54 protein-coding genes (1 of these 54 running past the window's edge) are annotated in these 56,093 nt (G+C 60.4%); 21 read left to right on the top strand and 33 right to left on the bottom strand.

Translation table 11 applies throughout. The features are described from left to right. The 4 genes from QSK43_RS25310 to dxs all read left to right on the top strand — a co-directional run. Positions 1 to 397, top strand: the 3' portion of a protein-coding gene (locus tag QSK43_RS25310; protein WP_045020969.1) for a histone deacetylase family protein. It extends 539 nt beyond the left edge of the window; 397 of the gene's 936 nt are visible here — the last part of the coding sequence; its start codon lies beyond the left edge, outside the window; it ends in the stop codon at positions 395 to 397. 2 nt (positions 398 to 399) lie between these two features. Continuing rightward, positions 400 to 654 (top strand): exodeoxyribonuclease VII small subunit, encoded by a 255-nt coding sequence (locus tag QSK43_RS25305; protein ID WP_332305777.1) that lies wholly within the window; start codon positions 400 to 402, stop codon positions 652 to 654. A 264-nt stretch (positions 655 to 918) separates the two neighbouring features. Then, positions 919 to 1,842, top strand: coding sequence for a pirin family protein (locus QSK43_RS25300; RefSeq protein ID WP_332305776.1), 924 nt, complete (start codon positions 919 to 921; stop codon positions 1,840 to 1,842). A 98-nt stretch (positions 1,843 to 1,940) separates the two neighbouring features. Beyond that, on the top strand, positions 1,941 to 3,860 hold the full coding sequence (gene dxs / locus QSK43_RS25295; RefSeq protein WP_332305775.1) for a 1-deoxy-D-xylulose-5-phosphate synthase: 1,920 nt from the start codon (positions 1,941 to 1,943) through the stop codon (positions 3,858 to 3,860). 54 nt (positions 3,861 to 3,914) lie between these two features. On the opposite strand, the gene QSK43_RS25290 is transcribed toward dxs, so the two are convergent. Continuing rightward, entirely contained in the window at positions 3,915 to 4,277 is a 363-nt protein-coding gene (locus QSK43_RS25290; protein WP_045020961.1) for a nuclear transport factor 2 family protein, read from the bottom strand. Positions 4,278 to 4,384: 107 nt separating this feature from the next. Here QSK43_RS25290 and QSK43_RS25285 point away from each other — a divergent pair, with 107 nt between their 5' ends. Together QSK43_RS25285 and QSK43_RS25280 are read left to right on the top strand one after the other, a co-directional pair. Then, positions 4,385 to 5,179, top strand: coding sequence for a helix-turn-helix domain-containing protein (locus QSK43_RS25285; protein ID WP_332305774.1), 795 nt, complete (start codon positions 4,385 to 4,387; stop codon positions 5,177 to 5,179). A gap of 5 nt (positions 5,180 to 5,184) precedes the next feature. Further along, positions 5,185 to 5,517 (top strand): putative quinol monooxygenase, encoded by a 333-nt coding sequence (locus tag QSK43_RS25280; RefSeq protein ID WP_045020957.1) that lies wholly within the window; start codon positions 5,185 to 5,187, stop codon positions 5,515 to 5,517. Positions 5,518 to 5,543: 26 nt separating this feature from the next. Here the strand turns inward: QSK43_RS25280 and QSK43_RS25275 are convergent, their stop codons facing one another. Together QSK43_RS25275 and QSK43_RS25270 are read right to left on the bottom strand one after the other, a co-directional pair. Continuing rightward, positions 5,544 to 5,927 carry an ACT domain-containing protein gene (locus QSK43_RS25275; protein ID WP_332305773.1) on the bottom strand — a complete coding sequence of 128 codons (384 nt, stop codon included), beginning with the start codon at positions 5,925 to 5,927 and terminating at the stop codon, positions 5,544 to 5,546. 147 nt (positions 5,928 to 6,074) lie between these two features. Continuing rightward, a complete protein-coding gene (locus QSK43_RS25270; protein ID WP_332305772.1) occupies positions 6,075 to 8,096 on the bottom strand; it encodes a methyl-accepting chemotaxis protein in 2,022 nt (673 codons plus the stop codon). Between the two features lie 278 nt (positions 8,097 to 8,374). On the opposite strand from QSK43_RS25270, the gene QSK43_RS25265 reads away from it, so the two are divergent. Next, on the top strand, positions 8,375 to 9,127 hold the full coding sequence (locus QSK43_RS25265) for a TlyA family RNA methyltransferase (RefSeq protein WP_332305771.1): 753 nt from the start codon (positions 8,375 to 8,377) through the stop codon (positions 9,125 to 9,127). Further along, complete coding sequence (locus QSK43_RS25260; protein ID WP_332305770.1) at positions 9,124 to 10,374, top strand: class I SAM-dependent RNA methyltransferase; 1,251 nt, start codon at positions 9,124 to 9,126, stop codon at positions 10,372 to 10,374. Before QSK43_RS25265 ends, QSK43_RS25260 begins: the two co-directional genes overlap by 4 nt. Here the strand turns inward: QSK43_RS25260 and QSK43_RS25255 are convergent, their stop codons facing one another. From QSK43_RS25255 to QSK43_RS25245, 3 genes are all read right to left on the bottom strand, one after another. Continuing rightward, the gene (locus QSK43_RS25255) at positions 10,375 to 10,689 is read right to left on the bottom strand and encodes a hypothetical protein (RefSeq protein WP_332305769.1); all 315 of its coding nucleotides are present in this window, start codon (positions 10,687 to 10,689) and stop codon (positions 10,375 to 10,377) included. It abuts the gene before it with no gap. A gap of 154 nt (positions 10,690 to 10,843) precedes the next feature. Further along, the gene (locus QSK43_RS25250; RefSeq protein WP_332305768.1) at positions 10,844 to 11,602 is read right to left on the bottom strand and encodes a crotonase/enoyl-CoA hydratase family protein; all 759 of its coding nucleotides are present in this window, start codon (positions 11,600 to 11,602) and stop codon (positions 10,844 to 10,846) included. A gap of 10 nt (positions 11,603 to 11,612) precedes the next feature. Further along, on the bottom strand, positions 11,613 to 13,397 hold the full coding sequence (locus QSK43_RS25245; RefSeq protein ID WP_332305767.1) for an acyl-CoA dehydrogenase: 1,785 nt from the start codon (positions 13,395 to 13,397) through the stop codon (positions 11,613 to 11,615). Positions 13,398 to 13,619: 222 nt separating this feature from the next. On the opposite strand from QSK43_RS25245, the gene QSK43_RS25240 reads away from it, so the two are divergent. Then, positions 13,620 to 14,615, top strand: coding sequence for a transporter (locus tag QSK43_RS25240; protein ID WP_045020937.1), 996 nt, complete (start codon positions 13,620 to 13,622; stop codon positions 14,613 to 14,615). A 58-nt stretch (positions 14,616 to 14,673) separates the two neighbouring features. Here the strand turns inward: QSK43_RS25240 and QSK43_RS25235 are convergent, their stop codons facing one another. From QSK43_RS25235 to QSK43_RS25220, 4 genes are all read right to left on the bottom strand, one after another. Continuing rightward, positions 14,674 to 15,207 (bottom strand): BA14K family protein, encoded by a 534-nt coding sequence (locus tag QSK43_RS25235; RefSeq protein ID WP_332305766.1) that lies wholly within the window; start codon positions 15,205 to 15,207, stop codon positions 14,674 to 14,676. 224 nt (positions 15,208 to 15,431) lie between these two features. Continuing rightward, positions 15,432 to 15,896 (bottom strand): BA14K family protein, encoded by a 465-nt coding sequence (locus tag QSK43_RS25230; protein ID WP_045020932.1) that lies wholly within the window; start codon positions 15,894 to 15,896, stop codon positions 15,432 to 15,434. A gap of 189 nt (positions 15,897 to 16,085) precedes the next feature. Beyond that, positions 16,086 to 17,168: a hybrid-cluster NAD(P)-dependent oxidoreductase gene (locus tag QSK43_RS25225; protein ID WP_332305765.1), complete on the bottom strand. Its 1,083-nt coding sequence runs from the start codon at positions 17,166 to 17,168 to the stop codon at positions 16,086 to 16,088. Between the two features lie 7 nt (positions 17,169 to 17,175). Further along, the gene (locus QSK43_RS25220) at positions 17,176 to 18,420 is read right to left on the bottom strand and encodes an aromatic ring-hydroxylating oxygenase subunit alpha (protein ID WP_332305764.1); all 1,245 of its coding nucleotides are present in this window, start codon (positions 18,418 to 18,420) and stop codon (positions 17,176 to 17,178) included. Positions 18,421 to 18,752: 332 nt separating this feature from the next. Between QSK43_RS25220 and QSK43_RS25215 the strand changes: the two genes are divergently transcribed. From QSK43_RS25215 to QSK43_RS25205, 3 genes are all read left to right on the top strand, one after another. After that, on the top strand, positions 18,753 to 19,361 hold the full coding sequence (locus QSK43_RS25215) for a DUF6656 family protein (protein ID WP_045020927.1): 609 nt from the start codon (positions 18,753 to 18,755) through the stop codon (positions 19,359 to 19,361). Between the two features lie 65 nt (positions 19,362 to 19,426). Then, a complete protein-coding gene (locus QSK43_RS25210) occupies positions 19,427 to 20,404 on the top strand; it encodes an L-threonylcarbamoyladenylate synthase (protein ID WP_332305763.1) in 978 nt (325 codons plus the stop codon). A 48-nt stretch (positions 20,405 to 20,452) separates the two neighbouring features. Further along, positions 20,453 to 21,886 carry an FAD-binding oxidoreductase gene (locus QSK43_RS25205; protein ID WP_332305762.1) on the top strand — a complete coding sequence of 478 codons (1,434 nt, stop codon included), beginning with the start codon at positions 20,453 to 20,455 and terminating at the stop codon, positions 21,884 to 21,886. Positions 21,887 to 21,912: 26 nt separating this feature from the next. Here the strand turns inward: QSK43_RS25205 and QSK43_RS25200 are convergent, their stop codons facing one another. Then, positions 21,913 to 22,431: a glycosyl transferase gene (locus QSK43_RS25200; RefSeq protein WP_045021161.1), complete on the bottom strand. Its 519-nt coding sequence runs from the start codon at positions 22,429 to 22,431 to the stop codon at positions 21,913 to 21,915. A 201-nt stretch (positions 22,432 to 22,632) separates the two neighbouring features. Between QSK43_RS25200 and QSK43_RS25195 the strand changes: the two genes are divergently transcribed. Both QSK43_RS25195 and QSK43_RS25190 read left to right on the top strand, forming a co-directional pair. Continuing rightward, positions 22,633 to 23,790, top strand: coding sequence for a PA0069 family radical SAM protein (locus QSK43_RS25195; protein ID WP_332305761.1), 1,158 nt, complete (start codon positions 22,633 to 22,635; stop codon positions 23,788 to 23,790). 337 nt (positions 23,791 to 24,127) lie between these two features. After that, positions 24,128 to 24,781, top strand: a complete 654-nt coding sequence (locus QSK43_RS25190) for a ribonuclease HII (protein ID WP_332305760.1) — start codon at positions 24,128 to 24,130, stop codon at positions 24,779 to 24,781. A 152-nt stretch (positions 24,782 to 24,933) separates the two neighbouring features. On the opposite strand, the gene QSK43_RS25185 is transcribed toward QSK43_RS25190, so the two are convergent. From QSK43_RS25185 to QSK43_RS25120, 14 genes are all read right to left on the bottom strand, one after another. Further along, positions 24,934 to 25,527, bottom strand: a complete 594-nt coding sequence (locus QSK43_RS25185) for a GNAT family N-acetyltransferase (protein WP_045021159.1) — start codon at positions 25,525 to 25,527, stop codon at positions 24,934 to 24,936. Between the two features lie 140 nt (positions 25,528 to 25,667). After that, the gene (locus QSK43_RS25180; protein WP_332305759.1) at positions 25,668 to 26,306 is read right to left on the bottom strand and encodes a CatB-related O-acetyltransferase; all 639 of its coding nucleotides are present in this window, start codon (positions 26,304 to 26,306) and stop codon (positions 25,668 to 25,670) included. A gap of 338 nt (positions 26,307 to 26,644) precedes the next feature. Continuing rightward, positions 26,645 to 27,130, bottom strand: coding sequence for a F0F1 ATP synthase subunit B (locus QSK43_RS25175; RefSeq protein WP_045020918.1), 486 nt, complete (start codon positions 27,128 to 27,130; stop codon positions 26,645 to 26,647). 1 nt (position 27,131) lies between these two features. Then, positions 27,132 to 27,773, bottom strand: coding sequence for a F0F1 ATP synthase subunit B (locus QSK43_RS25170; protein WP_332305758.1), 642 nt, complete (start codon positions 27,771 to 27,773; stop codon positions 27,132 to 27,134). 80 nt (positions 27,774 to 27,853) lie between these two features. Beyond that, the gene (locus QSK43_RS25165; RefSeq protein ID WP_003494147.1) at positions 27,854 to 28,081 is read right to left on the bottom strand and encodes a F0F1 ATP synthase subunit C; all 228 of its coding nucleotides are present in this window, start codon (positions 28,079 to 28,081) and stop codon (positions 27,854 to 27,856) included. 73 nt (positions 28,082 to 28,154) lie between these two features. After that, positions 28,155 to 28,904 carry a F0F1 ATP synthase subunit A gene (locus QSK43_RS25160; protein WP_332305757.1) on the bottom strand — a complete coding sequence of 250 codons (750 nt, stop codon included), beginning with the start codon at positions 28,902 to 28,904 and terminating at the stop codon, positions 28,155 to 28,157. 61 nt (positions 28,905 to 28,965) lie between these two features. Next, entirely contained in the window at positions 28,966 to 29,331 is a 366-nt protein-coding gene (locus tag QSK43_RS25155) for an AtpZ/AtpI family protein (RefSeq protein WP_332305756.1), read from the bottom strand. Between the two features lie 270 nt (positions 29,332 to 29,601). After that, positions 29,602 to 30,765 carry a cell wall hydrolase gene (locus QSK43_RS25150; RefSeq protein WP_332305755.1) on the bottom strand — a complete coding sequence of 388 codons (1,164 nt, stop codon included), beginning with the start codon at positions 30,763 to 30,765 and terminating at the stop codon, positions 29,602 to 29,604. Positions 30,766 to 31,079: 314 nt separating this feature from the next. After that, a complete protein-coding gene (locus QSK43_RS25145; protein ID WP_045020905.1) occupies positions 31,080 to 32,999 on the bottom strand; it encodes a potassium transporter Kup in 1,920 nt (639 codons plus the stop codon). Positions 33,000 to 33,014: 15 nt separating this feature from the next. Beyond that, positions 33,015 to 33,992 (bottom strand): magnesium/cobalt transporter CorA, encoded by a 978-nt coding sequence (corA, locus tag QSK43_RS25140; protein WP_332305754.1) that lies wholly within the window; start codon positions 33,990 to 33,992, stop codon positions 33,015 to 33,017. A 338-nt stretch (positions 33,993 to 34,330) separates the two neighbouring features. Then, positions 34,331 to 35,473 (bottom strand): Mrp/NBP35 family ATP-binding protein, encoded by a 1,143-nt coding sequence (locus QSK43_RS25135; RefSeq protein ID WP_332305753.1) that lies wholly within the window; start codon positions 35,471 to 35,473, stop codon positions 34,331 to 34,333. 101 nt (positions 35,474 to 35,574) lie between these two features. Next, a complete protein-coding gene (locus tag QSK43_RS25130; RefSeq protein WP_332305752.1) occupies positions 35,575 to 36,798 on the bottom strand; it encodes a CmpA/NrtA family ABC transporter substrate-binding protein in 1,224 nt (407 codons plus the stop codon). 79 nt (positions 36,799 to 36,877) lie between these two features. After that, the gene (locus QSK43_RS25125) at positions 36,878 to 37,618 is read right to left on the bottom strand and encodes a helix-turn-helix transcriptional regulator (protein WP_045024015.1); all 741 of its coding nucleotides are present in this window, start codon (positions 37,616 to 37,618) and stop codon (positions 36,878 to 36,880) included. Between the two features lie 187 nt (positions 37,619 to 37,805). Continuing rightward, a complete protein-coding gene (locus QSK43_RS25120) occupies positions 37,806 to 38,675 on the bottom strand; it encodes an IclR family transcriptional regulator (RefSeq protein ID WP_332305751.1) in 870 nt (289 codons plus the stop codon). An 84-nt stretch (positions 38,676 to 38,759) separates the two neighbouring features. Here QSK43_RS25120 and QSK43_RS25115 point away from each other — a divergent pair, with 84 nt between their 5' ends. The 4 genes from QSK43_RS25115 to QSK43_RS25100 all read left to right on the top strand — a co-directional run bounded on the left by QSK43_RS25115 (position 38,760) and on the right by QSK43_RS25100 (position 42,045). Beyond that, on the top strand, positions 38,760 to 39,530 hold the full coding sequence (locus QSK43_RS25115) for an SDR family NAD(P)-dependent oxidoreductase (protein WP_332305750.1): 771 nt from the start codon (positions 38,760 to 38,762) through the stop codon (positions 39,528 to 39,530). After that, a complete protein-coding gene (locus QSK43_RS25110) occupies positions 39,530 to 40,444 on the top strand; it encodes a 2-dehydro-3-deoxygalactonokinase (protein WP_332305749.1) in 915 nt (304 codons plus the stop codon). Before QSK43_RS25115 ends, QSK43_RS25110 begins: the two co-directional genes overlap by 1 nt. 79 nt (positions 40,445 to 40,523) lie before the next feature. Continuing rightward, positions 40,524 to 41,153 carry a 2-dehydro-3-deoxy-6-phosphogalactonate aldolase gene (locus tag QSK43_RS25105; RefSeq protein ID WP_332305748.1) on the top strand — a complete coding sequence of 210 codons (630 nt, stop codon included), beginning with the start codon at positions 40,524 to 40,526 and terminating at the stop codon, positions 41,151 to 41,153. A 4-nt stretch (positions 41,154 to 41,157) separates the two neighbouring features. Then, entirely contained in the window at positions 41,158 to 42,045 is an 888-nt protein-coding gene (locus QSK43_RS25100; protein ID WP_332305747.1) for an SMP-30/gluconolactonase/LRE family protein, read from the top strand. Positions 42,046 to 42,089: 44 nt separating this feature from the next. Here the strand turns inward: QSK43_RS25100 and QSK43_RS25095 are convergent, their stop codons facing one another. Together QSK43_RS25095 and QSK43_RS25090 are read right to left on the bottom strand one after the other, a co-directional pair. Then, positions 42,090 to 43,442, bottom strand: a complete 1,353-nt coding sequence (locus QSK43_RS25095; RefSeq protein ID WP_045024024.1) for a putative bifunctional diguanylate cyclase/phosphodiesterase — start codon at positions 43,440 to 43,442, stop codon at positions 42,090 to 42,092. Between the two features lie 141 nt (positions 43,443 to 43,583). Continuing rightward, the gene (locus tag QSK43_RS25090; RefSeq protein ID WP_332305783.1) at positions 43,584 to 45,203 is read right to left on the bottom strand and encodes a response regulator; all 1,620 of its coding nucleotides are present in this window, start codon (positions 45,201 to 45,203) and stop codon (positions 43,584 to 43,586) included. Positions 45,204 to 45,611: 408 nt separating this feature from the next. Here QSK43_RS25090 and mutL point away from each other — a divergent pair, with 408 nt between their 5' ends. Next, positions 45,612 to 47,432: a DNA mismatch repair endonuclease MutL gene (gene mutL / locus QSK43_RS25085; RefSeq protein ID WP_332305782.1), complete on the top strand. Its 1,821-nt coding sequence runs from the start codon at positions 45,612 to 45,614 to the stop codon at positions 47,430 to 47,432. A gap of 139 nt (positions 47,433 to 47,571) precedes the next feature. Next, entirely contained in the window at positions 47,572 to 47,793 is a 222-nt protein-coding gene (locus QSK43_RS25080) for a DUF2093 domain-containing protein (protein ID WP_332305746.1), read from the top strand. Between the two features lie 205 nt (positions 47,794 to 47,998). On the opposite strand, the gene lpxK is transcribed toward QSK43_RS25080, so the two are convergent. The 6 genes from lpxK to QSK43_RS25050 form a co-directional block, all read right to left on the bottom strand. After that, entirely contained in the window at positions 47,999 to 49,045 is a 1,047-nt protein-coding gene (gene lpxK, locus QSK43_RS25075) for a tetraacyldisaccharide 4'-kinase (RefSeq protein ID WP_332305745.1), read from the bottom strand. 161 nt (positions 49,046 to 49,206) lie between these two features. Next, a complete protein-coding gene (locus QSK43_RS25070; protein WP_332305744.1) occupies positions 49,207 to 49,947 on the bottom strand; it encodes an HAD family hydrolase in 741 nt (246 codons plus the stop codon). Then, a complete protein-coding gene (gene waaA, locus QSK43_RS25065) occupies positions 49,941 to 51,263 on the bottom strand; it encodes a lipid IV(A) 3-deoxy-D-manno-octulosonic acid transferase (protein ID WP_332305743.1) in 1,323 nt (440 codons plus the stop codon). The genes QSK43_RS25070 and waaA overlap by 7 nt, the downstream gene beginning before the upstream one ends. A 213-nt stretch (positions 51,264 to 51,476) precedes the next feature. Then, entirely contained in the window at positions 51,477 to 51,716 is a 240-nt protein-coding gene (locus QSK43_RS25060; protein WP_045024033.1) for a DUF4170 domain-containing protein, read from the bottom strand. A gap of 61 nt (positions 51,717 to 51,777) precedes the next feature. After that, complete coding sequence (locus QSK43_RS25055) at positions 51,778 to 52,584, bottom strand: 3'(2'),5'-bisphosphate nucleotidase CysQ (protein ID WP_332305742.1); 807 nt, start codon at positions 52,582 to 52,584, stop codon at positions 51,778 to 51,780. Between the two features lie 93 nt (positions 52,585 to 52,677). Further along, positions 52,678 to 54,024 (bottom strand): TldD/PmbA family protein, encoded by a 1,347-nt coding sequence (locus QSK43_RS25050; RefSeq protein ID WP_332305741.1) that lies wholly within the window; start codon positions 54,022 to 54,024, stop codon positions 52,678 to 52,680. A gap of 116 nt (positions 54,025 to 54,140) precedes the next feature. On the opposite strand from QSK43_RS25050, the gene QSK43_RS25045 reads away from it, so the two are divergent. After that, entirely contained in the window at positions 54,141 to 55,970 is a 1,830-nt protein-coding gene (locus QSK43_RS25045; RefSeq protein WP_332305740.1) for a monovalent cation:proton antiporter-2 (CPA2) family protein, read from the top strand. Positions 55,971 to 56,093 lie beyond the last annotated feature (123 nt).

Raw genomic sequence — 56,093 nt, 5'->3', positions numbered from 1 at the left:
CGTGCTGTTCTGTTCCACCCATCAGATGCCGCTTTATCCGTGGAGCGGCGATAAAAACGAAACCGGCGTGAAGAACAATGTCGTCAACGCGCCGCTTTCGCCCAATACCGGCAGCGAGCATTTTCGCGAGGCCTTCAAATCCCGCGTTCTGCCGGCGATTGCCGACTTTTCGCCTGATCTCATCATCATCTCCGCCGGTTTCGATGCGCATCACCGCGATCCGCTGGCGCAGATCAATCTGGTGGGAGAGGATTTCGACTGGGCGACGGGACGGCTTCTGGAAATGGCGGATAAATACGCATCGAACCGGGTCGTCAGCCTGCTTGAAGGCGGTTATGATCTGGAAGGGCTGGCGGAATCGGCGGCCATGCATATCTTGAGAATGATGAAGGGTTGAAAATGACGGAAAATGCCAACACAGCCGATGTCAGCGGTTATTCCTTCGAAAAGGCCGTCGCCGAGCTGGAAAGCATTGTCGCACGCCTGGAACGCGGAGATGTGGCTCTCGACGAATCAATCGCCATCTACGAGCGCGGCGAAGCCCTGAAGAAACATTGCGAGACGCTGTTGAACGCCGCCGAAAAGCGCATCGAGAAGATCCGTCTCGACCGCGCCGGAAAACCGCGGGGCGTGGAGCCGCTCGACGGGGAGTGATTATCCCCTCCCTCATTCCTGTGCCTGTCACAGGAATCTAGCCAGCCCAAGTCCTTGGGCTGAAAGGACTCTCTTAGCCGCGCAGACGCACGTCGGCTGGATTCCTGTGACAAGCACAGGAATGAGGGAGTTTGTGGATTGAACCGCGTTAAATTCGCTCCCTCGCATCCGGTAACGACACACAAACACAGCGTTCAATATCGCGATGCTCCCCAGTACCGACAGTTGTGATAAACTCCCGCCTGACGACACGAGGAGCAAAATATGTCCTTCTTTCCCGGCAACGATCCCGTCGCGGGTGATGCTTTCGCCTGCGACGCCATCGAAAACCTCATCATTCCGCGCACCAGCGATATTGGCGGCTTTGCGGTGCGGCGCGCGTTGCCGACGCGGCAGCGGCGGCTTGTCGGCCCCTTCATCTTTTTCGACCGTATGGGTCCGGCAATCCTGAAGGCGGGCGAGGCGCTGGACGTCAAGCCGCATCCGCATATCGGGCTTTCCACCGTCACCTATCTGTTTGACGGTGAAATCAAGCATCGCGACAGTCTCGGCACCGAACTCGTCATTCGCCCCGGCGATATCAACCTGATGACGGCCGGGCGCGGCATCGTGCATTCGGAGCGCACGCCGGAAAATCTGCGCGGCCACCCGCTTTCCATGTCCGGCCTCCAGACATGGCTTGCCCTGCCTGATCATATGGAAGAAATCGCCCCGGCCTTTGCCCATACGGCCAAGGAGGACATGCCGCTGATCGACCTCAAGGGCGCATCCGGCCGGGTCGTCGTCGGCGAATTCGAAGGCCTCACCTCCCCCGTTTCGGCCTTCACCGACACGCTTTACGTCGATCTGACGCTGGAGCCGGGCGTGAAATTTCCCTTTTCCGCCGATCATGAGGAACGGGCGATCTATATTCTTTCCGGCTCTCTGGATGTGGCTGGCGACGTTTTTGCCGCCGACCAGTTGCTCGTTTTCCGGCCCGGCGACGACATCACGCTTCAGGGCGGCACCGGCGGCTGTCACATCATGATCTTTGGCGGGGCGGCGCTCAACCAGCGCCGCTACATCTGGTGGAACTTCGTTTCGTCATCAAAAGAACGCATAGAGCAGGCCAAACAGGAGTGGAGAACCGGACGCTTCGATATCGTTCCCGGCGACGAAGAAGAGTTTGTCCCTTTGCCGGAGGGTTGAAATTCTATAGAAGTGAACGACATGCACGGCTCACCATCAGGCTTTCCATATGAAAGACGCTTTGGCGCCGCCGCTGACCACGAGAAAAGGCCGAACTATTGACCGGAATGCTACAGACACCATTGCTTGACCGGGTGAATTTCCCATCCGATCTCAAGGAGATCGACGATCGCGACCTGCCGGCACTGGCAAGGGAATTGCGCGACGAGATGATCGATGCGGTGTCGAGCACCGGCGGGCATCTGGGCGCCGGTCTGGGCGTGGTGGAGCTGACGATTGCCATCCATAAAGTGTTCAACACGCCGGAAGACCGGCTGATCTTCGATGTCGGCCACCAATGTTATCCGCACAAAATCCTGACCGGCCGTCGCGAGCGCATCCGCACGCTGCGGCAGGAAGGCGGGCTTTCCGGTTTCACCCGGCGGGCCGAAAGCGAATATGACGATTTCGGCGCTGGCCATTCCTCCACCTCCATTTCCGCCGGTCTCGGCATGGCGGTTGCAGCAGGGCTGGATCAGAGCGACCGCAAGGTCATCGCCGTCATTGGCGACGGTTCGATGTCGGCGGGCATGGCGTTTGAGGCGCTCAACAATGCCGGCGCGCTCGATGCGCGGCTGATTGTCATCCTTAACGACAACGACATGTCGATTGCGCCGCCGACGGGCGCAATGAGCGCTTATCTCGCGCGGCTGGCCTCCGGCCGCACCTATATGGGCTTTCGCGATTTCGGCAAGAAACTCACGGCCTATCTCGGCAAGACCATCGATCGCGCCATTACCCGCGCCGTGACCCATGCGCGCGGTTACGTGACCGGCGGCACACTGTTCGAGGAGCTGGGCTTCTATCATATCGGCCCGATCGACGGTCATTCCTTCGATCACCTTCTGCCGGTGCTGCGCAATGTGCGCGACAACCAGAAAGGCCCTGTTCTCATCCATGTGGTGACGCAGAAGGGCAAGGGTTACGCGCCGGCGGAAGCGGCCGCAGACAAATATCACGGCGTCAACAAATTCGACGTCATCACCGGCGCACAGGCGAAAGCCAAGCCCAATGCGCCGAGCTACACTAGCGTCTTTGCCGAAGCGCTGATCCAGGAAGCGACCCTCGACGACAAGATCATCGGTGTCACCGCCGCCATGCCTAATGGTACCGGGCTGGACAAGATGGCCGAGCTTTTCCCGTCCCGCACCTTCGATGTCGGCATAGCCGAACAGCACGCCGTCACCTTCGCCGCCGGACTTGCGGCGGATGGTTACAAGCCGTTCTGTGCGCTTTATTCCACTTTCCTGCAACGCGGTTACGACCAGCTGGTGCATGATGTGGCCATTCAGAGCCTGCCCGTGCGCTTCCCGATCGACCGCGCCGGTTTCGTCGGTGCGGACGGACCGACCCATGCCGGTTCCTTCGACACCACCTTCCTTGCCACCCTGCCCGGCATGGTGGTGATGGCGGCGTCCGACGAGGCCGAATTGAAACACATGGTCCGCACGGCTGCGGCCTATGATGAAGGCCCGATCTCCTTCCGTTTTCCGCGCGGCGAAGGCGTGGGCGTCGAGATGCCGGCGCGCGGCGAAATTCTTGAGATCGGCAAGGGACGCATTATCAAGGAAGGTACCAAGGTCGCGCTCCTCTCCTTCGGCACACGCCTTGCGGAATGCCTGGCGGCGGCCGAAGACCTCGATGCTGCCGGACTTTCGACCACGGTTGCCGATGCACGTTTCGCCAAGCCGCTCGATCTCGACCTCATCCGCCAGCTTGCCGCCCATCACGAGGTTCTGGTAACGATCGAGGAAGGCTCCGTTGGCGGCTTCGGTGCGCATGTGCTGCATTTCATGGCAAGCGCCGGATTGCTCGACCACGGCCCGAAGGTTCGGACGCTCACCTTGCCTGACCAATGGGTCGAGCAGGCCAAGCCCGAGACCATGTATGCCAATGCCGGCCTAGACCGCGCCGGCATCGTTACCACCGTGTTCAATGCACTCGGCCAGAGCCAGGCCGGTGTGGGGTTTGCCGGTTAGGCATCCTTCTCAGGACGAGGCGGGGCGGGGCAATCCCGCCGCCGCCTGATCGTTTTACGTCGCGGCACCGTCGAGGAAACCGACGACATTTTCAATCCGCCCCCCGGCGTCGCGGCTGACGACATCAGTACCACCGGCGACATCGTCTCCATCAGGCGAAACCAGACGCCATGAGAACCGGGTAAAGATGCCATGGCCATCCGGGGTGCCTGCCAGAACAAAGCGATATCCCGGAAAATTCTGTCGGGCCGCCTCTATCATCGCGGCGATGCTCAGTTGCCCCTCACCCTGCATCAAAGGATCGGCGTAGCGCGCCGTTTCGGCCCACCCCTCCTTGACGAGGTGCTTGCGGCGTTCATCGTTCTCCTCGTTCCAGACGGCGAGGTAGGTTTCGGCAATTGCGAGATGTTGCGTCATGATTGCGCTCCTTGTGGTTGACGGCCTGAACATGCCGGGAGCCGTGGCGCAGAACAATTACCTGCAGGGTAATCGCATTGCCGATTTCTTCTGCTAGGCTGCGGGGCATGACACATCACAGAGAACATGTCGGCCAGGTGCTGAAGGAATGGCGTGCCCGCCGCCGGTTGAGCCAGCTCGATCTGGCATCGGAGGCGGAGATATCGGCGCGTCATTTGAGCTTTGTGGAAAGCGGGCGGTCATCGCCCAGCCGCGACATGCTGACGAGGCTGGCGGAGCAGCTTTCGATGCCCGCCCGCGCCACCAACCGGCTGATGCTGGCGGCGGGCTACGCGCCTGTCCATTCCGAACGATCGCTGGATGCGCCGGACATGGCGGCGGCTCGCCACGCCGTCGAAACCGTGGTGCAGGGACACATGCCCTTTCCGGCACTTGCCGTCGACCGCCACTGGAACCTGATCCTTGCCAACGACGCGATCAAATCGCTTCTGGCCGGCATTTCCGAAGAACTGCTTCGCCCGCCCCTCAATGCATTGAGGCTGAGCCTGCATCCGGATGGCTTGAGTTCGCGCATCGTCAATCTTGCCGAATGGCGGCACCACCTGCTGGAACGCCTGCGACGTCAGGTCGAAGAGACCGGAGACGAGACGCTTTCCCGGTTGCATGCGGAGCTTTCCGCCTATCCCGCGCCTGCCGCTCCGCGGCATGTTGCCGGGGCCGATCCGTTGGCGATACCACTCGAACTGCGCGATCCGTCGTCAGGGCGCGTTTTGCGCTTCATCTCCACCACCACGGTTTTCGGAACCGCCACTGATGTAACGTTGTCCGAGCTGGTGCTGGAATGTTTTTACCCGGCCGAAGCGGAGACCCGCGCCGCCCTGATGCAAGGCACAAGGGAGTAAAGACCATGCACACCACCTATCTCATCGGCTTCAAGGTCCGCCCCGGCCAGCGCGACCGTTTTCTGGAATTGCTGAATGCGCTGCTCGACGCCATGCGACACGAAAACACCTTTGTGAACGCGACCCTGCATCGAGACGGCGACAACGAAAACCACTTCCTGCTGCACGAGACCTGGAGCGACCATCAGGACGTCCTCGACGTTCAGATACATCGCCCCTATCGGCAGGCCTGGCACGATGCCCTGCCCGATCTTCTGGATGCCCCACGCGATATCTCCGTCTGGCACCCCATGCGGGCCGATCATGCCGCGCGAGATCATCCTCTCACCAACGCATAATGCATCAGCGTCGCGGCTAATGGATCTTAAATGAGCGAATGTCCCGCATTTGCCAGCAGATCGAGCGCTTTCTCCAGATCGTTCGATTTCACGAGCAGATGGTCGCCATCGAAAGTCGAAACTACAAATATTCCGATCTCATTGGTCGACAATGGCTCGATCACGGACAAGACGATACCCATTTCATCGAAGGCAAATGGACCCTGTAACTTTAAACAGGACCAACCGGTATCAGATCGCACATCCCGAGGGATGCGCTCTTCGTGGCAGACGATGGAAAGTTCGTCATCTGTCCGGCTGATGCTGACGAACCCGCCGCCATCGGCCCACGCCGGAATGGCTTCAGACGCTTGAAGCCGGGCCACCCCATATGCACCGTCCAAAACTCGTAATTTAACGCGAGCTGTCATCTAGAAATTACCTTTTCTGAAAAACTGCGGCGGGCGATTGCTGATACGCGCGGTTGTGCACCGGCCCTATTTGACCTGAAAACCGAACAACAAAAAGGGGCCTCGCGGACCCCTTTTTTCTTACGCAACGATACTGACAAGTCCAGCTCAGAACTCCGTCCAGTCCTGATCCTTCGCGGCCGGTGCTTCGGCAGCGCCACCGAAGGCGCGGGTGAGGCTTTGGCCGAGCGCACGCGCAGGCGACGCGACTGGTCTTGCGGTTGCGGAGGCCGGTTTCACCGGTGCTTTTCTGGCCGGCGCGGCTGGCGCGGGCTGGAAGGCGGGTTTTGCCGAGGACTGGCGGGATGCCGAATATCCGCCGGCGCTGGCGACGGCGCCACGGACGCCACCCATCTTGAACTGGCCGAGCAGACTATTGAGCGCTTCCGCCTCGCGGGCGAGAGAATGGCTGGCTGCGGTCTGCTGCTCCACCATCGCGGCATTCTGCTGCGTGCCCTGATCCATGGTGTTCACGGCCGTGTTGATTTCCTGCAAACCAGTCGCCTGCTCGCGGGCGGCGACGACGATGGCGCTGACATGGGTGTTGATCTCCTCGACTTCGGCAACGATCAGTTCCAGCGCCTTGCCGGTCTCGTCGACGAGGTTGACGCCGTTTTCCACTTGTCGGCTGGAAGCGCCGATCAGCGTCTTGATTTCCTTGGCGGCATTGGCGGAACGCTGGGCGAGTTCGCGGACTTCCTGCGCGACGACGGCAAACCCCTTGCCGGCATCACCGGCGCGGGCAGCTTCGACGCCCGCATTCAGCGCAAGCAGGTTGGTCTGGAAGGCGATGTCGTCGATGACGCCGATGATGTTGCCGATCTCGCCCGAGGACTTCTCGATCTCGCGCATGGCGGCGACAGCCTTGCGCACCACGACGCCCGACTTTTCCGCACCGGTGCGGGCGCGCTGGACCAGACTGCCGGCATCCTCGGCGCCCTTGGCGCTGTCGCGCACCGTGGTGGTGACTTCTTCCAGCGCTGCGGCTGTTTCCTCGATGGAGGCCGCCTGGTGTTCGGTGCGGCGCGAAAGATCGTCAGCGGCGGACAGCATTTCCGCAGCGCCGGCGTTGATCGCGGCCGCGTTCTCGCCGACCGTGCGCAGCGCCTGCTGGAGCTTTTCAACAGCGCTGTTGAAGTCGATGCGGATGGGATCGATGTAAGAGGCGAAAGGTGTCTCGATCCGGTAGGCGAGATCGCCATTGGCAAGTGCAGCAAGGCCCTTGCCTAGCTCGTCACGCGCAAAGGCGTTGGCGGCCTCGTCCTGCGCCTTCTCTTCCTCGTTGCGGCGGCGTTCGGTCTCGGTTGCGGAGCGCATGCGCTCGGTTTCGCCGGCAAGGCGGGATTTTTCCAGACCGGCTTCCTTGAAGACGAGAACGGCCTTGGCCATCTTGCCGACTTCGTCCTTGCGGTCGAGAGCCGGAACTTCCGTGGTCATATCGCCATCGGCAAGCCTGCTCATCGCCGCCGTCATGCCCACGATCGGCGTAACGATCGAGCGCGACAGCGCCAAGATGAGGGCGACGGCGAGAAGTCCGGCGACGGCGCCGCCACCCACAAGCGCGAGCTTGAGGTTGAGCGCGGCGTCATCCTGCTGCGCGGCATAGCTTGCCGACAAGCCGTTCAGCTGGTCCTTGATCTTGGCGGCAGAAGCGCGGAACCCATCGAGCTGGCCCTTGGCCTGATTGCGGCCGATCTCGATGATTTCGAAAATCGGCGCTTCGGTCGTCTTGCGTGCAGCGATCTGCGGTTCCGCCAGTTCCTTGAAGAACACGGTGGCGGATGCCTGCATGTCGTTAATGGATTTCACGATTTCCGGCTGACCGGCGGCGAGCGCGCGGGCTTCGTCGAGCTTCTTCAGCATCAGGTCGCGCTGGGCAAAGACGTCATTATAGGTGCTGTCGCTGCGAAACAGCAGGAAGCCGCGCTGGTTGACGGCCTGCTCCAGCATAGCGGCCGTGGCTCCATCCACCGCATGCATGATGGTGTTGGCCCTGTTGTTTTCGATCGTGGCGCGCTCGCTCCCCAACGTCTGCCAGAAGACGACCGCGGAGGCGAGCAGGCACACGCCCATCAAGGCACAGAAGGTGACTATGAGCTTTATGTTGATGGGGAAGTTTTTAAGCGACATCGCAAACTCTCTCGGCGACCCGATGCCTCGAAGCAAGCGTCTGCGCTGCAGCGGTCGCAATTTTTTGGGAATGGGGGAGATGCCGTCATGGCAGGTTCCGACTGGCCGCACGGGCCTTGCGGACAAAGTGCAGTACAAGCCTTTATATTGGATTAATCGCGCTTACCGTTTGCGGGGACGTCGCATTCGTGATCCTATTCGCGGCCGGAGGGCATCGCCGGGCGGTTTTGACGATAAATTGCTTGCATCTCCGGGGTTTGGCGGTCATTGACAGGATTATGTCCAAAACACCTGAAAATGAACGGCTTGACCAGCTTCTTGTTTCGCTCGGCCACTTTGCCAGCCGCTCGCGCGCGCGCGACGCGATTGCGCGCGGCACCGTGAATATCAACGGGAAAACCGCCACCAAGCCAAGTCAGACCGTTGCCGCAAACGTCAAGATCACTATTACCGATCCGGCGCAGGCCTATGTTTCCCGCGCAGCCCTCAAGCTCACGGCCGCGCTCGATCACTTCGGGCTCGATCCGAAGGACCATGAATGTCTCGATGTCGGCGCCTCCACCGGCGGCTTCACCGAGGTGCTGCTGCATCGCGGCGCAAAACATGTCACCTCCATTGATGTCGGCCACGGGCAGATGCACCCAAGGATCGAGAACGATCCGCGCGTGACCAATCTGGAAGGGCTCAACGCGCGTTACCTGACCACCGACGACATCGATGACCGTCCCGTGGACTTCATCGTCTCCGACGTGTCCTTCATTTCCATAAAGCTTGCGCTTGCCCCGGCGCTCGCGCTTGCCGTCTCCGGCGCTCTCGCGGTTCTGCTGGTCAAGCCGCAATTCGAGGCGGGACGCGACGCCATCAGCAAGGCCGGGCTGCTCAAAGAGCCGGAAACGGCGCCAGCCGTCGCCGCCGAGCTGGAACGCTGGCTGACGGAAGACATGGGCTGGAAAAGCCTCGGTCTCATCCCCTCGCCGATTTCCGGCGGCGATGGCAATGTCGAATTTCTTCTCGGGGGCGAAAAGCCATGAGCGCACAGACCGTCAGCATCAAGAGCCTCGGCGCCCAGGGCGACGGCATTGCGCACTGTCCCGACGGTCCGGTCTACGTGCCCTTCGCCCTGCCCGGAGAAACCGTGGCCATTGCCAGGGTCAAGGATACCGGCACGATCATGTCCATTGCGGAAGCCTCGGCAGACCGCCGCGAGCCCGCCTGCCGCCACTTCGGCCCCGAGGGCGTCCACGGCACCTGCGGCGGCTGTTCGTTGCAGCATCTGGCCGACCAGCCCTATCACGTCTTCAAGCGGGAACTGGTGGTTTCGGCGCTGAAATCGAAGGGGCTTACCCCTGATGTCGATGATCTCGTCATCTGTCGCCCCGGCGAGCGCCGCCGCGCGGTGTTTGCCGCCCGCAGGACGGAAAAGGGTCTGCTGCTCGGCTTCAGCCAGGCAAACAGCCATCACATCGTCGCCATCGAGGAATGTCCCGTCACCTCGCCCGGCATCGTGTCGCGGCTGGATGCCATCCGCACCATCGGCCTTTCCGTTTCATCGAATGCGGAACCGTTCCGCATCGCCGTTCTTGAAACGCTCTCGGGTCTCGATATCTCCGTCGACGGCATCAAATCCGTTGGCGACAAGCAGCGGCGCATGTTGACGGAAACGGTGCTGGCCATGCGCGGCATCGCCCGCGTCTCGCTATCAGGCGAAATCCTGATCGAACCGCAAAAGCCGATCATCGAATTTGGCGGCATCACCGTGTCGCCGCCGGCCGGCGGTTTCACGCAAGCGACGAAACAGGCCGAAGACGCAATGGCCGAACTGGTGCTCGCCCATGTCGGCAAATCCAAACGCATTGCCGATCTTTTCTGCGGTTCCGGCACGTTTGCGCTCCGGCTGGCCCGCGTCGGCCGCGTGCATGCGGTGGAGGCGGAGGACAAGCCGCTGAAGGCGCTGGATTTCGCGGCCCGCAACACGCAGGGCGTGAAACCCGTCAGCATCGAGAGACGCGATCTCTTCCGCCGCCCGCTGATGACGAGCGAATTGAAGAATTACGACGCTGTCGTGTTCGATCCGCCACGCGCCGGTGCGGAATTCCAGTGCAAGGAACTTGCCCGCAGCACGGTTAAGAAAATCGTCGCCGTCAGCTGCAATCCGCTAACGCTTGCCCGCGACCTCGCCATTCTGGTGGAGGGCGGTTATCGCGTCACGCGCGTCACGCCGGTCGATCAGTTCCTGTGGTCGCCGCATGTGGAAGCCGTAGCGATGCTGGAGAAATAATCACCAGGCCGTATCGACCGTGCCGTTGCCGACCACGCCCGAGCAGCGGCAGCTGCCGCCGACGCGACCTTGCTCGATCGGGCAGACATAGGGCCGGCGGCGATTGGCGCTTTCCGGAGGCGTGATGACGCAAACGAAGCGCGCGCGGCGCTGGCGATCGCGGGAATTGCCGGAATAGTAGTTCGGACTATCGTCTTGCGTCGACTGCGCCAGAATGACGTTGTTGCTCGAACCCGGCAAAGGCGCAATCGCCGCCGCCTCTGCAACGGTTGCGGCGGAGAGAAAAATGGTCAGGGCGAAAACGAAGTGACGCATGCGGGTGGCCTTCGGACGGAGAGTTTGTGCGATCCGTCTTTGCCGGACCAGTTTGATCGACCATACATAATCCACCTTCACAAGCACAGCGGCCTTCAAATTTCAACGCTGCCGCCTGCTTCACAAAAAGTCGGACTGATTGCTGCGCGAACGCTTAACGGCGCATGAATGCCTCGAAGGCGGCGCGCGCTTCGGCGCTTTGCAATTGTGTGATGAAATGACGGGCTTCCTCGTCGATGCGGGCGAGCACCTCCTGCGGGTTGCCGCGCACGAGATCGCGGGCGATCTTCAGCGCCTGCTGCGGCTTTGCGGCAAGCCGGGTGGCGAGCGCCAGCGTTTCGCTTTCGACATGTTCCGGGGCCACGACTTTCCAGATCATTCCGGCGTGCAACGCCTGTTCGGCGGAAAAACCCTCGCCCATGGCCAGCAACGCAAAGGCGCGCTGATGGCCGATCAGCTTTGGCGCAAGCAAGCTGGACGCGGCTTCCGGCACCAGCGCCAGATCCACGAAAGGCGTCTTGAACAGGCTGCGGTTGGAGGCGACGGTCAGATCGCAATGCAGGTTCAGCGTCGTGCCGATGCCGATGGCCAGCCCGTCTACACCGGAAACCAGCGGTTTTTCGAAGGTCGCCAGCGCCTTCAGAAGATCGAGCACCGCAAGCTTGCCCTTTGCGCCCGACATGGCGAAGGCGAGGAAATCGGCCATGTCGTTGCCAGCGGAAAAGCAGCCTTCCGTGCCGAGAAAAGCGACAACACGAATATCCGGATCCGCATTGGCGGCCTGCAAGGCGTCAGCCATGCGCAGATACATCGCATCGGTAATGGCGTTTTTCTTTTCCGGCCGGTTGAAGCGGATGGTCAGAACGTCAGGCGCATGACCGACCCGCTCGACGAGAATATGATCGTCCGACATGGCTTTCTCCTTAATCCAGCACGACGCGGGCAGCCGCAAGGCTTGCCGCCCCGGCAATGACGCGGTCTTTGAGCGCCGCCGTTTCCGCCAGCAGGTTTTCCGCCGCAAACCGGCAGAGCGAAGCGCGCTGCGCACCCCTGCCGTCATCCACGGAGACCAATGCGCCCTTGGCGAGATAGGCCCCGGCGAGCGCCAGCCCGAAGAGACGCTGATAGGGTGTCGCGCCGGCAAGCGCTGTCTCGGTTTCGCCCGCCTTCAGACGTTGCAACAGCCAGTCGGTCGCGGTTTCCAGATCGGTGAGGCTTGTTTCCAGATAACGAGCCGTTTCGCCGAGATCGACGCGGTTCGAGGCCGCTGTCCGGGTGGCGATTTCACGCAGCTCAGTGATGAAGCCGCGCACTTGCGCGCCATCGGAAAGCGACAGCTTGCGCACCACAAGATCGATGGCCTGAATGCCGTTGGTGCCCTCGTAGATCGGCGCGATGCGCGCGTCCCGCAGGTAACGCGCAGCCCCGGTCTCCTCGATGAAGCCCATGCCGCCATGCACCTGAATGCCCATGGAAGCGACATCGACACCGGCATCGGTGGAGAAGGATTTGGCGATCGGCGTCAAAAGTGCTGCGCGCTCCTGCCAGTGGGCGCGCTCGGCCGTATCTTCGGCAGCATGCGCCATATCGATGGCGTGGGCGCAGCTGAAGGAGATGGCGCGCGATCCTTGCGTCAGCGCCTTCATCGTCAACAGCGTTCTGGCGATATCCGGATGCTCAATGATCGGGCTCATGCCGGAACCCTGCCAACCCGGCGCCTTGCCCTGCGTGCGCTCTTTGGCGTATTCGATTGCCTTCTGGGTGGCCGCCTCGCAGATCGCCACGCCCTGCATGCCGACAGCAAGGCGGGCATTGTTCATCATGGTGAACATGCAGGCGAGACCCTTGTTCTCCTCGCCGATCAGCCAGCCCAAGGCACCCTTCTCTTCGCCGAACCTGCCGTCTCCGAAGATCATCGTGCAGGTGGGCGAACCGTGAATGCCGAGCTTGTGTTCCAGCGAATGGCAGAAGACGTCGTTGCGGCTGCCCGGCGTACCATCGTCGTCCGGCAGGAATTTCGGCACGAGGAACAGCGAGATGCCGCGCGTGCCCGCAGGCGCATCCGGCAGGCGCGCGAGAACGAGGTGGATGATATTGTCCGCCGCGTCGTGTTCGCCCCAGGTAATGAAAATCTTCTGTCCGAAGATGCGGTAGGTGCCGTCGCCATTGCGTTCAGCCCGGCTCTTCAGGACGCCAAGGTCCGACCCCGCATGCGGTTCGGTGAGGTTCATCGTGCCGGTCCATTCGCCGGAGACGAGTTTTGGAAGATAGGTGCGCTTGAGATCGTTGCTCCCGTGGGCGACCAGGGCTTCGACAGCCCCCATGGTCAGCGTCGGCGCCAGCGCGAAAGCCATGGAACCGGAGTTCCACATTTCGAGCGCCGCGACATTCAGCATATGCGGCAGGTTCTGACCGCCGAATTCTTCCGGTGCGGTCAGGCTGTTCCAGCCGGCCTCAGCCCAGCGCCGGTAAAGATCGGCCCAGCCATCCGGCGTCGTGACCTTGTCGTCGCTCAGGCGCGCACCCTGGCGGTCGCCTATATCGGCAAGCGGCGCAACCTGCTCGGTGGCAAAACGGCCCGCTTCCTGCAAAATGGCGTCCACGACATCTTCACCGAGATCCCCCAGCGCACCCTTCGCAAGCGCATCTTGAAGACCCGCCACATGTTTGAGTGTAAAGGCGATATCGTCCACCGGCGCGGTATACATGCTGCCTCCTCCCGAAGCTTTTGCCTATCGTGCTGTTCTTCGGGCTAAATGATTTTTACGTAAACGTCAATTTGAAAATTCCCGGCTTTTCAGCGGGATTGTTATAAAACTGTCATGTGAATTTGCTCAGCATGCGCTGATAGGTGCCGTGCCACCGCTGCCGTTCCCGTCTTGGGGCGACGGACGTCTCCCTCTCCCATTTCGCCGGTCAGGACTGCCACGATGGATCTCATAACGCCCGCTATTCCCGGTCTTGTCTGGGCCTATCAATTCCACCCCGGAACAGCGCCGTGCAGACGGCTTGCGCCCGATGAGGGCTTCGGCGAGATGGCCGAATGCGAGGGGTTCTTCTGGCTGCATCTCAATCTCGCGGATCAACGGGTGACCGCCTTTCTCGAGACGATCGATGGCCTCGATCCGGCGGCGCTGGCAAGTCTCACCACCCATGAGACACATCCCTCCATCACGGTGGATGAAAAATCGCTCTATGGCACGCTGGTCGATTTCCAGCGGGAATTCGATCAGGAGACGCGCGATTTCGGATGGCTGCATTTCGCGGTGAGCGACCGTTTCATCATTACCACCCGCTTGCAGCCGCTGCGCTCGGTGGACCGACTGAAAGCGGCGGTCGACAAGAATTCCAACCGCTATCTCACACCCGCCCATGTCTTCGAGGGCCTTGTCGCGGAATTCCAGCGTTCGCTCATCAGCCTCGTGATTGAAACGACCGAGGAGCTGAACGCCATCGAGGATATGGTCTATGACAGCGAGAACCGTGACGAGCGGCGGCGTCTTGCGCCGCTCAGGCGAACGGTCGTGCGCCTGCACCGGCATCTGCGCACCGTGCTGACCCTGATGCGCCGGGCCTCCGCCGCCAATGAGGACGAGATGCCCGATGGTTTCGAGGATGTCGCCTCACGGTTGATGAGCCGCCTCGAGGCTGTCGATCACGACGTCTACGCCTTACAGGAGCGCGCAAGACTGCTGCACGAGGAAATCGATTCCAAACTCTCGTCCGAGACCAACCGACACCTTTATATCCTGTCGCTGATGACGGCGTTCCTGCTGCCACCATCGCTGGTGACGGGTTTCTTCGGCATGAATACGGATGAGCTGCCATTTACGGTCGGCACAGGCGGCACGCTTTCGGCCAGCATCTTCATCGTGATTTCGGTCATGCTTGCCTGGTTCGTGCTGAAAAGGGCGCGCATTCTCTGACAACAAAAAAGCCGCCCGGATCGCCGGACGGCTCTTGTCGGTTCAATTCGTCCTTCTATCAGCTGTAGGGCGAATAGCAGGGCTGGCGTGGGCCGTGGTAGGGCTGGAACGTGTTGCTATAGGCATCGTAGGAACGATAGCGACCATAGCACCAGTTCACATGCGACTGGCTCATGCCGCCACGGCGGACTGGGCGGTACTCGCGATAGACCGGGCGCGGACGATATTCCGGCACCGGCCGGTAGACCTCACGCGGCTGCGACAGGGCGCCGCCGATGATCGCGCCCGTCGCAAAGGCTGCGAGCGGGAACCAGTAGCCGTCATGGTGGCGATAGCCTGGACGGTAATCGCGATAACCACGATGGCCGCCATACCAGCCGCGACGATCACCCCAGTCACCACGACCGCCCCAGTCACCGCGACGTTCACGCCAATATTGCACATTCACGATGTTCTGGCTGGCGTCGTTGCCTGCGGTCTCGACGCTCTTCGGCGCCATCGACAATGGCATTGCCTCAGCGGGAACGATCGCTCCTGCAACCACGATCGCAGAAAGACCGACAGCCAGGATATTCTTCACATAGCTTCTCATCTGACTTCCTCCATTCACGACGGTCAACAGGCCGTTACGCGTGAATAATAACATCTTTTTCTTCTCGTTCGGCCAGTTTGTAGGTTCTGGCTGCAACTTTACAGGATACAGGCTAGGCGGTTGTGCCTGAACCCAGCATTAACGGCGTTGTCACGCTTCGTTTATCGAAATCGGCCTCCTGAAAGCAAAAGCCCGGATCAGATCCGGGCTTTCGAAAACCGTCCTTAACGGCTGTAGGGCGACACGCACACCCGGCGCGGACCGTTACTCGGCTGGTAGCTATTGTCGTAGGCGCGATACGAGCGCCAGCGGTTCTGACACCAGGAGACATGGCTGCCGCCATAGGCCGGCCTCGGCTGCGACACGGCACCGCCGATGATCGCACCTGCTGCAAAGGCTGCCAGCGGGAACCACATTCCATTATGATAACGGTAGCCCGGACGGCGGTCGCGATAGCCGCGATGGCCATTATAGTAGCCGTCACGCGGCGGGCGCGGACGATACATCCGGTCCCCATACCTGCGGTCGCCTCGGCGGTCCCATTCGCGGTACTGCACCGGCACAACATTGTCAGCCGTGATCGCCGGCTTCGGCATCGGAACAGGCGCCTGGAACGCCTGCGACGGCGTAAAGCTTGTCAGGAACAGGACGATCGCCGTGGCGACACTCGTTCTCCGGATATTCATCATGATCTTCCTCCGTTTGCTCAGCGCGTGTTGAGCCGCGCTTTCACCCACTCACTCTTGTCGGAGATATGGGTCAGCCCCCATTTAAAACACCCGAAAAGAATTCAACGCGATGCAAACGCGTTCAAGGAAGATTGGTTCCCAAACAAAAAATGGGTTTCAGGACAAGGAGATGAAGAGGGTGTCCGCCTGTCAGGCTTCCACTTTCACATCGGTCAAGGGCCGCGAACAACAGGCAAGAATATAGCCTTCCTCGATTTCATCATCGAGAATGCCGCCATTGTGGTTCATCTCCACTTCGCCGGAAAGCTTCAGCACCCGGCAGGTGCCGCAAATCCCCGATTCGCAGGCGGCACCGATGCGGACGCCGGCGGCGCGCGCCGTCATCAGAACCGTCTGGCCGGGCTGGCACGGCACTTCCTTGCCGGACAGCGTGAAACCCACCATCGACAGCGCCTCACCATCCGCAGCGGTGTGAATGCTTTCACCCACTGCAACGGGGGCGGCCGGAGAAAAGCTTTCCTGATGGTAGCGGCTCATGTCGAAGCCGGAAGCATCCAGCATGGAGCTGATGGCAGCCATGAAAGGCCCCGGCCCGCAACAGAAAACGGTGCGGTCCATGAAATCCGGGGTGAGAAGCGCGATCTTGGCCTTGTCGACCATGCCCTTCAGGCCGGACCAGAGATCGGTGCGGCCGCAATTCTCCACGATGAAACCGAGCGACAGTTTCGGCATGAAGCGGGCGAGATATTCAAGCTCGTGACGGAACACGATGTCGGATGGCGAACGCGAACAATTGATGAAGGCGATGTCACTTTGCGGCGCACGGTCGCTCATGTCGCGCACCATCGACATCATCGGCGTAACGCCGGAACCGGCCGAGATGAACAGATATTTCTCACCCGGATGCCGCACGTAGGAGAAATCGCCGAGCGGACCGAGCGCCCGGATTTTCATGCCGGGCTTCAGATTATTGAACATCCAGCGCGTGCCGATGCTGGTGGCCTGCGCCTTGACCGTGACCGACAGGGCGTAGGGCCGCGACGGGCTGGACGACAATGTATAGGTTCGATAGAGCAGCTCCGTCCCCACCGGCAATTCCAGCGTCACGAACTGGCCCGGCAGATATCGGAACCAGTTCTGATCCTCGGAGCGGAACAGGAATGTCATCACGTCAGGCGTCTCGGGCGTCACTGAAATGCATTCCAAGAGGTGAAGCTTGTCGCTCCACGGCTTCATCTCATCTATGTGCTTGTAGGTCACAGCCATATTCATCTTCGCGTCACGCTACTGCCGAAAGCCGGGCCTTGTCGCCCGACAGCCGATCGACCATGAAATCGGTATACCAGTTGACGAACTGCATCACGCCACCCTCGTCTTCCATGGAATAGGGGCCGGGCTGGTAAGCGGGCGAACGGATGCCGAAGGCGTTTTCCTCGACGATACGGCGGTCCTGATCGTTGGTCTCGTTCCAGACGTGGGTGAGGTCCTCCAGATCGTAATCCACGCCTTCCACCGCATCCTTGTGCACCAGCCATTTGGTGGTGACCATGGTTTCGTTGGCGCTCAGCGGCAGCACGCGGAAGGAAATGGTGTGGTCGCCGAGGAAGTGGTTCCAGGTCGTCGGATAATGGAACAGGAGCAGCGCGCCGATATGGCTGATGCTCACATCTTCAGACAGCGGCCGGCGCACGGCGCGTTTGCCGGACATGGTGTAGCTTTCCGCCTCGCCGATCAGCGGCATGCGGGCGACACGGAACTGACCCTTCGGATCGATCTTGAAACGGCTCGGCAGGCCGGCGGCCTCGCAGCGTGCCCAGTGGCCGCCGATTTCCGGATCGCTCGCACCACCGTCCGTTCCCGTCACACTCGGGTTTTCAGGATAAGTGCGGCAGAGTTCCGGGTGGTTCGCGGCGCAATGGTAGCACTCGCGGTTGTTTTCCCAGACGAGCTTCCAGTTGCCCTTTTCGATGATCGTGCTTTCATGCGCGACCTTGGCTTCCCCGATGCGGTGCGGGGCCATGTAGCTTTCGACCTCGACGCGCATGGGCGCGAAATCGGCAGGCTGATCGGCCAGGCAAATGAAGACGTAACCGGCAACGGTTTCGCAGTGGACTGGCTTCAGGCCGAATTCAGCCTTGTTGAAATCATCGCCCATATGGCGGGCGAACAGCAGCTTGCCATCCAGATCGTAGGTCCACTGGTGATAGGGACAGACGAGGCGGGCGGACTGGCCCTTCTGCGCGGCGCAGACGCGGGAACCGCGATGGCGACAGGAATTATGGAGGGCGCGAATTTGTCCATCGCGACCGCGAATGATGATGACGGAATAGGCCCCGACCTGAAGGGTGATGTAGTTACCGGCCTTCGGCACCTCGCAATCGTGGCCGGCGAACAGCCAGTCGCGATACCAGATCGTTTCCATATCCAGCTGGAAATAATCCGGGTCCGTGTAGAAGGGCTGTTCCAGGCTGAAACCTTCGCGGCGGTTCTTCAGCTGGCGCAATACGGTATCACGCAATTCCATGGCCAAATCCTCGATCAAACCGCCCTGCCCCACACCATTTACGGGGCTGCGGAAGTATGATCCCATCTAAACACCGGCGGGTATTTGCAGCAGCGCAGACAGCGACATCGGCTTCCGCATTGGCGACAAATTGCGACATGCGCAAATGGCCGCCACACGCCATTCCGCTGCGAAATCCGGCAGCTATTGCGCACCCGCAACCACGTCGCAATATGACACGCAATGTCGCGCGGGACGCTCTCTACCCGTCAAAAAACAGGGGTTACGGCGCAACGGAGTTTTAACGAGCCCTAAATTACATTGCCTGACCGACAGCAACGAGGGCGTTCCGGGTGGAGAAGGCGACACGCATACGTTATTTCGATGCGGGCAAACATTCGGTCGCGCCGATACGGTCCAAAACCGCGCATTCGGATTTCCTGCGGACCGGGCGCATCAGCCGCTACGAAGAACGCTGGCTGCCGAAGGATCGCGTCTATTACAGCCATGAGGAAGTGGCGGCGATGACCGGGCGTAAGCTCGAGGCCGCCGCCGATTCCACCCATGGCCGTCTCAACGGCTTTCACCAGTCCATCCGTTTTCCCAAGATGGTCTTTCCCCATTTGCTCGACGACCGGCCGCATCTTGGCTATTGCCATGTCACGGCGGCGAAGACCAGTTTCGATGCCGAGCGCCACGTACTCTGGTCCTTCTATTTCGCGAATTTCTTCGCCGAGCTGAGCGGGTCTGAAAACTTCTTCGAAAACATCGATCCGCGCTATTCCCGGATGTATTTCGCCGTCGCCATCAACGCCCTTCCCAACCGGGAAATCGCCATCGATACCTCCTTCCATCGCAGCGGCCTGCTGTTCCAGACCCACGACCCGCGCGTGGCCCTGAAAAACGTGCTTATGCTCGGCACGCGCTCGGAAGAGATGCGCAAGATCATCAAGGCGATATAAAAGCCGCGATAGCGCTTTCCATACCCGCCCGAAATACGCTATTGACCGCCCTGAAAGGCAGCACCATGGCGCGTCATATAGATATCGAAAACGAGCGGGAAACCGCCTTGCAAGCGGCCGCAGAGGAGCTTTCCCGCGGCCAGCCCATCGCCCTGCCCACCGAAACCGTCTACGGCCTTGCTGCCGACGCCACCGATCCGGCGGCTATCACCCGTATTTACGAAACCAAAGGCCGTCCGCAGTTCAATCCGCTGATCTGCCATATGGCCGATACCGCCATGGCCGAGCGTTATGCCACTTTCGATCCCGTGTCGCGGAAGCTTGCGGAAGCCTTCTGGCCCGGCCCGCTGACGCTGGTTTTGCCGCTGAAACCGGCAAGCGGCATCCACTCGCTCGCGACAGCGGGGCTCGACACCGTCGGCATCCGCGTGCCTCAGGGTTTTGCCGGTGATCTGATCCGCCGGTTCGGCAAGCCGCTGGCCGCCCCCAGCGCCAACAGTTCCGGCAAGATCAGCCCGACGAGTGCCGCCCATGTCGAGGCTGATCTCGGTCAGAGGATCAACCTCATTCTCGATGGTGGTGCTGCATCCGTCGGCGTTGAATCCACCATCGTCAAGGTGGAGGAGGACGGGCGCGTGCGGTTGCTTCGGCCCGGCGGCATCGTCACCGAGGAGATCGAGCGCATAGCCAGCACGCGGCTGGAGAGGCTGGAAAAGGCATCCGCCGCCATCGAGGCGCCCGGAATGCTCGCCTCGCATTATGCGCCCGGCGCCACTGTCCGCCTTGACGCCACATCCGTTTCTCCCGGCGAGGCGCTGATCCGGTTCGGCGGCATCGCCGTTGCTGGCGAAGAGGCGGCCCGCGCCGTTCTCGACCTCAGCCCTTCCGGCAACCTCGCCGAGGCAGCCGCCAATCTGTTCGATTACCTGAAAGCCGCCGATGCGAGCGGTGCTGCGTCAATCGCGATCACAACCATTCCCGCCCATGGTCTCGGAGAGGCGATCAACGACCGCCTTTCCCGCGCCGCCGCGCCGAGAGGCTGACGGCACTCCACCATTTCGCCCACCGTTTCAAATGACAGCGAGACACCCATGACCATTGCCGCCGCCACTTCCGATACCCTCGACCGCTTCACCGCCATCGTCGGCGAGAAGAACGCGGTGCGCGACGCTGCGGAAATGGCGCCACGTCTCGTCGAAAATCGCGGGCTTTATCGTGGCGCCTCGCCGCTGCTCATCAAGCCCGGCACGGTCGAGGAGGTTGCAGCCATCCTGAAGCTTGCGAGCGAGACCGGCACGCCCATCGTGCCGCAGACCGGCAATACCGGCCTTGTGGGCGGCCAGACGCCGCGTGCCGACGGAACCGACATCATCCTCTCGCTCGAACGCATGAACCGCATCCGCGATATCGATCCGGTCGCCAATACCATCGTGGCGGATGCCGGCTGCATTCTCGACGATATTCACAAGGCTGCATCGACCGTGGAGCGGATGTTCCCACTCTCGCTCGGCTCGCAAGGGTCCTGCCGTATCGGCGGCAACCTCGCCACCAATGCCGGCGGCACCGCCGTTCTGGCTTACGGCAATATGCGCCAGCTATGCCTCGGGCTGGAAGTGGTGCTGCCGACCGGCGAAATCTGGAACGGGCTGCGCCGGCTGAAAAAGGACAATACCGGCTACGACCTGCGCGATCTCTTCATCGGCTCGGAGGGCACGCTCGGCGTCATCACCGGCGCGGTGCTGAAGCTTTTCCCCGTGCCGCTCGGACACCAGGTGGCTTTTGCGGGGCTTGGCTCCACTGAGGACGCGCTGAAACTGCTCGAAATGGCCTCGAACCTTTGCGGCACGGCACTGACCGGCTTCGAACTGATGCCGCGCATCGGTGTCGAATTCACCGCGAAACATATTCCCGGCGTGCGCGATCCACTGGAAAAGCCGCATGACTGGTATGCGCTCATCGATATTTCCACCTCCGATTCGGAAGAGACGGCCGAAACGATGATGCAATCTTTGCTGGAGCGCGGTTTTGAGGCCGGGCTGGTCGAGGATGCGGTGATCGCCGCATCGGAGGCGCAGCGGCAGGCGCTCTGGCACATGCGCGAAAGCATGTCCGATGCGCAGAAACCGGAAGGCGGGTCGATCAAGCACGATGTTTCCGTTCCGGTGTCAAAAATACCGGAATTCATGGCCACGGCGGAAAAGGCTGTTCTCGCGGCCATTCCGGGCGCCCGCATCTGCGCCTTCGGTCATCTCGGCGACGGCAACATCCATTACAATATTTCCCAGCCTGTTGGTGCGGACAAAGCCGAATTCATCGGCCGTTGGCGGGATATGAACGAGATCGTGCACGGCATTGTGCTGTCGCTCGGCGGCTCGATTTCGGCCGAACACGGCATCGGCCAGCTAAAGCGCGACGAACTGGCCGCCATCCGGCCCGGTATCGAAATGGAATTGATGCGGCGGATCAAACACGCCTTCGACCCTGCCGGCATCATGAACCCCGGCAAAGTGCTCGCCGCCCGTTAGGCTGGCGGCATCGTCATCGTGACAGGTTAATTGGAAGGCCGGGCCGTCCAGGCCGGAACCAGTTCCGCATTCAGGCGGCGCGGTTTTTGCGCGTGCACGAGTTGCGTCAGGCCCATGCCGGATTTGGCGATCGCCACCGCATGTTTCTTCGGCATCAGGTAACCGCACTCCAGGGGAGGCTGACGGCGCACTATACGGCTGAAAAACGGCCGCTTGTGATAACGGGAAGGCGAGAAACGTGCGGGCTCTGCACACACCGCCACATATTCCAATATTTCCTCGATCCAGCCGCTCTGTGGACGGGCGCCGGGTTCGACCAGCAGGATCCAGTGTCCGCGCGCCGAACGTATGACATCCTCAATGTCCCACTGCACATAAAAACGGCAGCCAGCGGCGTCGGCGACGCGCGACGACCCATCGCGCGAACCGTGATCGAGGATCACCACATCGCTTACAAGCCCTTCCACGGCCCCGGTTACAAGCGCAGACAGCGTGTGCGCCAGTTCCGGTTCCTGATCCCGGCATTCCATTATGACTGTCAACATATGCATAGCTCTAACGCATCGCACAATAAATTGCCACTCCGCCCGTTGCGAGATAATTCACGATTTTTGTTCTTGTAATGTTCTCATTCCTGCTGTAGGAATTTAATCATTCGAAGAGGCGATGAAACGCCGGTTCGAACGGAAACGGTTTAGGGCGTTGAACGTGTCTTGAGAGGCGCGCGGCGCCCTGGGAGCATCCAGATGAGAGACCATACGCTTTCGGGGCAGGCTGCCTTCCAGCCGAGCCATACGCCTGACATTGCCAATGCGCTGGCCGATGCCTCGGGCCTGCGGATCGAGATCGACCGCCGTCGCGGGCGTGGTGCCGGAATTAATCCGGGCGGACGCTTCGAGGCGCTGCAGCGTGAGGTTTTCGACGATGGCTGGCAAACCCTGGAGGAGCTGCCTGAGTTCCGCACCGAGGTGCAGGTGGAAAAGCCGCGCAGCATCATCAGCAGCAACGAATCGCCCGACATTCCGTTCGACCGTTCCATCAATCCCTATCGCGGCTGTGAGCATGGCTGCATCTATTGTTTCGCCCGTCCTACGCACAGCTATATGGGGCTTTCGGCGGGGCTGGATTTCGAGGCGAAGCTGTTTGCCAAACCGGATGCGGCCAAATTGCTGGAAAGGGAGCTTTCGAAACCGGGCTACAAGCCGCGCGTGATCGCCATCGGCACCAATACCGACCCCTACCAGCCGATCGAACGCGAATGGCGCATCATGCGGCAGATACTGGAAGTTCTGGCAAAGGCCGACCACCCCGTCGCCATCGTCACCAAATCGGCCCTGATCCGACGCGATATCGACATTCTGGCGCCCATGGCCAAAAAGGGGCTCGCCAAGGTGGCTATTTCCGTGACGACGCTGGATCGCAAGCTGGCACGCAGCATGGAACCGCGCGCCGCCACGCCAGACAAACGCCTGGAAGCCATCAAGACACTGACCGATGCCGGCATTCCCGTTGCGGTGATGATGGCGCCTGTCATTCCCGCGCTCAACGATCATGAGATCGAACGGGTTCTGGAGGCCGGCAAGGCCGCCGGTGCCAGCGAGGCTTCTTATGTACTGCTGCGCCTGCCGCTGGAGGTCAGCCCGCTCTTCCGCGACTGGCTGCTGCGCAACTACCCGGACCGCTACCGGCACGTCATGTCGCTGGTCCGCTCCATGCGCGACGGCAAGGATTACGACGCAGAATTCGGAAAACGCATGAAGGGTGCGGGTCCCTATGCCTGGCAGATCGGCAGGCGTTTCGAAATGACGACAAAACGGCTTGGCCTCATCCGCCGCGGCATTCACCTGCGCGACGATCTCTTCGTGCCGCCTGGTGGCGCAGGGGTGCAATTGTCGCTGCTTTGAAAATATCGCCCCGCTTGTTCGATCGAGGGCGCGGCACCACGCGCGCAGCCGATAACGAGCGGTGCTGACCAATAAAGAGTGGCGGCCCTGTCCTCTCGATAGGGCCATGCTTTTGACGAAATGCCCGGCGGGTTTTCCCTGGCCCGCCGGACATCACCCCCCGGAACCCGCCGCCTCGCGTGCGATCGTTTTTCCTCCGCCGCCCCGTTGGAGGATCAAAGGTCATGACGACCTAAGGGGCACGGTCGGCCACGCCCCTTGACCGGCCGGCCGCGCCCGTCATCGCCCGCTTCCGGGGGCTTGCAGGAGATCGGGTGTGTGTGCGAGTTTCTGCCGCATGAAACGCAGCACCGCACCCGATTCTCCTGCCCTCTTTGATCTTGCCGATACCGGCCCGGATTTCTCCTTCGAACTGGAAGCGAAAAAGAAGGGCCTCTGGCCCGTGGCCGGCACGGATGAGGCTGGCCGGGGTCCGCTTGCGGGACCGGTCGTTGCGGCGGCGGTCATTCTCGATCCCGACAATATTCCAAAGGGCCTCGACGATTCCAAGAAGCTGACCAAGCTGAAACGCGAAAGCCTGTTTCTGCAGATCATGGAAACGTCGATCGTTTCCGTCGCCTCCTCTGGCCCCGGCCTGATCGACACCATGAATATTCTGCGCGCCAGCCTCGACGCCATGCGCCGCGCCGTGCTTGGTCTCGAAACCTCCCCCGCCCTCGTGCTCGCCGACGGACGCGACAAGCCGCCCGGTATCGCCTGCGAGGCCAAGGCCGTCATCAAGGGCGATTCCCGCTCCCTCTCCATCGCCGCCGCCTCGATCATCGCCAAGGTGACGCGCGACCGGATGATGGAGCGGGCGAGCACAGTGCATACACGCTACGGCTTCGAAGGCCATGTCGGCTACGGCACACCGGCGCATCTACGCGCCATCGAAAGCGAAGGCCCCTGCCCGCTGCACAGGATGAGCTTTCGGCCGCTGAAGCGGGATTGATTGCGGCGAGGCAATGGAGGTCCGGCCATAACTTCCGTTATTGGCCCATAGCGGTCGTTGACACTGCCAAATCCGTTAAGTAGCTCCAACTTCGGCGTGGGTAGCGACGAGCGTTCCCGAGCAGTTTCTGGGAAAGATCGGATTGTCGTAAATTAGGGCTTCCGTGATGCTGCAAAAGGTGGGGTGGCGCGCGATTTCCATTCCGTAGCAAGAACGGCATAGATGTACTCGTCTCCCCAAACGTCTCTGAAGCGATCATTCTGGATCAAATGCGCTTCTCGACGCAATCCCAGGCGCTCCACCACACCGACCGAACCCGCGTTTGCCGCATCCAGTCGCGCGAAAATTCGGTGAAATCCGAACGAGGAGAAGCCTGCGTCGATCATCGCCGCAACCGCTTCCGTCGCATATCCATTTCCGGCGAAGGCGGGATTGAAAATGTATCCAACCTCTCCTTGCATCGCATCCAAGCTCGCCAGCTTCAACAGGACTTCACCGATCAGCGCCTTGTCATTCTCCCGCTCGACGGCCAATCGATAGGTGTCGCTGTCACGCTCGAATGGTGCGTCCAGTATCTTCAAAAATTGCTCTTGCAAGTCATCTCCTATCGGAGGTGCGGCATATAGATAACGATAAACCTCTTGCAGAGAATGGTAGGCTGCATAGTCGGGAAAATCACCTATCCTGAATTCACGCAGGATAAGGCGGTCTGTCGAGAGCGGTGCGTCTAGTCTTTGAAATTGCATCAAGTATCCAATCTGATGGCTTGCCCCACCGCCGAAAGCTCGATGAAAGCGACCGTTTTGCATGGTCTCTAAATAGGTCGTTTTCCGCTGCGAACAATGACCGCAATTCGCTCAATACGAGCGCTGGGAACGCCCGACATTCATCCTCCAACTAGCCTGAGTGCGGCCATGTCACCGCTGCTCAGTGCTGCCAGATTGGCTTCGATTTTATCTATCGGCCAGTCCCACCAAGCGAGATGAAGCAGCTCGCTGATGACTTCGCTGGAATAACGCATTCGGATAATAGATGCCGGATTTCCTCCGACAACTGCATAGGGCGGTACGTCCCGGGCAACGACCGAAGCGGCAGCGACAATAGCGCCCGAACCTATGTGGACACCCGGCATAATTGCCGCGTTCTGGCCGATCCATACGTCGTGATTTACAACCGTGTCCTTAAAAGGCAGGTCTTTGTAACCAAAGGTCTCGGGTTTGAAGATACGAAACGGATAGGTGGTGAAGCCAGTCATCGGATGGTTTGCAGAGCTGGTAATGAAGTAGCTTCCTCTCGCAATCTGGACAAACTTGCCGATCACTAGCCGTTCGCGAACGCCGTGACCGAGATAAGGTGCCAAAGTCACGGCTGTGTCTTCGGGCTTTCCAGAATGCGTGTAGTAGCTGAAATCCCCGATCTCCATGCGCGGATGATCTATGACATTCTTCAGATACACCGTGTCCCTATATACAGTCCCATCGGGCAAGGTGATCGGATATATGGCATTTGCGTCGAGAAGAGCCATGGAGAACCTTTTCAAGCATACTGTTAGCCAGCCGCACCGAAGCAGCATCCCGTTGATATACGCGGGTGACTTTGTGGCAACGAGGCTAGTGTCTCCGAGCTGGGAAATCCATCATGGGCCGGGTATCACCCCAATGAATAATTTTGATGTCTAAACCTCTGGGGTCGGAGGCTTCCGCGTTCCCACTCTGCAATCGACGCGATTGAATTGAAAACACTATAACCAAAGGGGTGCCAGTCCCCACCCCCGGCACCGCATCTCTAATCAGCTTCATCAACTCAAACAAAAAACCCCTCGCGGCTTTCGCCGGAGGGGTTTTGAATAGTCCGATGATGAGCTTAGTTCAGCTTCGACTTCACTTCGCCGATGGTGTTGGCGAAAAGTTTGGCTTTTGCGGCAGCGGTGGTCTTTTCGGCAATGAGCTTCTCGGAAGCTGCAATGGCGATATCCACGGCTGCGGCGCGAACGGCGCCGATGGCGTCTTCTTCGGCCTGCTTGATCTTCTGTTCCGACAAGGCCGTGCGGCGGACGACGAATTCTTCCGTCTTCTGCTTGGCTTCGGCCGTAAACGCGGCGGCTTCACGCTCGGCAGCAGCAACGATGCCGGCTGCTTCCGCTTCGGCTTCCTTACGCTTGCGCTGATATTCGGCCAACAGGTGCTGGGCCTCTTCACGCAGGCGCTTGGCTTCGGCCAACTCGTCCTGAATGTTCTGCGCGCGCTCGTCCAGAGACTTGGAGAGCATGCCCGGAACCTTGAGATAGGCGATCAGGACAAAGAAAAGGATAAGGCCGACGAGAGCGAAAAATGATGCATCAAACGCCATATCAGGCTCCCTTCACAGTCGAAGCGGCGGCAATGGCGGCCTTGACGTCGGTATCCTTGACCTTGGCGCCGACCAGCTGGTCAACGATCGCGGTCGCGGTTTCCTCGGCGATCGCGCCGACATCGGCAAATGCCTGTTCCTTGACGTCCGCAATGCGCTTTTCGGCGGCGGCAAGCTTTTCAGCAAGTCCTGCCTCGATCGCAGCGCGGTCGGCATCGGCTTTCGCCTTGGCGGCGTCACGTGCCGCGGAGCCTATCGAGCTTGCCTTGGCGCGGGCTGCCGCGAGTTCTTTTTCATAGGTTTCGACGGCTGCGTCGGCTTCGGTTTTCAGCCGTGCCGCTTCGTCGAGATCCTGTGCGATGCGTCCATGACGGTTTTCGAGAATGCCGCCGACGCGAGGAACGATGACCTTCTGCATAAGCAGATAGAAAAGGCCGAACGTAATCGCCAGCCACAGGACCTGCGATGCATAAGTAGACTGGTCGAACGGCGGGAAAACGCCGGAAGCACCGTGTTCAGCGCCGTGCGCTACACCGGTTTCCGTGTGCGTGGCTTCCGGCTGCGGCTGGCCGACGGCCGGAGTTTCCGTATGCGTTTCACCTACGGTCGGTGCTGACTGGGCATAAGCCTCGGTCACGAACATGCTCACCTCCAGGGGGACTGCAAATGCGAAGGATCACGGCACGCTGTTGCGCGAGCCGTGATCCAGACCTGATGCTGGTATTAGACAGCGAACAGGAGAAGAAGAGCAACGAGCAGCGAGAAGATGCCCAGAGCTTCCGTAACGGCGAAGCCGAATACCAGACGGCCGAACTGGCTGTCGGCAGCAGAGGGGTTGCGCAGTGCGCCGGAGAGGTAATCACCGAAGATACGGCCGAGTGCGAGGGACGTACCAGCCATGCCGAGGCATGCGAGACCTGCGCCGATGTACTTTGCTGCTTCCGCTTCCATGTGAGACTCCTTGAGATATAGGTTGTTGCGGCTATTTTTTGGCGCCCGTTACCGGGGCCAGCGACTTTACTTCTCAGTGACCACCATGCACGGCGTCGTTCAGGTACATGCAAGTCAGTACCGCGAACACATAAGCCTGCAGGAAGGCAACGAGAAATTCGAGAGCGGTCATTGCGACCGTCATGATGAGAGGCAGGACAGCACCGCCGATACCGAGCGCGCCGAGCGCACCCATGGAGGCGACGAAGCCTGCGAAAACCTTGAGCGTGATGTGGCCGGCCAGCATGTTCGCGAAGAGACGAACGGAAAGGCTGATCGGGCGCGACAGGAACGAAATCATTTCAATTGACGCGACAAGCGGCAAAAGCGCCTTCGGCACACCCGAAGGGGCGAAGATGCCGAAGAAATGCAGGCCGTGCTTGTAGAAGCCATAAACGATGACCGTGCCGATGACGAGGCAGGCAAGCGCGAAGGTGACGATGATCTGGCTGGTGACCGTAAAGAAATACGGGAACATGCCGAGAAGGTTCGCCGTCAGCACGAACATGAACAGCGAAAAGACGAACGGGAAGAACACCATGCCCTTCTTGCCGGCGCCTTCGCGCAGCATGGAAGCGATGAATTCATAGGACATTTCGGCAACGGACTGCATGCGGGTCGGGATCAGACCGCGGCTCGACGTTGCGAAATAAAGGAAACCGGAAGCGGCGGCCACGGTCGCGACCATGAAAAGCGACGCATTGGTGAAGGAAAAATCGACGCCGCCAATTTCGATCGGAATGATCGGCTGCACCAAGAACTGATGGGTCGGATCGTTTGCCACCGGCTGCCCTCTTTACCTGTCGCCGCGCCCGCGCGGCATCTCAACTGCAAGAAAAAACAGCTTAAACGCCGCTTTTTCCACCCTCGTCTCGTTTGTCCGCCTTCTCCAGCAGCGGCGGCTTGGCCACCGCGCCCGTGGAGCGCAACACATTCAATACGCCTGCGCAGAAACCGAGAAGGAGAAGAACGATCATCCCCCACGGCGTCGTGCCGACAAAATAGTCCAGAAGATAACCCAGCATAGCGCCGACCACGATGGCCGAAATGAACTCCGATGAGAGCTTCACCGCCATCGCAAAACCTTTCCGGTTTTCCGCAGCGTTGGTCTCCGCCCTCACTTCCGCCTCATCCTCCGCCTTCACCTTTGCCAACTCTTCGGCAAGGCGCTTGCGACGCTCGTCCAGACTATCGTCACGGTTGCCAGTCATCCTAGAATCCCACCCATTTTCTCCGTTCCAGCCATGCCAGAACCCTTTGGAGTTGTAAACGGTGACGGATTAAGCCTGTTCCAGCCCGCTCTGAAGTCGCGCGCAACATAGTTTTAGGGGCTTCGCTAGTCAAGGCACTGGCGCAGCTTGTTTCGATACAAATTTATCGTTGAAAAACAATCGCTTGATGCCAAATCGCGGTTTGGCGGCGATGTTTCGCGAGGGAATCGGCATTTTTGACACGCAAATTGCGACAAATTGGCGGTGGTATCAGCTCCAGCCGCCACCATAGGTTCGATAAAAGACGTGCAAGCCTATCCTGCCGACCTTCTTCATGGATTTTCCCCAGGCAGGACGAACATAGACGGCATGATAATGAGTCGCCGAACCGACTTCCTTCAGCCAGATCTTGCCGGCGGTGGTGGCCAAGGCCACTTCGCGCGCCATTTTCCAATGGCGTTCGGAATTCACCCGGTCCTTTATATTGTCGCAAGCGAAGGAAAACTGGCAGCGGTTGCGCCAGTCCTTGTTCTGGTAGACCACACCGCAGATGGTTTTCGGATAGGTGGGGTTGCGCACGCGGTTGAGAATGACCTGCGCCACCGCCGCCTGTCCCTTGACCGATTCTCCGCGCGCCTCGAAATAAATGCCGGATGCGAGGCATTGCTGTTCGGCTGCGGAAAAGACCTCGGCCGGCAGCGGGGTGGCCGCCCAGGCATGGTCTTCCTCGCTGATCTGCGGCACGAAACGCCCGGTCTCCGGCTTTTTCAGAATGGCGTCGAACGGCGATTCACGGGCGAAATCCGGTGCGGCCGGCGCATAAGCCGTGGCGAGAATGTCCGGGGTACGGTTGGTCACGAGTTCCGCCAGCATCGGTGAAACGCTCCTATCCGCCTTCTTTTCCTCACGGCGGAAATAGAAGGAGGCGAGTTCCACATCGCTGCCGCGTTTCGGCTTGACGAAAGCCGTGCGATCTTTGCGCTTCAGCGGCTCTATATCCAGCATGCTGGTGCGCTGCAGAACGGAACCGGCGGTGAAGGCCTTCGGCGGCTGCATGATTTCGGTTGCGACAATACGGCCTTTTTTGGCGGCGCGGTTGACGCGCTCGCTATCGGGCGTCGTCTCTTCACCTTTCTTGTTGGTGACGAAGGCCACCTTGCGGCCGTCAGGCAGGGTCATGCCGCTGCCATGCAGCGCCGCCTCGCCTTCCGCATCATTAAAAGTGAGCGAGGCATTATGTACGGAGCCCGCCGGAGATGCTGTCAGCACCATGCGCCATTGCTCGCCGCCATTGTCCAGCCCGGCCAGAAGCGAGGCGAGATCCGCACGCGCGGAGATGGAGGGAAAGACGAGCCAGGCGGCAAGGCCGAAGACGACGGGCGAGGCCCATTTCGCACTCCATACCTTAAAGGACGCGGAGGACCGACGACGCATTACACTTTTCGAACGCAAAACCAGCACTCCGAACACCGACAACCATATTTGCTACAGGTGTTCGAGAATCTCTTATTAACCTTGATGCTTGGTTAACGCCGCGCGGGGGCGCGGCTTCACGTTAATGTGTAAGGACATGCTAAAGCGCGTTGCGTGGCATAGGTCACATCATTTACGGCTTCCCGACACCGTCATTCCAGCGTTGAGCCGGAATCCAGCCGACACGCGTCTGCACGGCGGGAAGAGTCTTTTCAGCCCAAAGACTTGGGCTGGCTGGATTCCGGCTCAAGGCCGGAATGACGGCGGTGGACTTATCAGACGACGACGTGAGACCCGAGTTCCACCACGCGGTTGGCCGGAAGGCGGAAGTAATCCGACGGATCGGCGGCGGTTTCGGCAAGCGCGATGAACAGGCGGTTCTGCCAGCCCGGCATGCCCGATTTCGGATCCGGCACCAGCTTGCGGCGGCCGAGATAGAACGAAGTGGACATGATGTCGAACTTGTAACCCGTGCGCCTGAGATAGCCGAGCGCCTGGGTGACGTTCTGCGTTTCCATGAAGCCGAAATGCAGTTCGACCACGGCAAAACGATCGCTCAGCTTCGTCAGTGTGTAACGATTTTCGGGACGGACGCGCGGCTGGTCTTCCGTGCGGATCGTCAGGATCACGTTCTTGTCGTGCAGGACGTGGTTGTGCTTGAGATTATGCAGCAACGCCGCCGGTGCGGCCTCCGGGTCGCCGGTCAGGAAAATCGCAGTGCCGGGCACACGCACCGGCGCATGGGCGCTTTCCTTTTCCACCGATGCGACGAAAGCCTTCAACGGCACATCGCTGCGGCGGGTCTTGGCGAAAAGGATTCTCGAGCCGCGCTGCCAGGTGGTCATGATGATGGTGAAGGCGATTGCCAGCAGCACCGGCACGTAACCGCCATCATGTATCTTGAGCAGGTTCGCACCGAGGAAAATCAGTTCCAGCAGCAAAAGCGGCGCGAGCACGGCAATCGCCAGCCAGACGGACCATTGCCAGCGTTTGCGGACGAATTCGAAGAACATCAGGCTGGTGACGACCATCGCGCCGGTGACGGAAATGCCATAGGCCGTGGCCAGCGCGTCCGAACTCTTGAAGGTGATCACCAGGGCCACGACGCCGAACAGCAGGATGGTGTTGACGGCGGGAAGATAGATCTGCCCCGTATTGGTTTCCGAGGTGAAGAGGATTTCCATGCGCGGCAGATAGCCGAGATGGATCGCCTGGCGCACGAGCGAAAACGCACCTGTTATGACCGCCTGGCTGGCGATGATGGTGGCGGCGGTCGCCAGAATGACCGCCGGCAGGATCGCCCATTGCGGGAACATCAGATAGAACGGATTGGACATCGCCGCCGGGTCTTTCAGCACCAGCGCGCCCTGCCCAAGATAGTTCAGCGTCAATGCCGGGAACACCAGACAGAACCACGCCCACTGGATGGGACGGCGGCCGAAATGCCCGAGATCGGCATAAAGCGCTTCGGCACCGGTGATCGTCAGGAAAACCGCGCCGAGCACGATAAAGCCGTGAAACCCTTCATCGATCAGAAATTCCACCGCGTGCCAGGGGTTGAAGGCGAAGAGGATGCCGAAATCATCGGCGATATGAATGAGGCCAGCCAGCCCCATGATGATGAACCAGACGGCCGTGATCGGTCCGAAGAATTTCGCCACCGTTCCCGTGCCGTGCGACTGGATGGCGAACAGGCCGATAAGAATGCAGACGGATATCGGGATAATAAAGTCGTCCATCGCCGGCGTGACCAGCTTCAGGCCTTCCACTGCCGACAGCACGGAAAGCGCCGGCGTGATCATCGCATCGCCGAGGAACAGCGCCGCGCCGATGAGGCCGAGTACGATGAGAACGCCGCGATGGGTGCCCGCCGTCTTCATCAGCAGCGCCAGAAGCGAAAGCGTGCCGCCTTCTCCGTCATTGTCGGCGCGCAGCAGAAGCGTGATGTATTTGAACGTCACGATGATCGTCAAAGACCAGATCATCAGGGAGGTGAGGCCGATGACCTCGTCCCTCGTCACGCCGTCATAAGCGATCGGTCGCAGGGCTTCGCGGAAGGCATATAGCGGACTGGTGCCGATATCGCCGTAAACGACGCCGATGGAACCGAGGATCGCGGCGTAGAGCCCCTTGTTCTGGTGCTTGTCGTCCGCATCCGGTTTCTCGGCAACGTCCTTGTCTACGATCTGAGACATGATGATCCTGGCTCCTTAGAGCCAGCCCTTCCAGCGAAAAAAGAGAAACGGGATGATTGCGGACATCAGCATGACGACGAGCGCGACTGGGTAACCGAACGTCCAGTTCAACTCCGGCATGAGCTGAAAGTTCATTCCATAAATCGAAGCCACCAGGGTGGGCGGCAAAAAGACCACCGAAGCAATGGAGAATATCTTGATGATGCCATTCTGCTCGATATTGATGATACCGAGAGAGGCGTCCAGCAGGAATGTCAGATTGCCGGAAACGAAGGAGGCATGCTCGGTCAGCGACTGGATATCCCGCGCGATCGATTTGCCCTGTTCCCTCGCCTCCTTGTCCTGCTGCACCTGCGCACTTGTGTGCAGGAAGGTCTGCAGGCGTGCAAGCGATGCGAGACTGTCGCGAACCTTAGAGATCAGCCGGTGATAGGCGGTGATGTTCGTCAGGCGATCTTCGAGATAACGCGGCGCCTTGCGCTTGCTGCGCGCCTGGCTGCCGAGAATATCGGCGGCGAGATTGTCTATGCCGGCCACCGAGTTTTCGAGAATTTCCGCCGTGCGGTCGACGATGGTTTCAAGCAGCTTGAGCAGAAGTGCGGCACCGCTGCGCATCTCGTGCGGCACGCGGGTAATGGCGGCGATGAAGAGGTGAAACGATTTCGGCTCGGCATAACGGATCGTCACCAGACGTTTGCCGGCAAGAATGAAGGCGACATCGGTCAGACGCGCATCATCCGAATCCGCCTTCCACACCAGGGAGGCGGTCATGAAGACATTGCCGTCCTGAATATAAAGACGACTGGACGGTTCGATATCCTTCAAATCCTCGCGAGTGGGCAGATCGAGCCCCAGCAGCTTTTCGACATGCTGCTCCTCCGTCCTGCTCGGATTGATAAGATCGATCCAGACGACGTCGTCGGGAATCTGTTCGGAGCCGTCGTCTGGCGACAGGCTGATCGCCTCGCAATTGGCGCGATAGGCTTTTATCAATCCGTTTCTCCGGTCCGCATCGCAGGCTTCAGCCGCAATGCTGCTTAACATATCCTGTTCAAGGTCGGCAAACCTTTGGACGACACTTCAGGGAACGCTGGAACCAGCGGGATTTTCACATCCCGCCAGACTGACGGACCAAGAAGCAAACGGCGGAGGCCTATGCTCCCAAAGCGAGACGCAATCAAGTAGTATTTTCTCGCGACAGCATTGCAGGCAACACATTTCTGGCGTTCAAATGCATCGATCCTTCCCGATGCAGCCAGTTAATATACTGTTTTTAAACAAACATTCTGGCCGAACAATCGCCCGGCCATTTTTCTTCTGCAGTCGATGCGCTATTCAAAAACGATCCTCGGTGCGGCTTTTCTTTCGTCCGCACCGATACGCGCCCAGACTTTTTCTGCAATGTCGCGATAGATGGCGGCCTGAGGACCGTCCGGTTCTGCGGCCACAACAGGCGTTCCGGCATCCGACATTTCGCGGATGGAAATGGTGAGCGGCACTTCGCCGAGGAACGGTACGCCGATCCGCTCAGCTTCCGCCTTTGCCCCGCCATGGCCGAAAATATCGTACCGCGCGCCGGTATCCGGTGCGATGAAATAGCTCATATTCTCGACGACGCCGAGGAGCGGCACTTCCACCTTGCGGAACATGGTGATGCCCTTGCGCGCATCGATCAACGCCAGATCCTGCGGCGTGGAGACGATGACGGCGCCTGCAAGCGGCACCTGCTGGGCGATGGTGAGCTGCGCATCGCCCGTACCGGGCGGCATGTCCAGCACCAGCACGTCGAGTTCGCCCCAAGCGACTTCGCGCAGCATCTGCATCAATGCGGACTGAACCATCGGCCCACGCCAGATCATCGCCGCTTCCTCATCCACCAGAAAACCCATGGACATGACCTTCAGCCCATAATTTTCCATGGGAATGATGATGCGGTCTTCCTGCTGCTTCGGGCGGCCTGAAATTTTCAGCAGTCGCGGCAGCGAAGGGCCGTAGATGTCCGCGTCGAGCATACCGACCTTGAGGCCGAGCGCCTGTAGCCCGAGCGCCAGATTGACAGCGGTGGTCGACTTTCCGACCCCGCCCTTGCCCGAGGCAACCGCGATGATGGCGCCGACGCCGGGAACGCCGACCTTTGACGATCCGGGCTGCGCGGCCGGACGGCCGGTTGCAGCCGCAGGACGCGCCGGTGCTGGTGCGGGCGCCGGTTGCTGCGTGCCGGGTTTACGATCCGCAGTCAGCGCGACGACAGCGCCGGCGATGCCTTCAACGCCCCTGGCCGCCTTTTCCGCCGAAAGCCGCAACGGCTCCATCTCGGCGGCCTTGTCGGCCGGGACCGTAATCGAAAAATAGGCCTTGGCGTCGGCGATGAAGATTTCCGAGACCATGCCGAGCGCCACGATGCTTTTGCCGCTGCCCGGATAGATGACGGCTTCCAAAGCCTTTTCGACCTGGTGCTTGCTGACCTCTGCCATATGTTTACTCCACTACATCGTCCGGCCGGATAAGGGCTGCATTACGCGTCATCCATAGACAAGCCGGAGCACTTCGCCAATGCCCAAGCGCGAACAAGGGCTCAGATTTCGTCGTCCATGTTAAGTGTTTCCGGGTCGAAAACGCGACCATCGAAAAAACTGTCCGGGCCGAGGACGAGACCCGCGCGCGATGCGCCGACGTGGATCGGCTCCTGCAACGTGCCTTCCAGCTTCATGTTCGCGCCCGGCACCGGCACGAAAAGCGGTCTCATCGCCTTGCGGAAAATGTCCGGCCGGTAGGCGTTGCGCGCCGCCTCCACCACGGCCGCATCGAACCGACAATCGGCGGAAACCTCGCCCCAGCGCAACATCTGGCTGAAAAACCACAGGGCCTGGCTCTGCCAGGGAAAATTGGCGGCCTTTGCACTCGTCACGAAAAACTCCGGATAACGCTGCATGTCCCTTTGCGAGGTGGAAATATACCCCGTCAGCGCCGGAAGCAGGAATTCACCGTTTTCGTCAATATAATGGGGCGCTGCGAGAATGCCGGTAAGCTCCTCGATATTGGCGGGATTGGCGCACCATTCTCCGGCTCGGTAAAGCGCGCGCAACAGCCCTTCCAGCAGGGTGGCGTTCTCCTCCGCCCAGACCCGTTTCACCGCCAGTATTTTTTCCGGCGCATTGTGCCAGATCAGCGCTCCGGTCGTGACGATCCGTCCGGTGTCGCCCAGCACCGCGGCGCTGCCGGCCGGTTCGGCGGTACAGAGTGCATCGACCTTGCCGCTTGCCAAGAGCGCCGGCATCGACTTCGGCGGAGCTTCGACGATTTCCATGTCCCTGCCGAGCAGCACGCCGCAGCTTGCGAGCAGATAGCGCAACACATAAAACGGCGTGGACACGATATCCTCGACCGCAAAGACCGGCAGGCCTTCCCCTGCCGCCCGGCGTGCCGCGCAGACGCGGGCCATCGCCCGCCCAAAGGCCGCCGGGTCCGGCAGCTTCAGCCCTTCACGGTAAAGTTCGTCGTAAAATCCATGCGAAACGGTCGTTGCCGATCCGCCGAGGGAGAGCGTGAAGACACCGATGATATCGGCCGGCAGGTCATCGAGGCCGACCGCAGAACCGACCGGAACCGGGGCGGGCAAATGGGCGATCTGAACTTCGTCTTCGCCAAGTGCGGCAAGCACGGCGCGCGCGGATTGTTTTCGCACAAGTTCCAGTTCAACGCCTTCATCGGCAGCAAAGCCTTTTTCGGCAGCGGCTATCAGCACGGCGCAATCGACAGTCGGAGAAAAACCCGCTTTTAGCTTATGCCGTTCCGGCAAACGATTTCTCCTTTTCCGGTGATTCGAAAGAAGGATCGCCCAGGAACCCGTTTATCACAATGATAAAGTTGCGGTTTCGCTATTTAATCAGACCGACGCGGAGAGCCTTGGCGACGGCCTGGGTGCGGTTGACCGTGTCGAGTTTTTTCGTTGCGCGGTTCAGGTAATGATTGATGGTATGTTCCGACAGCTTCATGATTTCAGCGATTTCGGCGCTGGTCTTGCCGGCGGCCGTCCAGTTCAGACAGTCTATCTCCCGCTCGTTCAATGTCTCGGGAACCCGCAGATCGAGGCGGCGGATTTCAGATAGCCGGGCAAAGATGTGGCTGGAAATGTAAAAAAGTTCCGCGAGCCGGCTGGTGGGTAATATCGTCTTGTTGCCGGAAAAGGACACCGCCCCGCGCATCGTGGTGATGTCATGCACGGGAAACCACACCGAGTTGATCATCTCGAAGCGCTCGAAGAGACCGATCACCGTTTTTCTAGCGATCTGTTCGTCGTCTTCCCCCAGAAAATCCATCGAGACGGAAAAGGGCGCGGTCGACTTTTTCAACTGCGCCATTACCTTGCTTTTCTGCAGCATGCCCTCTTCGTCGTAACGCTGCAAAAGCTCGGCCGGCCAGCTGGTGATGATGGTACATTGCGACAGTTCGCTCGCCATTTCGGACGACAGGTCAAGCACCATGAAAGCCCTGAACTCCCACGCCTCCGTCAGCCGTTTCAAAAACCGGAATATGTCGAATTGTGTGTTCAGACCGGCGATCTCGCGAACGCAATCAACACCAATCGACTGAACGGCGGCCGTCTCTGTTTTCTGCATGAAAGCTGTTCTTTGAAAATGAGAGAAACCGCTGCAAAGGCTGCCTTTGCCCGGAAATTGTGAGGATGTTACTCACCAAAACGATTCATGCAAACAAAAGTTGAAACTTAATTCCGAATAATCGAAAATAAGACTTAGCTTACGCTCGATCCGCAGCTTCCGTGGCGGAAATTCACGGTTTTGCCCCTCAATCATCCGCAACCGGAGATAATCGGCAGGCAAGCTCCGCTGAAATTTTATCGGCCGTTTCGCGCACCAGACGACCCCATTGCCGAAGCTGTTCCACATCCACGCGATAGGCTGGACCGGTGACTGAAATCGCCGCGTGAAAATTGCGTCCGGACGCCCGGACCGGCGCGGCGACGCAATGAATGCCGATCTCATGTTCCTGAAGGTCGAAACCGTAGCCCCTGCCGCGAATGGCGGCCACATCGTCCACCAGTGCTTCCGGCGTTACGATCGTATTTTCCGTGAAGCGGTGAAAGTCCAGCCTTGCGGCAAGCTCTGCCAGATCACCGGCAGGGAGCAGGGCCAGCGCGGCTTTGCCCACCCCCGTGCAATAGACCGGCGAGGTCTTGCCGACCTGCGAATGCATGCGCAAGGTGTGCCTGCCCTCCATCTTGTCCAGATAGGTGATTTCCTTGCCGTTCAGGACGGCGAGATGCACGGATTCCTGCGTCGCCTCCTGCAACGCCGCCAAATGGGGGGCGGCAACGCTGCGCAGATCGTTGCCGCTCCAGGCTTTGGCGGCAAATTGCAGGAGCCGCAGACCGACGGCATAGGTCTGGTCGCTAGCATGATCGACCAGACCTTCGGCGACGAGATGGGCGAGCTGGCGGTGGACCGTGCCGCGCGGCTGGCCACACGCCTCGACCACATCGGTGAAGCGCATCGGTTTTTCGGCAAAGGCGATAAGCTCCAGAAGCGAAACGGCCTTTCCAAGCGTGCCGGTCACGTTTTCCGCTTTTCGTTCCGGGATCAGAACCGCCTCATGCTTCATATCATGGGGTTTTTTACCATCGAGCATGGCAACATCCACCGTCATCTGTCTTGACATAAGCCTGCGGCCAAGAGAATAATTCCACTTAGTAAAATCTAGTTCCACATATTGGAACAATCAAGCCCCTTTCTGGATGAGACGATGCCGATGACACAAGCCCTTTTCCCTGACCTCAAGGACGCGGGCGTGCTCGTCACCGGTGGCGGCTCCGGCATCGGGGCATCGCTGGTGGAAGCCTTTGCGATGCAGGGCGCGAAGGTCTCGTTCATCGACATTGCCGAAGAGCCGAGCGTGGCGCTCGCTGCGCGGCTTGCGGAGACGGCACGCCATCCGGTCCATTTTTTCAGGGCCGATCTGCGCGACATAGCTGCAATCAGGCAGACCGTGGATACGGCGGCGTCTGCGACCGGCGGCATCAAGGTGCTCGTCAATAATGCCGCATGGGACGACCGCCACGATATAGACACCGTGACGGAAGCCTATTGGGACGCCAATCAGGCCGTCAATCTCAAGCAGATGTTCTTCACGGTTCAGGCCGCGCTTCCGCATCTGAGGCAGGCCAAGGACGCATCCATCATCAATTTTTCCTCGATCTCGTTTCTGCTGAACATGGGCGAGCTTCCCTCCTATGCTGCGGCCAAGGCCGGCATCATCGGCCTGACGAAAAGCCTCGCCGGCAGGCTGGGGCCGGAAAATATCCGCGTCAATACGCTGCTGCCCGGCATGATCGTGACGGAGCGGCAGAAGGAATTGTGGCTGACGGACGACGCTGTCACCTCGACCACGGCGCGGCAATGCCTCAAGCGCACGCTGGTCGCCGCCGATCTGGCGGGGCCGTGCCTGTTTCTCGCATCATCGGCATCGAGCGCCATCACCGCACAATCCATAATCGTAGACGGAGGCCTGTTATAATGTCCGAACCCGCTTTTATCGCCGTCGACTGGGGCACGACCAGTTTCCGGCTCTGGTTGCTCAGCCGGTCCGGCGCGGTGCTGGCCGAGCGCAGAAGCGCTGAAGGCATGACGACCGCCATGCGGACCGGTTTTGCCGAGGTGCTGCAATCGCAGCTTGACGCCATCGGCGCGCCGGAAAACCTGCCGGTTCTCGTCTGCGGAATGGCGGGCGCGCGGCAGGGCTGGGTCGAGGCTGGCTATATAGACGTGCCGACATCGCTTTCCGCAGTTCTTGATGGTGCGGTTCGCGTGCCGGGTCAGGAGCGGGATGTCCGCATTCTGCCGGGGCTGGCGCAACGGGACAAAAACGCGCCGGATGTGATGCGCGGCGAGGAAACGCAACTGCTCGGCGCGCTTGCCTCCTCGGCCGCTGGCAAGAAGCTGGTCTGCATGCCCGGCACCCATTCCAAATGGGTAACGGTCGAAGGCAGCGACGTCATCGGCTTTGCCACCTTCATGACGGGTGAGATGTTCGAAGTCGTCTCGAAACAGACCATCCTTTCCCATGCGGTGGCCGAGGCGGAAGCCTTTACCGGCGAGCATGAGGCCTTCAGGGCGGCGGTGCGCGATATCTACGCCGCTCCGCAGCTCGCCACCAACCGCCTGTTCACGCTGCGCTCCGGGCAATTGCTGCACGGCCTCACCGCAACAGACGCCAAGGCCAGGCTTTCCGGCATCATGATCGGTCTGGAAATCGCCGGCGCGCATTCCACAGCGCGGCGGGACACGCCGGTGGTGCTGATCGGCTCCGGCGCGCTCGGTGCACTTTACGAGGGTGCATTCGCAGCCCTTGAGATTCAATATACAGTCATCGATGCAGACGAGGCCGTGCGGCGCGGATTGTTGGCCGCCGCAAATGCCATCTGGTCATAGAATTTATCATCAGAGCGGGATTTCAGGCGAAAACCGCTCACACTTTTCGCCATCCCGCTCAAGGACGAAAGACCCCATCATGCGTATTCCCTTCCCTTCCATGCAATATCCGCTGATCGCCATTCTGCGTGGCGTCAAGCCCGAGGAAACCGAAGGCGTCGTCGGCGCGCTGATCGAGACCGGCTTCCGCGCCATCGAAATCCCGCTCAATTCGCCCGATCCCTTCCGTTCGATCGAGATCGCCGCGAAAATGGCGCCCGCCGATTGCCTGATCGGCGCAGGCACGGTGCTCAGCGTAGAAGACGTGGCGTCTCTGGACGCAGCCGGCGGCAAGCTGATGGTCAGCCCCAACGCCGATGCCGACGTGATCGTCGCCGCCCGCGTCAAGGGCATGGTGACGATGCCGGGCGTTTTGACCCCCACCGAGGCGCTGGTTGCGGCAAAGGCCGGGGCAACCGGGCTGAAGTTCTTTCCCGCCAGCATCATCGGCCCCGCGGGCATCAATGCGATCCGGACGATCCTGCCCAAGGATTTGCTCATCGCCGCCGTCGGCGGCGTTTCGGACAGGAATTTCGCCGAATATACCAAAGCCGGTATCCTTGCTTTCGGCCTTGGCACCAGCCTCTACAAGCCCGGCATGACAGCGGCGGACGTGCGCGAGCGCGCCACCGTCACGCTTTCGGCCTATGACGCAGCAATCGGAGGATAAGAGCTTGGCGAGTGTTTTTCCCTTTGCCGGACGCACCCTTGACGAAACGCCGATGACACTCGGCGAAGGCCCAACCTTCGATCCGGCGACCGGCACCGCATGGTGGTTCAATATTCTCGGGCGGGAGCTGCATGAACTGCATCTCGCTTCCGGCCGCAAGAGCGTGCATGCCCTGCCCTTCATGGGCAGCGCACTGGCCAAGATCAGCGACAGCAAACAATTGATCGCATCCGACGACGGTCTTTTCCTTCGCGACACGGCGACCGGCGTGCTGACGCTGCATGCGGAGCTGGAAAAGGACCTACCCGGCAACCGCTCCAATGACGGACGCGTGCATCCCTCCGGTGCGCTCTGGATAGGCACCATGGGCAGGAAGGCGGAACCCGGCGCGGGTAGCATCTACCACGTCGCCAAAGGCACCGTCACGAAGCTGTTTGCCGACATCAGCATTCCGAATTCGATCTGCTTTTCACCCGATGGCGAGACCGGATATTACGTCGACACCAAGGTCAACCGGCTGATGAAGGTGTCGCTCGATGCGCAGACGGGCCTTCCATCCGGCAAGGCCGAGGTCTTCATCGATTCCGCCGGCATAGACGGCGGTGTGGACGGCTCGGTCTGCGATGCCGAAGGGCATATCTGGAACGCCCGCTGGGGCGTGGGAGCTGTCGATCATTACGATGCGGACGGCAACCATATCGAACGATATCTGGTGCCAGCGAAACAGACGACCTGCCCGGCCTTCATCGGTCCCGATGCATCGCGCCTTCTCGTCACCTCCGCCTGCGAACATCTCGACGACGACGCCATGGCCGCCAATCCGCAGCATGGGAAGACATTCGAACTCGGGATTGAGGTCAAGGGCAGGTTCGAACCGCTCTACAGGCTCTAGGAGATACAGGGACCGCTGGTATAGGCGGCGGTCCCGCATATGCCTCAGGGAATATCCGACAGTATCTCGCGATAATTCTCGTGCAGATAACGCTGGGTGGCGGCGGCATCGACGGGGCGGCCGTAAAAATAGCCCTGCCCCATGGCGCAGCCCAGAGCGCGCAGCTTTTCCTCTTCCGCCCGCTCCTCTATCCCCTCGGCCACGACCTCGAGATCCAGCCCTTCGCACATGGCGACGATGGCCTTGATGATATGTTCCGAGGGACGGTCACTGCTGATGCGGGACACGAAGGCGCGGTCGATCTTGACCTTGTCGAAGGTGAAGTCGCGCAGGCGGCCGAGGCTTGACTGGCCGGTGCCGAAATCGTCGAGGGAGATGCGGACGCCTGCGCCCTGCAATTCACTGATGATGCGCTGCGCGGTATCGGCGGATGTCATGACAGCCGTTTCGGTGATTTCAAGCTCCAGCCGATGGGGATCGAGGCCAACACGCGACAGGATGGAGAGAATATTGTCAGCCGTGCCGGGGTCCATCAATTGTGCGGAGGACAGGTTGAAGGACAGGAAAAGCTCGCGCGGCCAGAACAGGGCCGCTTCCGCCGCCTTTCGAAGCAGGGCTTCGGACAGCGCGTCGATGAAACCGCGTTCTTCGGCAAGCGGCACGAAAACGGCCGGCGACACGAAACCGAGATCGGGGTCGTTCCAGCGGGCTAGCGCCTCGAAACCGATGACCTTCGCTTCTTCCAGCCTGACGATGGGCTGGAAATGCACATCGATCACATCGGTGATGATGGCGTTTCGCAAAGCCTGTTCCAGCTGGGTGGCGCGCTTCATCTCCTGCGCTATCTCACGCGAGTAGACCGTTATCTGGCCACGGCCGCGTCGCTTGGACCGATAGAGCGCCGTCTCGGCGCTTTTCAGCAAGTCGTCGAAATCATCGCCGGCGAAGGGGTAGATGGCGAAACCGAAGGAAGAGGAAAGCCGGACGTTGCGATCGCCGAGATCGTAAGGGGCAGAGAGCACGTCCTTGATCATGTTGCCGATGCGCTCCGCACCGGTGCGCTCGAACACCAGCGGCAGCACGAAAGCGAATTCGTCGCCGTCATGGCGCGTGACGATGGCGCCATCAGGAACGCAGGCCTTCAGGCGATGGGCGACCTGGCACAAAATCTCATCGCCCGCCTGCACGCCGAAAAGATCGTTGATGGGTTTGAAACCGTCTATATTCGCAATGCCGACAGTGAAGGGCGCGGGGTCGCTGGAGCGCTCGCTGGCGAGCATGCGGATCTTGTCCCGCAAACGATAACGATTGCCAAGCCCCGTCAGCGGATCGCTGTAAGCCATCGCTTGCAGCTCGTTCTGGCTGACCTGCAACGCTTGCGGCTCTGCCCTTTTCATTCCTGCATCTCGTGAATCCCGTGTCGACCGCGATCACAATGCAGGGCAAGTATTAAAAAAGCCATAGAACCGCGAACCGAAAATGCGGCAGCGTTTTCGGAAGGTCAGCAACTCGTATAAAAATGTCCGAGTGGAAAAATTTCAGGCTTGCCGCCGCAGGGTATCCTTGCCGAAAAGGCGCAGGAAAACCGCCTCGACCATATCGGGGCTGACGGGTTTCAGCAGCATGTCCTCCATGCCCGCCGCCAGGCATTTGTCGAGGTCGCCCTCGAAGGCGTGGGTGATGACGCCGACAATGGGGATGCGCTCATCGCCAGCCAGTGCGCGCATGCGGCGCGCGACCTCGAAACCGTCGATATCGCCGAGCGTCGTATCGAGCAGGACGACGGACGGCGCCAGTTCCGCAAAAAGGCGCAACGCCTCTTCACCCGATGTGGCGAGCCGGTAGGAAAGCCCCAGACCTTCAAGAATCTGCGAAAAAACGATCTGGTTGACCCTGTTGTCCTCAACAAGAAGTATCTCGCCGACACCGCCGGTCTTGAGAATTTTGGGCAGGTCTTCGGTCATGATCTCCCAATCTTCCTCGGAGGATTTCTCACCTGGAGGCGATTTGAAGCCGACGGCGAGATAATGCAGCAGGGAAGCGTCGATCTCCTCTTCCTCGATTGTAACGACGGGCAGGCCATGCGCGGCCGCGATATCGAGGCATGCGACGCTCATCTGGGCGTCGACGACGACGACATCGATACCCACACCTGCGGAGGCGGCGATATCGATGAAGCTGCGCTGTTCCTCCTCGCTCGTCACCGCGGCATGATCGATACCGCCTGCGGTCAGCCGGCGGCCGGCAGCGTCAGTGAAGCGCCCGTTTTCGGACACCACCAGCACCGCCTTGCTTTTCAGCGCGCCGCTTGCGGCATCGTGGTCGTCGTCCTTGCCATAGGTGGAGGCGACGAAAGCGACATGTTCGAGCGAGGGGATGACCGGCATGCCGTTCGCGTCGATGGTGGCGAGCGCGGTCACATCCTCCATCGTCGTCACCAGGAAATACCGGCCCGGCCGGCCCACACGCTGCTTGCGGGTAATCGCCAGCACCTCCTCGCCATTCAGACGTCTCACCCTTTCGGGAAGAATGCTCGGTGTGCCGCTATCCAGCACCATGCGATCGGCGGCGTCGATCCGGCCTGCGACCTTGCGCGAATGCAGATCGAAAACGGTGCGGCCAAGAATACTCTCGGCGCTGGTCTCGACCATGGCGCAGCCGGATTTGTTCACGGCCGCATAGGCCAGGTTTCGATCCTTGACGAAAACCGGAAACGGCAGATTGTCGAGAATGTCTTCGATCAGCTGCACACGCTCAAGGTCGATGCGCCACTGTTCTTCTCTTTTCTTCTGTTCGGAAATATCGGCGATGACACTGATGCCGAGGCCGGAAGGCAGGCGGTTCATGACGAAGCGCAGGAAGCGCTCTCCCTTCAGCCGTTCGGTTTTTTCCGACCGTTCCTTCCAGTGCAGCGCCAGCCGCTCGCCGACCCATTCCTCGCGTCCCAGCTGCCGGGCATTGCCGGACAGGCTTTCCACTTCCAGAAGATAACAATCGTAAAGCGCGCTCAGATAGTCGCGCAGCCGCGCGCCCGGCCCGATAACGGCCTCCTCCAGTGGAAAAAAACTCAAAAGCTTCCGGCTTGCGAAAACAATGTGATCGTTCCGGTCATAAACGACGATCGCCGCGCCAAGCGCGTCGCAAAGGGCATCAAGCATCACCGTATGAACGCCCGCGCCGGAGGACGCCAAATCACTCAACTGCAAACTCCCACCTGTTTTTCAGGGTCAGGCTTATGTTTCTATTGGAATCGTCCGGGGCAAATGCCGGGATGAAACGGTAAATTCCGAAAAAGAGACATCAGGGTTCGCCACTTGAAGCAGTCTTGAGGGGAAGATGACGTTCACCCATAGTCGACGTCACACACCACCCTGCGAAGGAGGCCTCGTTCCTGCGGTCATTTCAAGCCGTCTCACCATATGCAAGGCCGATTAAAGGCGGATTAACGCTTAACCCGATGTGGACGGAAATGATCAAATGCCCAATATACCGCAAAACATGTGCAAACTTTTACGAGTTGAGTTTTTTGCTTTCGAAGCCGTGACGAATCCGCGAAAATGACGATCATGGCCATCAAGCAGCTCTCAGAAACCCTCATCAACCAGATCGCCGCCGGCGAGGTCATCGAAAGACCTTCCAGCGCTACGAAGGAACTGGTGGAAAATGCCATCGACGCCGGCGCAACGCGGATCGAGATCGCCACGGCGGGCGGCGGCAAGGGACTGGTGCGCATCACCGATAACGGCTCCGGCATGTCGCCCGCCGATCTGGAGCTTGCGGTCCGGCGTCATTGCACCTCGAAAATATCCAATACGCTTGACGATATCCGCACGCTCGGTTTCCGTGGCGAAGCCCTGCCCTCCATTGGCTCGGTCGCCAAGCTTTCGATTACCAGCCGGCAACAGGGCGCGGAACAGGGTTCGGTGATTTCGGTCACGGGCGGCAAGGTCTCCGAGGTGCGGCCCGCCGCCTCGAATGCCGGCACCATCGTCGAGGTGCGCGACCTGTTTTTCGCCACACCCGCGCGGCTGAAGTTCCTGAAGACCGAACGGGCGGAAGCGGCCGCCATTACCGAGGTCGTCAAGCGGATGGCGATTGCCTTTCCGCATATCCGCTTCGTGCTGTCAGGCACCGACCGTTCCACGCTCGAAATCCCCTCGACCGGCGACGACCATCTGGCCCGCATGGCGCAAATTCTGGGCGCAGAATTCAAGGACAACGCCATCGAGATCGATGCCGGGCGCGAGGATGTGACGCTCACCGGTTTTGCCGGTGTGCCGACCTTCAATCGTGGCAACTCTGCGCATCAATATGTCTTCGTCAACGGCCGCCCGGTGCAGGACAAACTACTTTTATCGGCCATTCGCGGTGCCTATGCCGAAACGGTACCACACGGGCGATACCCGGTCGCGGTGCTGTCGCTCACGCTCGATCCAGCCTTTGTGGATGTGAACGTGCATCCGGCCAAATCCGATGTGCGCTTCCGCGATCCCGGCCTCGTTCGCGGGCTGATTGTCGGCGCAATCCGCCAGGCGCTGACGCGTGACGGCGACAGGGCGGCGACGACTGGCGCCAGCCAGATGATGAACGCCTTCCGCCCCGGCTACAGCCCGTCCAATCTTCGCCCCTCTGCCTCCGCAGCATGGTCCGCCGCGACCTCCCCTTCGCGGCCGCTTGCCGTTTTCGGGGACATGCAATTTGCGGAAGCCGTGCAATCGCGCTTTTCCGACATCACCATGCCGACAGCGCGGGCGGAACCTCGCGAGGCTTACGAGGCCTCCGCAAGCCCGTCGCCGGAACCGGCGCTTTACCCGCTCGGGGCCGCGCGGGCGCAGTTGCACCAGAACTACATCGTCGCGCAGACGGAAGACGGCCTCGTCATCGTCGACCAGCATGCAGCGCACGAGCGGCTGGTATTCGAGGAAATGCGCAATGCGCTGCATTCCAGACGCCCGCCCTCACAGGTGCTGCTCATCCCTGAAATCATCGACCTTCCCGAGGAGGATTGCGACCGGCTGATGGACCATGCGGCGGGCTTCGATGCGCTGGGTCTGGTCATCGAGCGTTTCGGGCCGGGGGCGGTCGCCGTCCGGGAAACACCCGCCATGCTCGGCGAGGTCAACGTGCAGGGGCTGGTGCGGCAGCTTGCCGACGAAATCGCCGAATGGGACGCCGCCTCCACGCTTGCCAACAAGCTGGAATATGTCGCCGCCACCATGGCCTGCCACGGCTCCGTGCGTTCCGGGCGGCGCATGCGGCCGGAGGAGATGAACGCGCTTTTGCGGCAGATGGAAAACACGCCGGGTTCCGGGCAGTGCAATCACGGCCGTCCGACCTATATCGAGCTGAAACTTTCCGATATAGAACGTCTCTTCGGCCGAAGCTGAGCTGTGGCCCGGCAAGGCTGGCCTTGGGCGGCATTGGCCGATATAAATCCAAGCAAGTGGAGCATCCGGATTGTTCAGAAGAACGCTGCGCCGTTTCGGGCTGGATGCACTGACAGGACATAGCAGGAGACGAAAACGGATGAACAGATTTGAGGGAGGCGGAAACCGCATCGCCGTCATCGAATATCTCGATGGAGACTTCCGGATCGTGCAGACCGGCTCGCATGTCTTATGCGCCATCACCGGCAAGACCATTCCGGTCGACGAACTGCGCTACTGGAGCGTCCTCCGGCAGGAGGCCTATGTGGATGCCGCCGCCTCGCTGGAAGCCGAACGCAGGGCGGGCAATCTGCCCGCGTGATCGGGAACGGCGCGTGGGGCATTTCCAGTAAATGCGCAGGGTTTTGGTCCGGGAAAAGCTCCAATAGACTGCCGACGCCCAGACGCGGCGTCATCCTTGGGCTTGTCCCAAGGATCTAAGCACGTCAATAAAATTAATACGTTGCAGATCCTCGGGACAGGCCCGAGGATGACGGAGGAGAGGTTTCGAACTTCACCATCACCCTCTAAATCGACGGACGCGCATTTTCCTTAAGCACACGCATGCGGCAGTTCGCCACCGCCGTGTCGATGATCGTTCCCGTCGCATTGGGATCGTCGAACACCATGTCGATCTCGATCACCAGGCTGTTCCACAGCAATTCCTCCGCACGACCCTGGTGCCCGTTGAGGCGCACGGCGTCCTTGGCTGTCGTCACCAGCTGCAAGTTCTCTCTGTTGGCGTCCTGCAGAAGGTCGGAAATCTCGTCTTCGCTGAAATGGTGATGGTCCGGGAAAGAGCGCTGGAGCACGATTTCGCCGCCCAACGCCTCGACGGTTCTGAAGAACTTGGCCGGATCGGCGATGCCGGCATAGGCCAGCACACGCCTTCCCCTGAAATCCTGCGGTTCCTGCGGCTTGATCGCGGCGACGAAAACGGGTTTGGCGGCCTTTGCCGCCATTCTGACCAGCGGATCGGCCGCATGGCCGTTACCGACCTTCAGAATTCCGGTCATATGCCGCATCTGTTCGGCAAGCGGCGCCCGGACCGGGCCGCCCGGCACGAGATGGCCGTTGCCGATGCCGCGCACCGTATCAATGACAACAAGCGCATAATCCAGCGTCAGGCGCGCGCTCTGAAAACCGTCATCCATGATGATGAGATCGACACCCTCCTTCACCAGCCGGTGTGCGCCCTCTACCCGCTTGCGGGAAATGACCGTCACCGCCTCACGCGCCAGCAGCAAGGGTTCGTCGCCGACATCGGCCGAGCGGTGCAGCGCGGGATCGACAAGGGTGGTGACATCAAGCGTGCCGCCATAACCACGGCTGAGAAAGCCGGGTTTCAGGCCTTTTGCGACAGCGGCTCTGGCAATCGCCATCGCCGTCGGCGTCTTGCCCGCTCCGCCCACGGTGAAGTTGCCGATGCAGATGACCGGAACGGAAACGCTCGCCCGTTTCGCCGTGCGCATCCGCCGTCCCGCGACCTTGCCGTAGAGAAGCGAAAAAGGTGATAACAGCCAGGCCCGCCAGCCCGCCTTCTGCCACCAGAACGGCGGCGCTTCAGAAACCATATATGCCTGCTCCCGGCCGCATCGCCCACGGCATTCCGTTCGGATGTCACATGTCAGGGAGGTTGTTTGCCAGAAAAAACCGCAAATTGCAAAAATGGACTGGGTGGGTTTCCCTTGTCTGTCTCGACTTCCAGCGCAAGGCCGGAAAGTGGAACCTTATATTATTGAGCAACCCGTTCCGGCAGCAGCGCTTCAAGTGCCGTAATGTCGTCGAAACAATAATCGGCATCGGCGCCAAGGCTTTCGCGCGAACCGGTGCCCGTTAGAACCGCGATGCGCAATCCCGCACCGGCACTCCTTGCCATGTGCAGATCGTGATTATTGTCACCGACCACCGCCACGCGTTCGGGGCCGAGACCTATCGCCTTGCAGAAACCGAGAACCATGCCGGGTTGCGGCTTGGTGCCATAACCGCTGTCGTAACCCGCGACGAAATCGACATCGTTTTCGAAACCGAAGCGGATGGCCGTCTGGCGGATGGAGTTTTCGTTGTCGCTGGAGGCGATGCCAAGCTTGTAGCCGCGGGCCTTCAGCCTTGCGAAGAATGCCTTGAGGTCGGTCACGGGAACGGATTTATCCGCCGCCTCGGTGAACAGCCGGTCGAGCCGCTTCGTCAGTTCGCCGACATCGCAGAGCGAACCGGCGGCGACCAGACCGGCGGCGATTTCCGCCGTATTGCCGGCGGCCAGCAGGCTGTCGGCAACCACATGACCGGTGACGGGATCCATGCCGCAGGCGGCGAGCAGCCGGTCGGCGAGAATGGGGTCGCCCTTGGCAGCGATCGCCGCAAGCTCGCGGTTTACCGGCCCCCAGCTTGCGTCATAACCCAAAAGCGTGCCGTCCTTGTCGAAAAGGACAGCGGCGATCGATTGCGTCGCATCACGTCCGATATCCGCTACCATGAACCGATGGCGCTCCGCGGTTGCAGCTTGGCGGTCACGGTGAGCGGGTTGATATAGGGTTCCAGCGCCTTGACGGTGGCGGAAAGCGCACCGCGCATATCCTGAATGACACGGTTGCCGGCATCGATCATCTTGTAACGCTCATTATCGTTGACCAGCAGATAATGCACCGCCTTGGCCAGCATCTCGACATCGCGGATGATGCGTCCGCCGCCGGCGCGGATCAGCTTCTGATAGGCCTCGCGGAAATTCTGCACATGCGCGCCTGACAATACGGCGCAGCCGAGCATTGCCGGCTCAAGCGGGTTCTGCCCACCCTCAGCCGTCAGCGAACGCCCGACGAAGGCAAGTTCGGTGAGCCGCAGGTAAAGCCCCATTTCGCCGATGGAATCGCCGAGGAAGATATCGGTTTCCGGCGTGATCGCATCGTTGCGGCTTCGGCGCGCCACGGTCAGCCCCATGCCCTTCAGCATCGCCTCCACATCGTCGCCACGTTCGGGATGACGCGGCACGATGATGGTCAATTGGCCGTTGCGCGACTTGATCGCCGCATGCACGGTGGCGGCGGCCTTCTCTTCACCGTCGAAGGTGGAGATCGCCGCCCATGTCTTGCGGGTGCCGACCTGCTTGCGATAGTGCTCCAGGAGAGCCTCATCGCAGGGCGGCGGATCGGTATCGCCCTTGAGATTACCGGAAATGACGACCGGCCAGGAGCCGAGATCACGGAAGCGCTCGGCATCGACATCGGATTGCGCAACGACCAGCGCCAGCTTGGAAAACAAGGTTTCAGCAATATCGTGCCGGTTGTTCCAGCGATCGAACGAGCGGTCGGACAGCCGCGCATTGACCCTGATCTGCGGAATGTGCCGGCGCTCCAGCTCCATCATCGTCACCGGCCAGATTTCCGATTCAGCGGTGATGGCGGCGTCTGGCGCCCAATAGGACAGGAAACGATTGACCGCGATCTTGATGTCGAGCGGCACATATTGGTGGATCACGTCGTCGCCAAGCCGGGTGCGGGTCAGCTCGGCCGAGGTGACGGTGCCGGTGGTCAGAAGCACGTAGATGTCGCGTTTGCGTATTTCGCGGATCAGCGGAATGAGGGCGAGCGTTTCGCCCACACTTGCGGCATGGAACCAGACGAGCGGGCCACGGGGGCGCTCCGCGCTGGCGTAACCGAAACGTTCGAGGCGGCGGCGCTTGTCTTCCTTGCCCTTTGCGGCCCGATAGGAAAGATAGGGCCGGGCAAACGGATAAGCGGCAATACCGGCAATCCTGTAACCGGAAAGAGCGAAACGTGCGATACGGCTGCTCATGACATTCTGCCCTTGATCATTCCGCGCAATGCCCTTCCCCAGTTCTTTGTTGTTATTGCCGCCTACTTCTTCTCAAATTGCGTCATTTTTTATCATCGGAAACGAAAGCGCGATCACATTTTCGCGCAACCGAATTCCCGGCCTGCTTCTTGGCAGGAATCACGGAAATACGCGCCTTCACCCGATAGTATTACAACGCAAGGGCAAAGGTACTCAATTTTTATCGTCTGGATTGAGAAGACGGTGCATATGCACGATAAAATAACGCATATGGGCGTTATCGACAGTCATCTGCGCCTTGGATCTCCATGCCGTGAGCGCGGAAGCGTAGTCGGGATAGATGCCGACGATATCGAGCGCATTCAAATCCCGGAACTGAACATCCTGAAGGCTTTCCAGTTCGCCGCCGAATACAAGGTGCAGCAGCTGTTTCTGTTTGCCGGATTCCGTCATGTCTTTGTCTCTTTCTTAAGCACTGAGAGAGGCCTTCATCTGCGGGATTTCCCGCCAAACGTCAACCGTCGGACAGGTGCGAAAACGCTTTCAAAAGCGCCGGCAGCGCATAATCTGCTGCGGCGCACAATGCGGGGTGGTTCACCTCACGGCGATTATACATCAGAGGCTTTCCATCAAGGCCAACCAGACGCCCGCCCGCCCTTTCGAGGATCAGGTCGGCGGCGGCAAGATCCCACTCGTGCGAGTTCGCCTTCACCAGCGTTCCGTCGATGCGGCCGTCCGCCACCATCGCCAGCCGGTAGGCGAGCGAGGGCACATGCGGAATGCGCTTGACGGTGCCCCGCACCTCGTCCGGCAGATGCGTGATCACATCTTCAGGTGCTGCCAGATGGAAGATGCCGGTATTTTCGCGCGCGGCGGAAATGGGCTTTCCATTCTTCAGCGCCTCGCCGCCTTCAAGGGCGGTAAATTCCTCGGCGAGCGCCGGGGCGACAAGGACAGCCACCACCGGCCGCCCCTCATGCACGACCGCGACGCTGACGCACCACGTATCCCGCCCGCCAATGAAGGCGCGCGTTCCGTCGATCGGGTCAACGACGAAGACGGTGGAGCGGGCAAGCCGTGTCGTATCGTCGTCCGTCTCTTCCGATAGCCAGCCGTATTCCGGCCGGGCGGAGCGCAGGATGGTTTCGAGAATTTCATTTGCGGCGTAATCGGCAGCACTTACCGGCGAAAGGCCGCCATTCTTCCACCAGACCTCGGGATCCTTGCGAAAGAAACCGAGAGCCGTCTCACCCGCCTTGCGCGCGGCTTCGAGGACAAGCCTCAAATCGGAAGCCCAGCGGGCCTCTGCAATGTCGTTCATTTTGCCGTCTTTTCCGCGCGCCTCAGGCGGCGCGCCTGTTTTTCTCTTCGCACTTGCACACAAAGCGCTGACGAAAACAACCCGCAGGTCGCCTCACTTGCCCGCGATCGTCATGCCTTCGATGGCAAGCGTCGGTGCGGCGACGCCGTATTTGCGGTCGATATCGTTAGCCGGCGTGACCCGCATGAACATGTCCTTCAGGTTGGAGGCGATCGTGACCTCGGAAACGGCGAAGGATTTTTCGCCATTCTCGATCCAGAACCCGCTCGCACCACAGCTATATTCACCGGTGAGCATATTGGCGCCGTGGCCAATCAGTTCAGTGACGTAAAAACCGGTTCCGACGTCCCTCAACAGATCTTCCGGCGAAATATCGCCCGGCTCCAGCGCGAGATTGGTGGAGGACGGCGATACCGACGTGCCGCCGCGCACGCCGCGACCGTTGGTTTCAAGGCCGAGTTCACGCGCCGCCGAGGTGGAGAGGAACCAGTGTTTCAGCACCCCGTCCTCGATCATCGTCATTTTTTCGCCCCTGACACCCTCGCCATCGAAGGGCCGCGACGAAGGGCCGCGAACGATCTGCGGATCGTCAGTCAGATAAAGACCCTTTTTCAGAACCTGCTGCCCCATCCTGTCGCGCAGGAAGCTGGTCTTGCGGGCAACCGAAGCGCCGTTGATCGCACCGGCAATGGCGCCGACGAAACCACGCGCGATGCGCGGATCAAAAACCACAGTAATATTGCTGCCGGTATCGACCTGACGCGGACCGACCCGCCGCACGACTTTTTCACCGGCGCGGCGGCCGATCTCTTCGGCCGCATCCAGATCGGCGTAATAAAGGCGGCTGTCGAAATCGTAGTCGCGCTCCATCTTCGTGCCTTCGCCGGCGATGACGCTGACGGAGCGGCTGAAGCGGCTGCCCATATAGCTGCCGGAAAAACCATGCGAGGTGGCAAGCACGAGGCCGCCCATGCCGCTCGATGCGCCGGCGCCGGAGGAATTGCTGACACCCTTGACGGCAAGCGCCGCCTCTTCCGAGGCGAGTGCCGCCTCACGCAGCTGATCCGCGGAGACCTCTGTCGCATCGAAAAGCTCGAGATCGTCGTAGGAGGTCGCCAGCCGCTCCTTGTCGGCGAGGCAGGCAAAGGGGTCTTCCGGCGAAACCTTCGCCATGGCCACTGCCCGTTCCGCCAGCGTCTTCAGGTCGAAACCGGGATTGGCCGAAACGCTTGCCACCCGCCGCCCGACGAAAACGCGCAGTGAGAAATCATCGCTTTCGGAGGATTCGGTGCTTTCCACCTTGCCAAGCCGCACGCCGACCGATTGCGAGCGGGAGCGGACGACAACCGCATCCGCCTCATCCGCGCCTGCAGCACGGGCGAGATCGACAAGCTGGCTGGCGCGATCGAGAAGTTTGGAAGAATCTATTTCTGAGGACATGAGTTGGCCTTTCATTCCTGTTCCATTTATTGTGCCGGGAACCCCGCATCAAGGGCGAAACGCCGCTTTCTCCATCGGCAAGGCTTTGTCGCCACCATATTCGAAAGTTAGCCCGCATGACCGAGCACGACGCTCTCTTTTCCGAACCCTTGCTGCTTCTGGCCGGCGCGGTCATCGCGGCCTCCGTTTTCCGCAAACTCGGGCTTGGCACCGTGCTCGGTTATCTGGTGGCGGGCATCATCATCGGGCCGTTCCTGCATCTTGTGACGGATGCGAAGGACATCTTCAACGTCTCGGAACTGGGCGTCGTTTTCCTGCTCTTCATCATCGGCCTCGAACTCAAGCCGACGCGCATATGGCAGATGCGGCGCGATATTCTGGGACTCGGGCTGGCACAGGTGCTGGTAACGGGCAGCGTGCTGGCGGCGATAGCCTGGTGGGCCGGGCTGATCGACGCGCGCGGCAGCCTCGTCGCGGGTTTCGGCCTTGCGCTCTCCTCCACCGCCTTCGCGCTGCAGATCCTTGCCGATGACGGCGACATGAACACGCGGCACGGCAACCGCTCCTTTTCGATCCTGCTGTTTCAGGATCTCGCCATTGTCCCGCTTCTCGCCCTCGTCACCATTCTTTCCAACCGCCCGGACGTGCCGACGGATTCGATGGCTTACGATCTCGTCGCCTCCATCATCGCGGTGGCAGGCATGGTGCTGGCCGGGCGTTACCTCCTGACGCCGATGTTCCAGATCATCGCCCGCACGGGTGCGCGGGAGGTGATGATCGCCGCCGCGCTCTTCGTCGTCATCGGTGCTGCGGCCATCATGGAAGCCGTCGGGCTATCGATGGGCATGGGCGCGCTTCTGGCGGGGCTGATGCTGTCGGAATCCTCCTACCGGCATGAGCTGGAAGCGGATATCGAGCCGTTTCGCGGGCTGTTTCTGGCGCTGTTCTTCATGGCAGTCGGCATGTCGCTGCATATCAAAATCGTTTACGAGCACATTCTTCTCATCCTGATCGCCGTACCGGCGATGATGGCGGTGAAGGCGGCCGTGATCTACAGCCTTTGCCGTATCGCCGGTTCGTCCCGTTATGCATCGAGCCGTATCGCTCTGCTTCTGGCGCAGGGCGGCGAATTCGGCTTCGTGCTGTTCAGCACGGCCGCCGCCTCCCGCCTGTTTCCGCAGGCAACCGCTTCCATCCTCGTTGCCATCGTCACACTTTCCATGGCACTGACGCCGCTGCTAGCCGTGGTTTCGCGCCGGTTGACGGCGGAGGATGCCGACGAGGACACACTGGACGAGGATTTCGACGGAGCCGGGGCCGATGTGCTGATGATCGGCTTCTCACGCTTCGGCCAGATCGCCTCGCAGATCCTTCTGGCGGGCGGACGCGACGTAACCGTGATCGACAGTTCCGCCGATCGCGTGCGCCAGGCTTCCCGTTTCGGCTTCCGCATCTTTTTCGGCGATGGCACGCGCAAGGACGTGCTGATCGCGGCCGGCATAGAGCGCGCCGATCTCGTGGCGGTCTGCACCCATAAAAAGGAAATCACCGACCGCATCATCGACATGATCCAGTCGGAATTTCCAAGCGTGCGCATCTATGCCCGCTCCTATGACCGCGTGCATTCCCTCGACCTTAGAAAACGCGGCGTGGAATACGAAATCCGCGAGACGCTGGAATCCGGCCTGCTGTTCGGCAGGCGCATTCTGGAGGGGCTGGACATAGACAGCGAGCGGGCGCTTGCCATCTCCGACGACATACGCGAACGCGACGAACAGAGACTGGAGCTTCAGGCCGTCGAAGGGCTCGCCGCCGGCAGGCAGATGCTGCACAACAAGCCGGTGCGCGAGGTGAAACCCGAGCCGCTGATGAAGCCGAAGAACAAGGCGGAGAGGCGCGAGGAGGAAGAGGACACGGAAGACAGCGAAACAGAAGTGTCGCTGTGATGTACCAGTACATGGCACGACGTTGCCCCTTGTTTCTTCTCCCCGCCGGGGCGTGTTGCAAAACACCTTGTTTCGGCCGTCTGACAGGGGGGAAGGCCGTGTTTTGGCCCCACCGTCCTGTGG

Source organism: Rhizobium sp. GR12 (genome assembly GCF_036596185.1).
Lineage (GTDB): Bacteria > Pseudomonadota > Alphaproteobacteria > Rhizobiales > Rhizobiaceae > Agrobacterium > Agrobacterium nepotum.
The sequence above is the reverse complement of the archived record's forward strand: the minus strand, read 5'-3'. Positions and strand labels throughout refer to the sequence as shown.

What these genes read in the sequence shown, in the direction of transcription:
- QSK43_RS25080 (WP_332305746.1), top strand. Translation starts at nt 47,572, where the DNA reads ATGAACAGATTTGAGGGAGGCGGAAACCGCATCGCCGTCATCGAATAT.
- QSK43_RS25060 (WP_045024033.1), bottom strand. Translation starts at nt 51,716, where the DNA reads ATGACGGAATCCGGCAAACAGAAACAGCTGCTGCACCTTGTATTCGGC.
- QSK43_RS25180 (WP_332305759.1), bottom strand. Translation starts at nt 26,306, where the DNA reads ATGGCTCTTCTCGACGCAAATGCCATATATCCGATCACCTTGCCCGAT.
- QSK43_RS25240 (WP_045020937.1), top strand. Translation starts at nt 13,620, where the DNA reads ATGGATCTCATAACGCCCGCTATTCCCGGTCTTGTCTGGGCCTATCAA.
- QSK43_RS25210 (WP_332305763.1), top strand. Translation starts at nt 19,427, where the DNA reads ATGGCGCGTCATATAGATATCGAAAACGAGCGGGAAACCGCCTTGCAA.
- QSK43_RS25120 (WP_332305751.1), bottom strand. Translation starts at nt 38,675, where the DNA reads ATGTCAAGACAGATGACGGTGGATGTTGCCATGCTCGATGGTAAAAAA.
- QSK43_RS25250 (WP_332305768.1), bottom strand. Translation starts at nt 11,602, where the DNA reads ATGTCGGACGATCATATTCTCGTCGAGCGGGTCGGTCATGCGCCTGAC.
- QSK43_RS25280 (WP_045020957.1), top strand. Translation starts at nt 5,185, where the DNA reads ATGCACACCACCTATCTCATCGGCTTCAAGGTCCGCCCCGGCCAGCGC.
- QSK43_RS25290 (WP_045020961.1), bottom strand. Translation starts at nt 4,277, where the DNA reads ATGACGCAACATCTCGCAATTGCCGAAACCTACCTCGCCGTCTGGAAC.
- QSK43_RS25205 (WP_332305762.1), top strand. Translation starts at nt 20,453, where the DNA reads ATGACCATTGCCGCCGCCACTTCCGATACCCTCGACCGCTTCACCGCC.
- waaA (WP_332305743.1), bottom strand. Translation starts at nt 51,263, where the DNA reads ATGAGCAGCCGTATCGCACGTTTCGCTCTTTCCGGTTACAGGATTGCC.
- QSK43_RS25235 (WP_332305766.1), bottom strand. Translation starts at nt 15,207, where the DNA reads ATGAGAAGCTATGTGAAGAATATCCTGGCTGTCGGTCTTTCTGCGATC.
- QSK43_RS25270 (WP_332305772.1), bottom strand. Translation starts at nt 8,096, where the DNA reads ATGTCGCTTAAAAACTTCCCCATCAACATAAAGCTCATAGTCACCTTC.
- QSK43_RS25095 (WP_045024024.1), bottom strand. Translation starts at nt 43,442, where the DNA reads ATGAAAAGGGCAGAGCCGCAAGCGTTGCAGGTCAGCCAGAACGAGCTG.
- lpxK (WP_332305745.1), bottom strand. Translation starts at nt 49,045, where the DNA reads ATGGTTTCTGAAGCGCCGCCGTTCTGGTGGCAGAAGGCGGGCTGGCGG.
- QSK43_RS25285 (WP_332305774.1), top strand. Translation starts at nt 4,385, where the DNA reads ATGACACATCACAGAGAACATGTCGGCCAGGTGCTGAAGGAATGGCGT.
- QSK43_RS25275 (WP_332305773.1), bottom strand. Translation starts at nt 5,927, where the DNA reads ATGACAGCTCGCGTTAAATTACGAGTTTTGGACGGTGCATATGGGGTG.
- QSK43_RS25300 (WP_332305776.1), top strand. Translation starts at nt 919, where the DNA reads ATGTCCTTCTTTCCCGGCAACGATCCCGTCGCGGGTGATGCTTTCGCC.
- QSK43_RS25055 (WP_332305742.1), bottom strand. Translation starts at nt 52,584, where the DNA reads ATGAACGACATTGCAGAGGCCCGCTGGGCTTCCGATTTGAGGCTTGTC.
- QSK43_RS25245 (WP_332305767.1), bottom strand. Translation starts at nt 13,397, where the DNA reads ATGTATACCGCGCCGGTGGACGATATCGCCTTTACACTCAAACATGTG.
- QSK43_RS25110 (WP_332305749.1), top strand. Translation starts at nt 39,530, where the DNA reads ATGTCCGAACCCGCTTTTATCGCCGTCGACTGGGGCACGACCAGTTTC.
- QSK43_RS25190 (WP_332305760.1), top strand. Translation starts at nt 24,128, where the DNA reads ATGAAACGCAGCACCGCACCCGATTCTCCTGCCCTCTTTGATCTTGCC.
- QSK43_RS25105 (WP_332305748.1), top strand. Translation starts at nt 40,524, where the DNA reads ATGCGTATTCCCTTCCCTTCCATGCAATATCCGCTGATCGCCATTCTG.
- QSK43_RS25225 (WP_332305765.1), bottom strand. Translation starts at nt 17,168, where the DNA reads ATGAATATGGCTGTGACCTACAAGCACATAGATGAGATGAAGCCGTGG.
- QSK43_RS25090 (WP_332305783.1), bottom strand. Translation starts at nt 45,203, where the DNA reads ATGCTTGATGCCCTTTGCGACGCGCTTGGCGCGGCGATCGTCGTTTAT.
- QSK43_RS25045 (WP_332305740.1), top strand. Translation starts at nt 54,141, where the DNA reads ATGACCGAGCACGACGCTCTCTTTTCCGAACCCTTGCTGCTTCTGGCC.
- QSK43_RS25115 (WP_332305750.1), top strand. Translation starts at nt 38,760, where the DNA reads ATGCCGATGACACAAGCCCTTTTCCCTGACCTCAAGGACGCGGGCGTG.
- QSK43_RS25195 (WP_332305761.1), top strand. Translation starts at nt 22,633, where the DNA reads ATGAGAGACCATACGCTTTCGGGGCAGGCTGCCTTCCAGCCGAGCCAT.
- QSK43_RS25165 (WP_003494147.1), bottom strand. Translation starts at nt 28,081, where the DNA reads ATGGAAGCGGAAGCAGCAAAGTACATCGGCGCAGGTCTCGCATGCCTC.
- QSK43_RS25150 (WP_332305755.1), bottom strand. Translation starts at nt 30,765, where the DNA reads ATGCGTCGTCGGTCCTCCGCGTCCTTTAAGGTATGGAGTGCGAAATGG.
- QSK43_RS25220 (WP_332305764.1), bottom strand. Translation starts at nt 18,420, where the DNA reads ATGGAATTGCGTGATACCGTATTGCGCCAGCTGAAGAACCGCCGCGAA.
- mutL (WP_332305782.1), top strand. Translation starts at nt 45,612, where the DNA reads ATGGCCATCAAGCAGCTCTCAGAAACCCTCATCAACCAGATCGCCGCC.
- QSK43_RS25265 (WP_332305771.1), top strand. Translation starts at nt 8,375, where the DNA reads ATGTCCAAAACACCTGAAAATGAACGGCTTGACCAGCTTCTTGTTTCG.
- QSK43_RS25255 (WP_332305769.1), bottom strand. Translation starts at nt 10,689, where the DNA reads ATGCGTCACTTCGTTTTCGCCCTGACCATTTTTCTCTCCGCCGCAACC.
- QSK43_RS25050 (WP_332305741.1), bottom strand. Translation starts at nt 54,024, where the DNA reads ATGTCCTCAGAAATAGATTCTTCCAAACTTCTCGATCGCGCCAGCCAG.
- QSK43_RS25175 (WP_045020918.1), bottom strand. Translation starts at nt 27,130, where the DNA reads ATGGCGTTTGATGCATCATTTTTCGCTCTCGTCGGCCTTATCCTTTTC.
- QSK43_RS25135 (WP_332305753.1), bottom strand. Translation starts at nt 35,473, where the DNA reads ATGGCAGAGGTCAGCAAGCACCAGGTCGAAAAGGCTTTGGAAGCCGTC.
- QSK43_RS25170 (WP_332305758.1), bottom strand. Translation starts at nt 27,773, where the DNA reads ATGTTCGTGACCGAGGCTTATGCCCAGTCAGCACCGACCGTAGGTGAA.
- QSK43_RS25230 (WP_045020932.1), bottom strand. Translation starts at nt 15,896, where the DNA reads ATGATGAATATCCGGAGAACGAGTGTCGCCACGGCGATCGTCCTGTTC.
- QSK43_RS25145 (WP_045020905.1), bottom strand. Translation starts at nt 32,999, where the DNA reads ATGTCTCAGATCGTAGACAAGGACGTTGCCGAGAAACCGGATGCGGAC.
- QSK43_RS25305 (WP_332305777.1), top strand. Translation starts at nt 400, where the DNA reads ATGACGGAAAATGCCAACACAGCCGATGTCAGCGGTTATTCCTTCGAA.
- QSK43_RS25070 (WP_332305744.1), bottom strand. Translation starts at nt 49,947, where the DNA reads ATGGTAGCGGATATCGGACGTGATGCGACGCAATCGATCGCCGCTGTC.
- QSK43_RS25155 (WP_332305756.1), bottom strand. Translation starts at nt 29,331, where the DNA reads ATGACTGGCAACCGTGACGATAGTCTGGACGAGCGTCGCAAGCGCCTT.
- QSK43_RS25260 (WP_332305770.1), top strand. Translation starts at nt 9,124, where the DNA reads ATGAGCGCACAGACCGTCAGCATCAAGAGCCTCGGCGCCCAGGGCGAC.
- QSK43_RS25200 (WP_045021161.1), bottom strand. Translation starts at nt 22,431, where the DNA reads ATGTTGACAGTCATAATGGAATGCCGGGATCAGGAACCGGAACTGGCG.
- QSK43_RS25185 (WP_045021159.1), bottom strand. Translation starts at nt 25,527, where the DNA reads ATGCAATTTCAAAGACTAGACGCACCGCTCTCGACAGACCGCCTTATC.
- QSK43_RS25125 (WP_045024015.1), bottom strand. Translation starts at nt 37,618, where the DNA reads ATGCAGAAAACAGAGACGGCCGCCGTTCAGTCGATTGGTGTTGATTGC.